Origin of the sequence: Nonomuraea antimicrobica, assembly GCF_039536965.1 — a bacterium.
GTDB lineage: Bacteria > Actinomycetota > Actinomycetes > Streptosporangiales > Streptosporangiaceae > Nonomuraea > Nonomuraea antimicrobica.
The window spans coordinates 110724-167667 of the sequence record NZ_BAAAZP010000067.1; the positions used below are offsets into that span (position 1 = coordinate 110724).

Sequence of the window (56944 nt, forward strand, 5' to 3'; positions counted from 1 at the left end):
GCGGCCCAGAGCTCCGTACGCAGTGGGGAACGCCACCGGAGCAGGTCGCGGGCCTGGGTGATCGCCGTGTCGAACGCAGTGCTGCTCACCCTTAGACCGTATCGCCACACCCGCCCCACTCAGCGAAGGAACCGCTCCACGGGACCGGACGCCCCTCCCCAGAAAGACGGCGGCCGTGGTGGGAGCCCGCGGTCAGCGGTTGTCGCCGCCCAAGCCCGCCTGCGGTCAGCGGTTGTCGCCGCCCAGGCCCGCCTTTCGCAGGGCCTCGGCCATGGCCCCCGTGGGAGCCGGGCGGTCCTGGCGGCGCTGGCCGCCCCGCTGGCCGTCTCCGCGCCCGCGCTGGCCACCGTCACCGTTGCCCCGGCCGCGCCCACCATCGCCGCGCCCATCGCCACGCCCGTCACTGCGCCCGTCACTGCGCCCATCGCCACGGCCACTGCCGCCGCGTCCGCCGTCGCCGCGACCGTCACCCCGTGCGCCGTCGCCGCGGCCGCCCTGGCCGCGGGACTGCTGGCTGTCACGGCGGGCGGTGTCCTGTGGGCGGCCGGGGCCCTTGCGGGAGCCGTCGCCCCGCTGCTGGGCCGCCGTCTCGTCCTCCAGGCGCAGGGTCAGCGAGATGCGCTTGCGCGGGATGTCGACGTCGAGGACCTTCACCCGCACGATGTCACCGGGCTTGACCACGTCGCGCGGATCCTTGACGTAGGTGCGCGACATGGCCGACACGTGCACCAGGCCGTCCTGGTGCACGCCGATGTCGACGAACGCGCCGAACGCCGCCACGTTGGTGACCACGCCCTCCAGGATCATGCCGGACGTGAGGTCGGAGATCTTCTCCACGCCCTCCTTGAAGGTGGCCGTCTTGAAGGCGGGACGCGGGTCGCGCCCAGGCTTCTCCAGCTCGCGCAGGATGTCGGTGACCGTCGGCAGGCCGAACGACTCGTCGGTGAAGTCGTTCGGCTGGAGCGAGCGCAGCGCCGCCGTGTTGCCGATCAGCGTCTTGAGATCGGTCTTGGCGGAGGTCAGGATGCGCCGCACCACCGGATAGGCCTCCGGGTGCACGCTGGACACGTCGAGCGGGTCGTCACCGCCCGGGATGCGCAGGAAGCCCGCACACTGCTCGAACGCCTTGGGCCCGAGCCGGGCCACGCTCTTCAGCGCCGAGCGGGTGCGGAACGGGCCGTTGGCGTCGCGGTGGCGCACGATGCTCTCGGCCAGCGTGGCGCCGATGCCCGACACGCGGGTGAGCAGCGGGGCGGAGGCCGTGTTGACGTCGACGCCCACGGCGTTGACGCAGTCTTCGACGACCGCGTCGAGCGAGCGGGAGAGCTTCGACTCGGCGAGGTCGTGCTGGTATTGGCCGACGCCGATCGACTTCGGGTCGATCTTGACCAGCTCGGCCAGCGGGTCCTGCAACCGGCGGGCGATGGAGACCGCGCCGCGCAGCGACACGTCGAGCTCGGGCAGCTCCTGCGACGCGTAGGGAGAGGCGGAGTAGACCGAGGCGCCCGCCTCCGAGACCACGATCTTGGTGATCGACGGCATGTGCTGGACCAGCTCGGTGGCCAGCTTGTCGGTCTCGCGGGAGGCCGTGCCGTTGCCGATGGCGATCAGCTCGACCCCGTGCCGCTGCGCGAGCGCGCCCAGCGCCGCCAGCGACTGCGCCCACTGCCGCTTGGGCTCGTGGGGGTAGATGGTCGTGGTGTCGACCACCTTGCCGGTGGTGTCGACCACGGCGACCTTCACGCCCGTACGCAGGCCAGGGTCGAGCCCCATCGTCGGCCGCGCCCCGGCCGGAGCGGCGAGCAGCAGGTCGCGCAGGTTGGTCGCGAACACCCGCACCGCCTCGTCCTCGGCCGCCTGCCACAGCCGCATGCGCAGGTCGATGCCCAGGTGCACGAGGATGCGGGTGCGCCAGGCCCAGCGGACGGTCTCGCCCAGCCACTTGTCGGCCGGGCGGCCCTGGTCGGAGACGCCGAACCGGGAGGCGATGCGCAGCTCGTAGTCGGGGCTGTCGTCGGGCTCGAGCGTGACGGAGAGGACCTCTTCCTTCTCGCCCCTGAACATGGCCAGGATCCGGTGGGAGGGCAGCTTCGTGAACGGCTCGCCGAACTCGAAGTAGTCGGAGAACTTGGCCCCCTCCTCCTCCTTGCCCTCGCGCACCTGCGACACCAGACGGCCGTGGCTCCAGAGCTGCTCGCGCAGGCCGCCGATGAGGTCGGCGTCTTCGGCGAAGCGCTCGATGAGGATCGCCCTGGCCCCTTCGAGCGCCGCGCCCGCGTCGGCCACGCCCTCGGTGACGAAGCCCTCGGCGGTGGCGGACGGGTCGAGCGTGGGGTCGGCGAGCAGCCGATCGGCCAGCGGCTCGAGGCCCAGCTCGCGGGCGATCTGCGCCTTGGTGCGCCGCTTGGGCTTGTAGGGCAGGTAGATGTCCTCGAGCCTGGCCTTGGTCTCGGCCGCCATGATCTGCTCGCGCAGCTCGTCGTCGAGCTTGCCCTGGGACTCGATGGACTCCAGGATCGTCGCCCTGCGCTCCTCCAGCTCGCGCAGGTAGCGCAGCCGCTCCTCCAGCGTGCGCAACTGCACGTCGTCGAGGGCGCCGGTGGCCTCTTTGCGGTATCGCGCGATGAACGGCACGGTCGCGCCGCCGTCGAGCAGATCGACGGCCGCCTGCACCTGCCCGTCGCGTACGCCGAGCTCTGCCGCGATCCGCTGGTGAATAGAGAGCACTTGCCTGCCTTTCGATGGTCCCGCCGGTCAATTGTGCAGGACTACGCCGTCTTTCATGACCAGAGTGCGCGCAGGGTGAACGACCACCGCCTCCGCCGGGGCGGTGTGTCGGTCATGCCCAGCACCCTAAACGGCGGCGCCGACGATTTCCGTTGCTCCGCGGCGCCTGTTCCGAACCGAGGCGGGAAGTGAACTCAGACCGTACCCGGAACCCGGCCGGGGAAGAAGCCGGAGCGCGGTCAGATCTCGGCGAGGTGGGAGACGTTGGCCACGTCGGCGGCGTCGGCGCTCGGCCGTCCGGCGAACCAGGCGTCGAGGATCTCGTCGAGCACCACGTCGGAGGTCAGGCGGAGGCTGAGGGCCAGGACGTTGGCGTCGTTCCACTTGCGGGCCCCGTCGGCGGTGTAGGCGTCCAGGCACAGGGCGGCGCGCACGCCGGGCACCTTGTTGGCCGCGATCGACGCGCCCGTGCCGGTCCAGCAGCACACGACCGCCTGGTCGGCGCGGCCCTCGGCGACGTCTTTGGCGGCCAGCTCGGAGGCCCACGCCCAGTCGTCGCGTTCGCCGTCGTTGAGCGCGCCGTGGGTGACGACCTCGTGGCCGCGCCCGCGCAGCTCGGACACGACCCGCTCGGCCACCCCGTCCTTGCTGTCGGCGGCCACCGAAATCCGCATGCGCCCTCCCGGTCTGCTCGGTCCACCCCCACATCTACCACCCGCGTACGCCCGACCGCAGCGGCGTGTGGGGTGGCGTAATGGGCTGGTATGTGCTTGGTTGTGGCGCCATATGAGTCATACGAGTATTGACGAGAACGACATCCCGGCCCTGGCACGGGGATGCGCCGTCCTGGGCACCGGCGGCGGGGGAGACGTGCGTACCGGCTCGCTCGCCGCGATCAGGGCCATCAGGGCGTACGGCCCGGTGCCCCTGGTCGCCCTCGGCGACCTGCCGGAGGACGCCCTGGTCGTGCCGCTGTCCGGCATCGGGGCCCCGACCGTCAGCCACGAGATGATCCACGGCGAGGACGAGCCCAAGCGCATCGTCGAGGAGGTCGAACGGATCTTCGGCCGCCCGCCCACCGCGATCATGTCCTCCGAGATCGGCGGCTCGAACGGGATCGCCCCCGTCGCCTGGGCCGCCCAGCTCGGGGTGCCGCTGCTCGACGCCGACGGCATGGGACGGGCCTTCCCCGAGGTCCAGATGGTCTCCATGTACGTGGCGGGGCTCCCCACCGAACTCGTGATCATGTCCGACGTCGCCGGAAACGTGGTCACCATCCGCCCGGTCGACGGGTTGTGGTCCGAGCGCCTGGCCCGCGCGGTCTGCGTGGCCGCGGGCTCGCACGCGCTCATGGCCGACTACGTCCTCACCGCAGGGCGGGCCAGGGGCGCGGTCATCGAGGGCACGGTCACGCGCGCCCTGGACGTCGGCCGGGCCACGGAGGGCGCCGCCGACCCGCTCCGCGCACTCCAGGACCGCCTCGGGGCCGCCAGGCTGGTCACCGGCAAGCTGACCGACGTGGAACGGCGTACGACGGGCGGGTTCGTCCGCGGCACGGCCACGATCGAGGGCACCGGCGCCGACCGCGGCCGCCGCCTCACGCTGGAGCTGCAGAACGAGAACCTGGTCGCGATCGAGGACGGCCGGGTCCGCGCCATGGTCCCCGACCTCATCACCGTCGTGGACACCGAGACCGCCGCCGCGATCCAGACCGAGGCGCTCAGGTACGGCCAGCGCGTCACGGTGCTCGCCTGGCCCTGCGACCCGCTCTGGCGCACCCCCAAGGGCCTGGAGACGGCCGGTCCGAGGGCGTTCGGATACGACCTGGACTATGTCCGCGTGGAGGACCTGGTGACGCATGCCTGACCTCGGCAAAGGCCCTGACCATCCGATCACCCACGACCTGCGCGTCGGGATCGACGTGGGCGGCACCAACACCGACGCCGTGGTACTCGACGCGGACGGCCGGGTGATCGCCAAGGCCAAGCGCCCGACCACCCCCGAGGTGACCGACGGCCTGCGGGCCGCCCTGGACGCCGTGCTCGCCCAGGTGGAGCGGCGCGGCGACGTCACCCGCGTCATGCTCGGCACCACGCACGCCACGAACGCCATCCTGGAGCGGCGCGGCCTCGGCCGGGTGGCCGTGCTGCGGCTCGGCGCCCCCGCCACCACCGCCGTGCCCCCGCTGTCCGACTGGCCCGATGACCTGCGCAAGGCCGTCTCGGCGGGCGAGGCGATCGTGCCCGGCGGCCACTACGTGGACGGCCGCGAGATCAGCCCGCTCGACCTGGACGCCGTCCGCCGCTTCCTCGACGGCGTAAGAGCCGACGCCGTGGCGGTGACCAGCGTGTTCAGCCCGGCGGACGACGGCCACGAGCGCCGGGTCGCGGAACTGGCCGGCGCCGAGTACGGCCTGCCCGTCTCGCTGAGCCACGAACTGGGCTCGCTCGGCCTGCTCGAACGCGAGAACGCGACGGTGCTGAACGCCGCACTGTACGGCGTCGCCGCCCACGTCACCGACGCCCTCGTCACGGCGCTGGCCGAACGCGGCATGAGCGCCCGCCCCTACCTCGCGCAGAACGACGGCACGCTCATGACCCTGGAGCACGCGGCCCGGCTGCCGGTCTCCACGATCGGGTCGGGCCCGGCCAACTCCCTGCGCGGGGCCGCGTACCTGTCGGGGGTGGCGGACGCGATCGTGGTGGACGTGGGCGGCACCTCCACCGACCTGGGCGTGCTGGCTGGGGGCTTCCCGAGGGAGTCGGCGGCGGCGGTGGAGATCGGCGGCGTCCTGACCAACTTCCGGATGCCCGACATCCTGGCCATCGCGCTGGGCGGCGGCACCGTGGTGCGCGGCGACGGCGTCGGCCCGGACTCGGTCGGCTACCGGATCACCGAGCAGGCCCTGGTCTTCGGCGGGCCGACGGCGACGATGACGGACGCGGCGGTGGCGGCGGGCCGGGTGCCGCGGGAGGCCGAGGGCTGGCGCGAGCGGCTGCGAGCGGCCATCCTGGCGCACGACGGGCCCACTCCGCAGGAAGCGGGTGACATGTCGGAAAGAATCGCAGACATTCTGGAAAGCGCGGTCGCCCGAGCCGACGAGAAGGTCATCGACGCCGTGGACCGCATGGCGCTCGGCCGGACCGATCGGCCCCTGGTGGCGGTGGGGGGCGGGGCGTTCCTGCTGCCCGACGTCCTCCCCGGCGTGAGCCGGGTGATCCGCCCCGAGCACGCCGAGGTGGCCAACGCCGTGGGGGCCGCCATCGCACTCGCGAGCGGCAGAGTCGATACGATCTTGCCAGCGGGAGAAAGCCGGTCACGGGCGATCGAAGGCGCCAAGGAGGAGGCGCGGGCGCGAGCCGTGGCGGCGGGGGCCGACCCCTCCGCGGTCGACATCGTGGACCTCGTCGAGGTGCCGCTGAGCTATCTCTCCGAGCCCGCCGTGCGGGTGCACGTCAAAGCAGCCGGACCCCTCGCCCGGTGAACATCGAAAGGATCCCCCCACCATGCGCTGGCACAAGCGTCTGCTCGTCGCCGGGGTAGCCGGTGTCCTCGTCCTGACCGCCTCCGCGTGCGCGGGCGGCCAGGTGCGCGGCGCCGGCGGCACACCCAGCCCCCAGGCGAGCGGCGGCACTCCGGCCGCGCAGGCCAACGACCGCACGTTCGTCTACGCGCCGAACCAGGACGTGGTCACCGACTGGGACCCGGCGACCTCCTACTCCAACGAGATCATCGCCCTTTCCAACATCTACGAGGGCCTGACCAGGTACGACTCCGGGACCAAGGAGGCCACGCCGCGCCTGGCCACCGAGTGGACGTCGTCCGACGACGGCAAGGAGTGGACGTTCAAGCTGCGGCAGGGCGTGAAGTTCCACTCCGGCGCCACCATGGACGCCGAGGCCGTCAAGAAGGCCGTCGAGCGCACGATCGAGAAGAAGGGCGGCGCGGCCTACATCTGGGACCCGGTCGACGAGATCGAGGCCGTCGACGCGGGCACGGTGAAGTTCACCCTCAAGTACGCCGCCCCGCTCGACCTGGTCGCCTCCTCCGGCTACGCCGCCTGGATCTACGACGTGGACGCCGTCGACACCGACGGGAAGAAGACCGCGGGCACCGGGCCGTACACGGTCGACTCCTGGCAGAAGGGCAAGGAGACCGAGCTGACGCTGAAGGCGTTCGAGGGCTACTGGGGCGGCTGGAAGCCGGAGCAGTACAAGAAGGTCGCCTTCCGCGTCACGCCCGAGATCACCACCGCCTGGCAGCTCCTGCAGAGCGGCGAGGTGAGCTTCGTCGACCGCCTCAACCCGCAGCTCTTCGCCCAGGCCGGCACCACGGAGACCGTGCAGACCGCGCAGTCGCCGTCGTTCCAGAACCTGCTGGTGCTCTTCAACACCGCCGACGGCCCGGCGAAGGACGTCAAGGTGCGGCAGGCGCTGCAGCTCGCGATCGACTACGACGGCCTGGCGGCGTCGCTGGACGGCGCGGGCAGCAAGGCCAGCGGCCTGGTGCCGCAGGGCCTGCTCGGCCACGCCGCGGGCATGGAGCCCAAGCAGGACCTGGCCAGGGCGCAGGCGCTGCTCGCCGAGGCCGGGTACGGCCCCGACAACCCCGAGCTCAAGCTCAGCCTCACCTACGGCATCGGCGACGAGGACCAGAAGCTGCTGGTCACGTTGCTCAGCTCGGCGCTGAAGCAGCTCAACGTGACGCTCGAGGCCAAGCCCATGAACTGGAGCGCCCAGTGGGACCTGGGCAAGAAGGGGGGCCAGGACATCTTCGTCATGTACTGGTACCCGGACTACCCGGACGCCTACTCCTGGTTCCTCAACGTGTTCAAGAGCGCCGACAAGCCGCAGTTCAACCTCTCCTATCTCGACGACGGCGAGATCGACGCGGCCATCGACAAGCTGCCCGAGCTGACGGCCACCGACAAGCTGGCCGCCAGTCAGCAGTACGCGGAGCTGCAGAACAAGATCATCCAGGAGCAGGCGGCGGTGGCGGTGCCGTACGTGCAGACGTACCAGCGCGCGCTGTCCTCCGACGTCCGGGGATACGCGGACAATCCCGCCTATCCCAACGTGGTCTTCTTCTACGACCTCACGCGCGCCGGCTGACCATGCTGCGCCATCTGGCCCGCCGGCTCGGCCAGGCACTCCTGGTCGTGGCCGGCGTGGTCGTGCTCACGTTCGCGGTCATGCGGCTGGTGCCCGGTGACCCGGCGGTGGCCTTCGCCGGGCCGAAGGCCACGCCCGAGCAGCTCGCCGAGGCACGCGCGCGGTTCGGGCTGGACGACCCGCTGCCCGTGCAGCTCCTGACCTACGTGCGCGACCTCGTCACCGGCGACTGGGGCGTCAGCCTGCGGACCAGGCAGCCCGTCCGCGACGACCTCTACCTCGCCTTCCCCGCCTCGCTCGAGCTGGTCGGGGCGGCCCTGCTGCTCGCGGTCGTCGCGGGCGTCCCGCTCGGCGTGCTCGCCGCCCGCCACAAGACCCGGCTCCCCGACTTCGGGGTACGGCTCGGCAGCATGCTGGCCGTTTCCGTTCCGGTCTTCTGGCTGGCCCTGGCCCTGCAGACGGTCTTCGCCGGCAACCTCGGCTGGTTCCCCATCGCCGGCGAGTACGACTCCTCCCTCGACACCACCAGCCCCCTCACCCTCTGGACGAACATCACCGTCGTCGACGCCCTCATCACCGGCAACTGGCCCATCTTCACCAGCACCCTCCATCACCTGGTGCTGCCCGCGCTCGTCGTGGCCGCCTACCCCACGGGCGTCATCGCCCAGATGACCAGGGCCGCGCTCATCGAGGAGTCGGGGCAGGACCACGCCAGGCTGGAGCGCGCGCTGGGCTTCGGCGAGACCTCCATCCTGACCAAGTTCGCGCTCAGACCGGCGCTCAACCCGGTGCTGTCGCTGATCGCCCTGGTCTTCGCGTACGCGATCGTCAACGGCTTCCTCGTCGAGGCCGTCTTCAACTGGCCGGGCCTGGGCCGCTACGCCGCCGAGTCGATCCGCTCGCTGGACACCCCGGCCATCGCGGGCGTCACCCTCCTGGTCGCCCTGGTGTACGTGCTGGCCAACCTGGTCGTGGACGTGCTCCAAGGCTTCGTCGACCCCCGGACGAGGACGCGATGACCGACGTTCAACCGCTGCGCAGGACGCTGCCGCGCGTCCCCGACCGGTTCGCCGCGTTCGGGGCGGTGCTCCTGGCGGCCGTCGTGCTGGCCGCGCTGCTCGCGCCGTGGCTGGCACCGTACCCGATGGACGAGCCCCGGCCGCTGGAACGCCTCCTGCCGCCGAGCGGCGCCCACTGGTTCGGCACCGACCAGGTCGGGCGCGACGTGCTCACCAGGATCCTGTACGGCGGGCGCACCTCGCTGTTCATCGCCGTGGCCGTGCTGGGCGTCTCGGCGGCGGTGGGGGTCGCCCTGGGCGTCGTGGCCGGGTACGTGGGCGGCTGGGTCAGAGACGTGATCATGCGGGTCACGGACGTGTTCCTGGCCTTCCCCGCGCTGCTGCTCTCGCTGGCCCTGGCCGTCGTGCTGCAGCCCAGCGTGAACACCGTGATCCTGGCCATCGCGGTGACCTGGTGGCCGTGGTACACGCGGCTGTCCGCGTCCGTGGCCGCCTCGATCGCCACCCGGAGCTACGTGGACGCCGCCCGGTGCCTGGGCGTGCCCGCCCCGCTGATCATCGTGCGGCACGTGCTGCCGAACTCGCTCACGCCCGTCCTGGTGCAGATCTCGCTGGACGCGGGTGGAGTGATCCTGACCTCGGCGGCGCTGTCGTACCTGGGGCTGGGGGCGCAGGAGCCGACGGCGGAGTGGGGGCTGATGGTGCAGCAGGGGCAGACGCTCTTCACCACGAACTGGTGGGTGGTCACCTTCCCCGGGCTGGCGATCCTGGTGACGGCGTTCGCGTTCAACGTGCTGGGCGAGGGGCTGCGCAACGCGCTCGACCCCCGGAGCGGAGGAGCTCGGCAGGAGAGCGCGAAGCCAACGAGTGCCGAAGCGGCCGCGACCATGAACACGGGGGTGGTCAGGTGATCGAGGTGCGTGAGCTGCGGGTGCGCTACGGCGGACGGCTGGTCGCCGACGTGCCCGAGCTGGACGTGGGACCCGGCGAGTGCGTGGCGATCGTGGGGGAGAGCGGCTCCGGCAAGTCCACGACGCTCCTGTCGCTGCTCGGTCTCACCGAGAACGCGGAGGTCTCGGGCGAGATCAGGGTGTGCGGGGTCGACGTCCGTACGGCCTCCCCGCGCGCGCTCCGTGGGCTGCGGGGTGCGCGGGCGGCGCTGGTGATGCAGTCGCCGCAGGCCGCGCTCAGCCCGGCCACCCGCCTCGGCGTCCTGATGCGCCGCGCGCTCAAACTGCACGGCAGGGACGCCGGCGAGCAGGCCATGGCGCGGGCCGTGGCGGCCGTCATGCTCGACCCGGAGATCCTGCGCCGCTACCCGCACGAGGTCTCCGGCGGCCAGGCCCAGCGCTTCGCCATCGCGCTGGCCCTCGCCCTGGGCGCCGAGGTGATCCTGGCCGACGAGCCCACCAGCGCGCTCGACGTCACCGTGCAGGCCGAGGTGGTCGCCCTGCTGTGCCGGCTGCGCGCGGAACGCGGCCTGGCGCTGCTGCTGGTCTCCCACGATCTGGCCCTGGTCTCGACGATCGCCGATCGGGTGCTGGTCATGAAGGACGGCGCGGTGGTGGAGTCGGGCCCGGCCGCCACCGTGCTGGCCGAACCCGCCCACCCCTACACCCGCGAGCTGCTGGAGGCGCTGCCGTGACCCTGCTCAGAGCCGAAGGGGTGACGCTCGGGTACGGCCGCCGCCCCGTCGTGCACGACGTGAGCCTGGACGTCACCGAGGGCGGCGTGGGCCTGATCGGGGAGAGCGGCTCGGGCAAGACCACGCTGGCCCGCGCGTTCCTGGGCCTCCTCACCCCCATGTCGGGAAACATCTGGTACGGCGACCAGACACTCGAGAAGGCGGACCCGCGGAAGTTCCGCAGGGACGTCCAGCCCGTCTTCCAGGCCGAGGCGCTCGACCCCAGGATGCGCATCGGCCGTTCGGTGGCCGAGGCCCTGCCGCGCGCCGCCCGCTCCCGCGTGCCCGAACTGCTCCGGCAGGTCGGCCTCGACCCCGAGCTGGCCGGCCGCCGCCCGCACGAGCTGTCCGGCGGCCAGCGGCAGCGCGTGGTGATCGCCCGCGCCCTGGCCGTCGGCCCCCGCCTGCTCATCCTGGACGAGCCCACCAGCGCGCTCGACGTCACCGTCCAGGCCAAGATTCTCGGCCTGCTGGAGTCGCTGGACACCGAGCGCCTGCTCATCACCCACAACCTGGCCGTCGTGGAGCGGCTGTGCCGCACCTCGTACGTGCTCTTTGCGGGCCGGGTGGTCGAGTCGGGGCCGACGGCCGACCTGCTGGCCGCCCCCGCCCACCCCTACACCCGGGCCCTGCGCGACGCCGTGCCGAGGCTCGGCGGTCCCCCGCCCGAGGCTGGGTCGGCGAAGGGGGGCGGAACGGAGGCCGCCCCGGCGGCGACCGGGTGCGCGTACCGGCTGCGCTGCCCGCTGGCCGGGCCGGAGTGCGAGCGGGCGCCCGAGCTGAGGGACGTGCGGGGTCGTCGGGTGGCCTGTCACCGGGCGGAGGACGTCCTCCCGGTCACTTGACCACTTTGAGTGTCCTCAGGTGGTCGTGGACGTCGTCGGAGAGCTTGCCCAGCAGCCGGGACAGCTCGGCCCTGTCGGCGTCGGACCAGCCCTCCAGGGCGCCCTCGATCCACGCGCCGGTGACCCGGCGGCACCTGCCCGCCACCTCGGCTCCCTCCTCGGTGAGCGCGATGCGCCAGGCCCGGCCGTCGTCGGGGTCGCGTACGCGCTCGACCAGGCCGCGCTGCTCCAGCGCGGCCACGTGCCGCGTCACGTGAGGGCTCTCCACCTGCAGGGTCTCGGCGATCGAGCCGATCCTGCGGGGCTCGCCCGCGTCGAGCAGGGTGACGAGGACCTCGACGTCGGGCCGGTGCAGCCGGACGCCTGCGGCCTCGGTCAGCCGCTCGTGGGTCTTGCCGCGGTTGAGCGTGGTCACCAGCCGCCGGAAGGCGGCCACCGTCGCCTGAAGGTCGTCGTCCATCCGCTTGCTTACCTAACTTAGGTATGTAATATCTGTACTCGTTACTTACCTAAGTTACCTAAAGGAGCCGACATGGCGACACTCGTCGCGCCCGCGTCGCGGGAGACGTCGATCAGGAATCCCTGGCCGGCGGTGATCTCGCTGGCCTTCGCCGCGTCCATCGCCGCCTTGCAGAACACCGCCGTCGTGCCGTTGCTCCCGGTGCTGCAACGGGAGCTGAACGCCTCGTTGGCCGCCGTGACCTGGACCCTGACGTTGAGCCTCCTGGTGGGCGCGGTGTCCACGCCGTTGTTGTCGCGCTTCGGCGACATGTACGGCAGACGCCGCATGATCCTCGGCGCCCTGGGCCTGCTGGTGATCGGCTCGGTCATGGCCGCGCTGGCGACCTCGCTGACCTGGCTGATCGTGGCACGGGTGCTCCAGGGGTTCGTGACCGCCCTGGTCCCCTTGTCGATCGGGGTCGTCCGTGACCTGCTGCCCAGGAACCAGCTCGCGACCGGCATCGGCGTGCTGAGCGCGACGATGGGCTTCGGCAGCGGCGGCGGCATGATCCTGGCCGGGCTGGCGTCCGGGGACTTCCACCTGGTCTTCTGGATCACCGGCGGTGTCTCGCTGGTGGCCGCGATCGTCGTGGCGTTCCTCGTACGCGACGTGGCCCCGCCGCTCAGAGGGCGTCCCGACCTGCTCGGGGCCGCGCTGCTGGCCGCGTGGCTGGTCGCGCTCCTGCTGGCCGTCAGCGAGGGCGGCTCCTGGGGCTGGACCTCGCCGGGCGTGCTCGGGCTCTTCGGGGCGGCCGTCGTGCTGGCGGGCGTGTGGGTGCTGGTCGAGCGCAGGGTGGCCGAGCCGCTGGTGGACATGGCGATGCTGGTGCACAGGGGCACGGTGGGCGCCACGGTGTCCTCGGCCCTGCTCGGGTTCTCGTTCTTCACGCTGATGACCGGCATGTCCAGCTTCGCCCAGGCGCCCGAACAGGCCGGCGGCTTCGCCGCCACCACCCTGGAGGTCGGGTTCTACCTGCTGCCGAGCACCCTGTTCATGCTCGTGATCTCGCTCTTCGCGGGCCGGATCATGCGCCGCCTGCCGGCGTCGTCCATGGTGGCGGCGGGTGCGGCGGTCACCGCCCTGGCCGCGTTCTGGCTGGTGATCGCGAACGAGACCTCCGCGCACCTGTACGTGGCGTCCTCGCTCATGGGGGTCGGCCTGGGCATCGGCTACGCGGCGCTGGGCACCATGGCCGTCGAGCACGTCGCACCGGAGAGGACCGCCGTGGCGGCGGGGGTGAACGCGCTCGTCCGCATCGTGGGGGGCAGCGTGTCCGGCGCCGCGATCGCAGCGATCCTGGCGGCCCTGCCGGGCGCCGGCGGCTACCAGTGGGTCTTCGGGGCAGCCGCCGGGGCGGGCGTCGTCGCGGCGCTGTTCGCGGCCGGGTACGGATACCTCAACCGCGCGGCGGTCACAGGGCCTTCAGCCCACTGATCACCTCAAGCAGCACCTTGGCGTCCGGGGCGGGCGGCGGCAGCTCGACCTGCACGAGCTGCTGGGCGTGCAGGTCGCCGACCAGCACCCGGACCACGCCGATGGGCAGGTTCAGCTCGGCCGCCACGTCCACCAGGCGGGTGGGCTGGGTGCACTTCTGCAGGATGATCAGGTGCTCGGGGTCGAGGCCGCGCGGCGGCGTCAGGCCACCGGCCGTGATGATCACCGCGATGAGGTCGATGGCCTCGCTCGCGGGCACCGTCCGGCCCCTGGTCAGCAGGTAGGCGGGGACGATCGGACCGGCGTCCTCGTCCAGCCAGCGCTCTTCAGTCACTTCGCACCACCCGCATGGGACGGGCGGGCTCCTTCGCAGGAGCCGTCTGGGGAGCTTCGGGCTCGGGTTCGGCCACGTGCTCTTCCGGGATCAACACGATCGCGGTGGTCCCTCCATATGGTGAACCGCGCAATGTCACGCGGATGTCGTGCCTGGCGGCCAGGCGTGAGACGACGAAGAGGCCGAGCCTGTCACTGTCGGCCAGGTCGAACTCCGGTGGGCTGGCCAGCCGCTCGTTGTACTCGGCCAGCTCCTCTGCGCTCATCCCGAACCCCCGGTCCTCGACCTCGAAGGCGAATCCCCTGGCCGCCGCCTCGCCGCGCACGATGACCGAGGTGTGCGGCGGGGAGTAGACGGTGGAGTTCTCGATCAGTTCGGCGATGAGGTGGATCACGTCGCCGACGACCGGTCCGGCCAGGCGCTGGCCGGACATCGGCTCGATGACCACCCGCTGGTAGTCCTCCACCTCGGCCGCCGCGCCGCGGGCCACGTCGAGCAGCGGCACCGGACGGCTCCAGCCGCGCCCCGGTGTGGCGCCCGACAGGATGATCAGGCCCTCGGCGTGGCGGCGCATGCGGGTGGTGAGGTGGTCGAGCTTGAACAGGTCGTCGAGCTGCTCTGGGTCGGTGGTCCGGTGCTGCATGTCGGCGAGCTGGATGCGCTGGCGGTGCAGCAGTCGCTGACTGCGCCGGGCCAGGTTGCGGAAGACATGGCCGACGCCCTCGCTGAGCTGCGCCTGCCCGACCGCCGCCTCGACCGCGGTCTGCTGGACGGTGGAGAACGCCTGGCCCACGTCGTCGATCTCGACCGTGGTGCCGGCCACCGACAGCTCCGGCATCTCCACCGTCTCGCCCTTGCGCAGCTTGGCCACCACGTGCGGCAGCCGTTCCTGGGCCACCTCCAGCGCGGCCAGGCGCAACGTGCCGAGCTCCTTGGACAGCCGGTTGCCCATCCGCAACGAGAACGCGATCGACACGATCACCAGCGCCAGTGCCGTGCCCGCCAGCAGGAACGCCCTCCACAGGACCTCGTCGGCGATCGGGTCGGCCCGCTCGTTCAACGTGGTGCTGGCCCGCATCAGGGCCGTCTGGAACGACTGGGCCAGCCCCTCGGTGGTGGCGAGCCAGGTCGCCGGGGTGCCGCCGGAGATGATCTGGTCCTCCATCATCCGCATCCGCTGGTAGGCGGCGGAGGTGATGAGGGCGACCTGGGGATCGCGCAGGACCGGGTCGAGCTCGGACAGGGACTGGTCCATCAGGAAGCGCCGGTTGCCGGCGATCTGCGTGAACAGCCTGCGCTCGTCTCGGTTGACCACGCCGAGCCCGATGGCCTGCTCCCTGGTCAGCAACTCCTTGGCGTAGCTCATCTCGATGACCACGCGCGACTGCTCGTAGATCGGGATGTCGTCGATCAGCCCGACCCGGCGGTGCAGGCTGAACAGCGCGTCGATGATCGAGTTGTACGCCTCCACGGTGTGCAGCCGGTCGGACAGGCCCGTGTCGATCTCACCTCGGATCGCATCGAGCCTGTCGGTCGCCTTGTACACCGCGTCCACCTGTGTGCTGATATCTGCGGATCTGTCCTTGGAGTCGCCGGAGAGCTGCCGGAACGTGTCACTGGCGGCGTTGGTGCGGTTCCGCTGCGCGGTCACCGTGGTCTTGGTCGCCGAGTTCCGCAGGAGCTGGGCCGAGACCAGCCGCTCACGCTGGAGCTCGTCGATCAGTTCGTACGCGGGAAGACGGAGGTTCGTCCAGACTGTCTTGTATTGGCGCAGCTCCAAGCTCTCGCTCGCGGTGACGGCGGTGATGACCCCCCACAACACCACCATGGAGGTCAGCGGCACCAGCAGTAGGCCGATGATCTTCATGCGGATCGTTCGGCTACGACCCATGGCACCTCACTCCGGTCGGTCCCCTGCTGGCAACCCCGGACGGGACAAGCCCCGAGAATAGCAATTCGATCACCAGAATGCCCAATTTTTCGGGACTTTTGGACACGATGGACACCCGTATCGTGATCTTGGAGTAGGTTTCCCGAGTACATCGGTCAAAGAGGGAGATGCGTTGCGCCGTCGACTCGCAGCGGCCGCCGCGCTGGTCCTCCTCGCGGCCTGCTCGGCACCTCCGGAGCCACCGCGGGCACCGTCGGGGGAGGCACCGTTCGTCTACGTCAAGAACACCGACGTCATCACCGAGTGGGACCCCAGCCGGTCCTACTCCAACGAGATCATCGCCTTCCAGAACGTCTACGAGACCCTCACCCTCTGGAACCCCGTCACCAAGAAGTCGGCGCCCCGGCTGGCCACGTCGTGGCGGTCGTCGGCCGACGGCCGGACGTGGACGTTCACCCTGCGCTCCGGCGTCACCTTCCACACCGGCAGGACGCTGGACGCCGAGGCGGTCAAGGCGTCGATCGAACGCACCATGAAGGCCAAGACCGGGGCCTCCTACATCTGGGACGCCGTCTCCTCCATCAGGGTCGAGGGGCCGCTCGCGGTGACGTTCGCGCTGAAGTACCCGGTGCCGCTGGACCTGGTGGCCTCCGCCGGGTACGCGGCCTACATCTACGACACCAAGGCCGCGCCCGACCTCGCCAAATGGTTCCAGCAGGGCCGTGACGCGGGCTCGGGGCCGTACACGGTGACGAAGTGGAACAAGGGCAAGGAGGACGAGCTCACCCTGTCGGCGTACGAAGGGTACTGGGACGGGTGGGAACGGCCGCACTACAACACGATCAAGTACCGGGCCGTGCCCGACCCCGAGCGGGCGTACCGGATGTTGCAGCGCGGCGAGGCGACCTTCGTGGACCGGCTCGACCACGAACTGTTCGCGCAGGCCGAGGCCGCGCCGGGGCTGCGCACGTCCGACCGGCCCTCGTTCACCACCGCGATGATGCTGTTCAACACCGCCGAAGGCCCCATGAAGGACATCCGGGTACGCAAGGCGGTGCAGAAGGCCCTCGACTACCAGGGCGTCGTCCAGGCGCTCAAGGGCTCGGTCATGCCGGCCAGCGGCGTCATCCCCGAGGGCCTGCTGGGTCACGTGCCCGCGCGGGCGCCCGAGCAGGACGTGGCCACCGCCACCCGCCTGCTCCAGCAGGCCGGGTACGGCCCCGGCGGCACGCCGCTGCGGCTGCGCCTGACCTATGGCGAGGGCGAGGCCGACGAGCAGGTGCTCGTCAGACGGCTACGCGCCGCGCTGCAGCCGCTCAACATCACCCTCGAAGCCAGGGGCATGAACTGGAACGCGCAGTGGGAGCTGGGCAAACAGCGCGGCCAGGACATCTTCGTCATGTACTGGTGGCCCGACTACGCCGACGGCTACTCCTACTTCGGGCAGGTCTTCCGCAGCGCCGACCCGCCGGTCATGAACCTGTCGTACCTGAACGACCCGCGGCTCGACACCATGCTCGACACCGTGCCCGAACTGACGGTGACCGACAAGCTCGCGGCGCAGCGGGTGTACGAGCAGGCCACGACCTGGGTGCTCGACCAGCGGGCGGCCGCGGCGATGCCGTGGGTGGTCAGGTCGCGGCGGGCGTACCTGGGCGGGGTGCAGGGCTACGACGACAACCCGGCCTACCCCGACGTGGTCTTCGTCTACGACCTGCGCCCCTCGGGCTGAGCTTCACGCGGGAGCCGTCTCAGGCTTGAGGATCCTCCGGCCGAGGCCCGGGGCGGGCCTCCACCCGTTCGCGCAGCCGCGCCCTGATCTCCTCGGGCGTGTAGGCGCGCCGCCGCCGCTCGGCGCGGGCGATCACCACTCCCGTGGCCGCGACACCCATGATTCCGGCCAGACCCAGCATCTTCCACCACCGCATGATGCCTAGGCTAGCCCTGTGCTGACTCTCGACGAGGCCGTCAGGGTGACGCGGACCGGCGACCTGTGGATCTTCCGCGGGCGGTCCGTGCCCGACCGCGCCATCCAGACGATGACCAACAGCCCGGTCAACCACGTCGGCATGGCCGTCGTCATCGAGGACCTGCCACCCATGATGTGGCACGCCGAACTGGGCAAGTCGCTGCTCGACCTGTGGGCGGGCACCCATCACCGCGGCGTGCAACTGCACGACCTGCGCGACGCGGTGACCGTGTGGGCCGACAGGTACGACCAGCGCGCGTGGCTCCGCCAACTCGACCCCGAGGCCACGCCCGAGATGGAGGACGCCGCCCTGCGCACGGTCGCCAGGCTCGACGGCACCCCGTTCCCTTCCACCGCCAGGCTGGCCGCCCGCTGGGCCAAGGGCCGCGTCCCGCGCCGCCGCCCTACGGACCAGACGCTGGAGAGCGCCTACTGCGCCGAGGTCGTGGCCGTCACCTACGAGGCGATGGGGCTCCTGCCCGCCGGACGCCGGCCGAACTGGTACGACCCGGGCAGGTTCTGGAGCGGCGACGACCTCGAACTGCTCTTGGGGCACAGGCTCGGCAACGAGATCACGGTGGGGGTCGAGCGTACCCGGCGGCCCTGACGGGCGTCGGCCCGGCCCCAGGCCCGCGCCGTCGGCGCCACCTGCGGCGGGATCCGGGTGTGGTCCCTCTACAGCGCGACCGCGCCCTTGCCGCCGCACTCATCGATCGGTACGGGACAGATCGCGTCCACGTGTATTGGGACAGGGTGGATGAGGTGTGGTTTTAGGGCGACCCGAGCGGGCACGGCAGGCTGCTGTTCGCGTCCTTCGCCGGGATGCCGAGCTGCAGCGCGAGCTGATCGTGGCCAACACGATGGACGGTCTGGCCTCAGCCCGCGCCCGCGGCCGGGTCGGCGGACGCCGGCCCAAGCTCACCGCCGACCAGGCTGCCCTCGCCCAGTAGCTGTACGACACGCGGGACAAGCCCGTCCAGCAGATCGCGGACTTGTTCGGGGTGCCACGCTCGACAGCGTACGGGCACCTGAAGGGCCACACCGTGCGCCGCCAGCCAAAGAAGGCCCCGGAGAGGGCGTAGGCGGGACGTGGGTCGGTCAGTCCGCCCGCTCGGGGTCGGGTTCTGGTAGGGGCCCGAGGTCGAACTGTTGGGAAGAAGCGGAATCGGGATGTAAGAAAGCCTTCCTTCGGACCACATGCTCTACGAACGCTTGCCCCCGGCCGAAGGAGCCAGTTTGCCAAACCCCCATGAGCGCTTCACCGCGCTCTACAACACCTACCAAGCGCGGGTGTACGGCTATGCGGCAAGTCGCGCGGGACATCAACTCGCGGAGGAAGTAGTCAGCGAGACCTTCCTGGTGGCCTGGCGGCGTCTGAACAGCATCCCCGACCACGCGCAGTTGCCATGGCTTCTCCGCGTCGCTCGCAACATTCTGCGTGACAACTTCCGGCAGGCCACTCGGCGTGAATCTCTAGAAGCCGAACTGAGAACGTGGATGGAAGAAGCCGTCACGGACGTGGGCGAACATGCCATCGAGCGCGTCGCCGTACTCCGAGCCCTGGCCGGCTTGTCCGAAGCCGACAAAGAGATCCTGACCCTGACCACCTGGCATGGCTTATCCACCACGGAAGCGGCCGAGGTACTCGGCTGCACCAAGGCGGCCTTCTTCGTCCGACTGCATCGAGCGCGTCGCCGACTGCAGTCGGCGATCGACGTCACCAGTACCACCACATCCCGAAAGCCCGTGACCGTTCCAGGAAGGAAACTCCGATGAGCCGCAAGCCCGACGCGATGGACCTGCTTGCCATAGCCCGCCCGGCTTCACTGGATCGCGGATCACGCATCTCCGCTGACGACATGCTGTCGATGGCCACCGCCGAGGCACAGGGAGAATCCTCGCGCAGGCCATTGCGCCCGGGACGGACCCACTCGGCTGCCGCTCCAGGCTCGCGGGCCCGACCCCGCCTGTGGGCCTTGTGGGCGCCGCTGGCCACGGCGGCGATCGTGGCCCTGGTCTTCGCGCTGGTGACGAATCTGGCACCAGCCCCTGCCGTGCTCAATCCGCCGAGAACCAACCAGGAACTGTTCGACCTGGCCGACAGGATCGAGAAGCTCCCCGCAGAAAGCGGCGCCTACTGGCGCGATGTGAGGATCGACGGCAACCACCTGTCCAGCGGCGGTTACACGCTCGTGGTGGTCGGCCGCAGTGAGACCTGGGTGCCGCGCGACCCCGCCAACCTGGTGCTCAGGCAGTTGTGGCGGCAGGACGCCGCCCGCCCGGCCACGGCCGAGGACGAGCGCGACTGGCGGGCCGCGGGAGCTCCTGACCAGGTCAAGGGCCACTGCGAGAACAGCGGGCCGTGCGGTTCGATCCCGGTCGCCAATGAGCCAAAGGACTGCAGGTATACCTTGAGGGTGGATCCCACGGGAACCTATCCCGACACAACGGTCAGCGAGTTCACCATGGTGGATCTGGCGGCGATCCCCACCAATCCGGCCGAGCTTGTGAAGCAGCTTCGCGCCTACCACGAGATCTGGAACGGCCGTGGCTTCACGCAGCCTTTCGAGAAGTTCCTGCCTACCACCGCGAACCTCCTGGGCATGCCGCTCACCCCCGCCCAGCGCGCCGCGATCATCCGCGTCCTGGCCGATCTGCCGACCACCAAGGTCGTGGGCACAGTGACGGATCCGCTGGGCAGAAGGGGCATATCCGTGGACTTCGGCGGAGCGGGAGGCTCCCTGGTGTACTCCAACAAGCCGCGCAAAGAGCTGCCGGTCTACTACAGACAGATCCTCGACCCGGGGACGGGGCAGACACTTTCGGGCGTTTCCTACGCGGCCCGCACCGCTCTGGGGGCGACCAAGGGTGAGGTCATGAGCTACCACGCCCGCGGCCCCGAGTCGGGCTGGACCGGGCCGCCGGCTTCTCCACCGAAGGGGTGCAAGAAGGAGGAATGAAGGGGCGCGGACCCCGGCGGCGATGAGCGCGCGGCCGGGGTCCGCGCGGTAGACGACTCAGCTGACAGCGCCTTCATGTCGTTCTGGATCTCTGCAGGGATGACAACGGCGCTCATACGGCCTTGGCCCCCTGCGTGGATCAGTTGGCCTGCTGGACTTCAAGGCCCGAGCCGGGCCCGAGGTCGAGCTGTCTGCTCATGTCGAGCTCCGAAAGTCCTGCGGCAGGGGTGTCGGTTGCCGCACGTCCTGATGCTGGCTTCTGGTGGGACGTCGTCACACTGAGCTCATGAAGAGGGCGGTGCCGAAGTAGTCGATGACGGAGACGTTGGAGGTGTTGGTCTTCGTCATGTTCTGGTCGTTGGTGAGGTAGGGCGGCCGCAGGACTGTCCAGTCGGTGTCGCTGGCCGAGAGGGTTCGCTCCATGGGTTCCAGGTCACGGTAGACGTGGCGGTAGATCGTCCGCAGCAGCGGCCGGGTGGTCAGGCGGTGCCACCATGGCTCTCCCGCCCCGCCGCGCAGCACCGGCTGGGCGCTGATGGCGACGATCCGGCGTACGCCCGCCCCTGCCATCGCATCGATGATCCCCGCTACGGCGGTCGAGCAGACCGAGGTCGCGGTACGCCCTCGCGGCCCCAGCGCCGACAGAACGGCGTCGTGTCCGGCCAGGAGCGGAACCAGCGACGGGGAATCGAAGATGTCGGCCACGATGGCGTCCGCGAGATCCCCCGGCGAGCGCACCACTGCCGTCACGCGATGACCGGCCGCCCGCGCCTGCTCGACCAGTTCCCGCCCTGTGCCGCCGCTGGCGCCGAAGAGCACGATCTTCATCGGGCACCCTCCGCCCGGCGCAGCAGGACGAGCACGAGGACCGCGAACGTGGCCACCCAGGCGGCCCCGGCCAGGATGAAGGCGACGCCCAGCCCAGTGAGCGTCAGGACGCCGCTGACCGTCAGCCCCACCATGGCGATACCGGCGACGGCGTTGACCGCGACCGCGAGAGGGGGCAGGACGGGATGGCCGCTGAAGACGAGCAGAAGGACGGCTCCGCCCAGCATGCCGACGCCGATGGGAACGATCCAGGAGCCGGGCACGCCGATCACATCGGCCAGCCCTTGCCCGCTGACCAGCACGAAGACACCGAAGATCCCCGTCCCGACGCCGTCGACGCGCAGGCTGACCCGGAGCGCACGCTGTTGCGACACGACACCTCCATGGTTCAAATACTTTAACTGTTTGATTTTTTGAACTGTATACTTCGTGTCCATGTCCAGCAACTCCGAGGCGGCCCGGCGCGAGATCCTCGAATTGATCCCCCAGGTGGCCGTCTATTTCCGCCAGCACCCCGCGCCGGGGATGCCCGACGGCCTGCGCACCGTCTTCGAGAGCCACTCCCTTACCCGGCGCCACGGTGCGGTCGTCACGCAGCTCGGCATCGACTCCCCGTTGACCGTCTCCGAACTGGCCGCACGGCTGGACGTCTCCCTGCCCAACGCCAGCGACCTGGTGAGCGACCTGTGCCGGGCCGGCTTGGCCGACCGCGCCCCCGACCCGGCCAACCGGAGGCGCACGCTCGTCCACCTCAGCCCTGAGCACCGCGCCGTCGTGACGGAGTTCCTTCAGATGCGGGCAGGCCCGCTCCTGCGCGCGATGGACGCGCTTACGCCCCAGCAGCGGGAGGGCTTCCTGGCCGGGCTGCGCGCGTGGGCGGCCGAAATCGCCGACCGAGGATGAGCCGCCCCCATCGTGCGGGGCACAGCGTGCAAGCGGTGATCGGCGGGGCCGGGGCGAGCAAACCACACTGCTGGCCGCCGCCCCCTCCCGGTTGGAGAGGTTCAAGGGCTGGCGGTTGCCCACGAGCACGGCCTGGCCCTGCGCTACTCAGACACCTGATTTCAACGGCGCCCGCTTCCGCATGATTACGGCGGAGCGGGCGCTGTCATTTCTCATCAACATTTCGCCCCGTGTTGATCTCCAGTCGCTGTCGAAACTCACCTACAAGCGCTGCCCGTTCAGACCAACAAAACCAGGCATCTTTTGGTGAACCGCGCGCCGTGTGGAGTGGCACGCCCTGGTTGCGGCAGCGCGCCGGGGACCGCCCGTCGAGCGGAAGGGCCCTGTTCCCCCGTACGTCAAGATCGTCGGAAAGTTGAACGACCTCGCTGGCTTACCGGCACATATCGGCGCCAGAGGCGGACAGGTCACGGATCAGCCGCACCCCCGGCAGACGTCTTGTGACCTTATGGGCTCGACATCTTTCGGGAATCATGCGGCTGACTTGTCAGGCATTAACGCTTCTTTAGGAGGAGTCGCCGTGAGCGACCAGAGTCAGGGCCTGTCCTATCTGATGGACCTGATCATCGGTTCATCCGCCGGCGCCGTACTGGCGGCGGCCATCGACCTCAACGTGGTACCGGTGCTGTCCAGCCACCCCGAGAGACTGAGCGCCGCCGAACTCGGCAAGGTCCTCAATCTCGACGAGCGATCCAGCAGCCAGTTCCTGACCGCTATGGCCTGCCTGGGCCTGGTAATGGCCGAAGACGGCCGCTACCGGGTCAGCGAGCTGTCGTCCCGGGCCGCAGCAAGACTTCGATCAGGGCCCGGGTCCCGTCACGGTCGCCATGGGGCTTGCATGCTGCGGCCCACCACTGGTCGTGCACAGGGGTGAACTTGCCTGCCGCACGGGCCTGGTCCAGCGCGGTGGCTCCGGGCAGCGCGCCGGGCTTGCGGAGGAGGACCTCCAGGTAGTGGTCGAGTTCCAGCCGCATGCCGGCCTTGGCCAGGAGGCGCTCGTGCCGGGCGACTTCCTCTCGGCCTCATCCCAGGCATCGATCAGCGTGTTCAGCTCCGCCGGCGTGGCGACCTCGGGAATGGGCACCAGGCGGTTGCGCCGGAACCAGCCGATGTCGCCTTCTACTCCTCCCTTCTCGTGTGCGCCCTGCTTGCCGGGCCGGCAGTAGAACGGCTCGATGCCGTAGTGCTCACGAAAAGCGGTCCAGCACGGGGTTTCGACACGGGCGCGGGAGAAGCCGAGCACCCGGGCCACGGCGGCCTTGAGGTTGTCGTAGCGGATCTTGCCGATCGGCACTCCGCCCAGCACTCTGAACGCGTGGATGTGCCCCTCAAAGAAGGCCTCTTGGCCGCCGGAGGCGAACACGCGGTGCACAGCCTTGCCCGAATACGACAGCCGCAGCGAGAACATCACGCACCTGACCAGTTCGCCGGCCAGACGGATGGTCACGTCGCCGAAGTCGACCTCGGCCTCGGCCTCGACACCAGGGCGATGCGACTGGGTGATGAACGCCTCCACCGGACCGAGGCCCGCCTCGATCCGGATCTCTGGACGGCGCTGTGCGACATAGGCGCGAACCATCTGATACGACACCTCCACCGCGTCGTGCTCGCTCAGCAGGCGGTCGAAGATCCGCTTGGTGGTGTGGCGTTGCTTGCGCGGCGCGTCCAGGTCTGCCCGCAACATCTGGTCGATCAAGCTCTTGTAGCGGTCCAGCCGACTCGGCCGCGACTGTAGCTTCTTCCTCGGAGTCGGCCATGCCGAAGCCAGCGCCTTCTGGACCGTGCGGAAGCCGACGCCGTACTTGTGCTGGAGCGCTCGACTGGCCATGCCGGCGCGAGAATCACGGCGGATGGCCGCGTACAGCTCGATCTTCGACATGCGAGGCACGACGGCTCCCTTGCGGGCTGCAGCACCTCAATACTCTCACCGCAACCAGAAGCGCGCTGTCATTTCTCGGCGACACACTGCAGCGCTCAACGGCCACGCTGTCACGGCTGACCTACAAACGCTGCCGCAACTCGCCTACACAGCCAGCCCTTCCTCCGTCGGTGGGCGGCCTGGTCCTTCTTCTCCGGGACCACTGCCTTGATCGACAGGGGGCCCGTCATTGCGGCGGGAGAGGGTCGCCGCCGGTCTGAGACGAGTTCGTGCGGCCGGGCATGATCCTCATGTCCCATTGGCTGGATCATCTGCCGGCCCGCGAGTTTCACGGCCTGCTCATCGCCTCGTGATCTCAGCGCATGGGAAGCTCATCGCCCATGTGCGGCGCCGCGCCATTGTGCTCAGACGGCGGGGACGTCATCGATTGATCCTGGCTTGATGTGCGTTCGTCGGCGACCGACAATCCGAACGAACCTCCCCGACCTCACCTCCGAGCGTCTCCGGCCAAAGACCGCGGCAGCTCGCGCTGAGGTAGGCGGAGACGGAGCGGCCCCGGCTGTCCGGGAGAGCGGACGACCTGGAGGTTCTGGAAACGTGGGCGTCCACGGAGTTGCGACGCCCGTTGCGCGTGATCCCGATCCTGGCCAGGGCATTGGAGCGTCATGGCCTTTCGGTGATGATGATGCGGATCACCTGTCCGAACGTTTCGCGGTGATCGCGCTGGCGGACGGCGAAGAGGTGAACACACTGGGGGCGGAGACGACCGGCGGGGGCCGACGAAATCTCTCTCAGGTCTATTTCGACGTGAAGGAGCAGCGGATCGGTAGGGGTGCGCGTTCATAGACCATGGACAGCGAAATTTTGCGGCTGGCGGAGCCGGCACCGAAGGTGTCCGCTCCGCCGGTCGCATCCTCTGATGCTGAGCTGGTCGCCTTCTATCGCCGGCATCGGCTCAGTCTTGTGCGGTTCGCGGTGCTGCTCCTCGGCGACCAAGAGACGGCCGAAGACGTGGTGCAGGACGTGTTCACTCGGCTTCATGGCAAGTGGCGGCCGGGAGTCACGACGATCGCTTATGTCAGGACGTGCGTGCTCAATGGTTCCCGGTCGATCCTTCGCCGTCGGGCGGTCGTGCTGCGACGGGTCGAGCCGGTCGCGGGCCTGGCCGACTCGGCGGAGACCGCCGCGCTGATCGGGGAGTCGCGGCGGGAGGTGCTGCTCGCACTGGCTCGCCTGCCGCGCCGCCAGCGGGAGGCCCTGGTGATGCGCTACTACCTCGACCTATCCGACGCCGAGATCGCCGAGGTCATGCGCGTCAGGCAGAGCACCGTTAGGTCCATGACCGCCCGAGCCCTGGCCAGGCTCCTTCGCGAACTGGGAGACAACGCATGAACAGCATTGAAGAGCGGCTCCGCGACGCCATGGCGGCTCGCGCGGAGATCGTCGGGGACGATGATCGTCCGTTGCCTGCCCCGCGGCCGCGCCGCAGCTCCGGAGGGGGCCTGGTCAGGGTCGCCGCCGTCGTCCTGACCGTCTCCGTGACGGCCCTCGGAGTCGTGAGGCTCGCCGCGCCCTCGCCGGAATCGCAGGAGAGCATCGTCGCCATGTCACTGAGTGGCACGGTGCCGTCTGGAGGGCCCGAGGTCTCGGTCTTCCTTTGCAAGGACGGCGACCCCATTCCGAGCTGCGCGGGCGGCGGGATCACCAGGTCAGAGCGGATGAATCTCCAGCGGGAGCTGGAGGCCCGGCCCGAAGTGGAGGGCATCAGGTTTGAGGACCGGCAGCAGGCCTGGGACAACTTCCGCCGCCAGCACGAGGACGACCCTCAACTCCTGAAGGCGATGACCCCCACGGACATGCCCGAGTCTTTCCGCGCCCGGATCAGGGCGGGTGCGGATTCGTCGGCCGTGGCCCAGGCCGCGAGCGAACTGCCCGGCGTGTCCCTCAGCGTCGATCAGGCTTGCATCATCGACAACAGCCCGCCCTGGGGGATCGTCAAGAGGCTCCTGGGATGGAGTGAGCAGTGCTCCTTCACGGGCGAGGGGCGATGACCCGCGTCATCTCAGGCATGCCGCGACTGAACTCTCAGACCAGGAGCCCCAGGGTTTCGGGCGCCTCCCAGGCCGTCAGCCGCCGCTCAGGGCCGGTTTCCTGATGCGCGAACTGGTTGATCAGGTCGGCGAGCGCTTGCCGGTCCTGCTCGGACAGATCCTGCAGGAGGACGGCCACCGGCTCGATCACCTGCATCGTGGCCGCGGGCGTGATGGCAGCGTCGTCGCTGAGGTCCAGCCTGATGACGATCTCGGTGAGGGCTCTGGCAAGGGTGTGTTCGAGCGGGGTCATGACGGGGCTTCTGGGCCGGTCGTGGGTCTGCGGCGAGTCCGGGACGGCTGTCTTGACGCGATGACGGTCCCCGTCAGCCCGCTGCCGGCTCGGTGAGCCGGGCTTCGAGGTAGGTGATCATCTGGGTGAGGAGGCTGGTGTTCTCGGGCCGGACCGTCTGTGGGCCGACCGTGTCGCGGCCGGCGACCTTGGTGATGCATCCGTCGGCGGCTTGGGCCATGGTGGCGAACTCCGTGCGGGCGATGGAGCGGGGTTGGACGGCCTCGAAGGTGGTCATGGCCATGCGGATCTCGGCCATGGCGTTGAAGACGTCCATGGACACCTCGGCCTCGGCGAGGTCAGCCGCGCAGGCGGTGGACGACCTTGTCCGTCGAACGGCCGGGATAGACGACGAGCAGGTGCTCCTCCAGCGGCGCGTCGGGGTCGTTCTCGTCCCATGGCAGCGTGCGGGCATAGATCCGCAGGCGGTAGTGGCCTGGACCGGCGACGGCAAGGTCGGGCAGCGGTCCGGCCGCCCCGCTGCCGCCGCCCTCGGGGTAGGTTGGCACGACCAGGCGGCCGCTGCGGCTGGCGATGCCCACCTCGACTACCTGGTCCCAGCCGGTGAGCCGGAGCGGCGGGGCGCGGTTGAATACCTTGACCGTCAAGCACATCGCCGCGTCCCCGTTGGTCACGATGGCGGCGCTGCTGCCCACGACGTCGATGAAGCCGTCCTCAACGGCGTCGAAGATGTCGGCGGTCTCGTCGCCGCCGCCGTAGATATCCTCAGGAACGCCTGCGCTGTCGTCACGGTCGTCGAAGACGGCATAGCCGCCGCCTTCAGACAGCATGTACGCGGCCGTGCCCTGCCGCCTGGCCCGCGCCCCGGGCCACGGGTCGGCGCACCGGGCGTTCGCCTCGGCCTTCCATGCGGCTTCCTGCCGGTCGCGCTCGGCCTGCCGGCGGTCGGCCTCGGCGTTCTGCCGGGCGACGATGCCGGGGCACAGGTACTCCAGAGCCGCGGCCAGCTCGATGGTGTCCGCCGTGCCGCCCGCCCGCTCGTGCAGCGCGTTCCGTTCCCGGTCGCCGGGCAGCGCGCACAGCTGCGAGCCGTAGGCGAGGACGCGCTGGTCGGCCAGGTCCTCGGGGAACATCGAGTCCGCCGCGAAGGTCTCATCCCTGGCCACGCAGAGGAACGACCTCCGCCGCTCCTCGGGCCCGAGGCCGGCCGCGGGTTGGAGCCGGTCGCGGCAGCCCTCGTCCGCGGACGTGTAGGTGAGCCGGGCGTCCCCCTCGGCGCCGACCACGGCCATCGGCAGCACGAGCACGACGACGGTGGCGAGCAGCCACGGCGTCCGCCCGGTTCCGGGCACCGCGACGCCCGGCCCGGGCGCGGCGAGCTCGTGCGCGGTACGCGCCGCCCACACGACGATCAGCCCGTCGAGCGCGTGCACCGCGAACGACAGGCCGTCGAACGCCACCCGTCCGACCTGGAGCAGCGAGTAGACCTGCGGGACGAGGAGGGCGGTCCAGCCGATGGCGACCGTGACGGCGCTGAACCGCCCGTCGCGTCCCTGCCCGGCCATGATCATCGCCTTGCAGCCGAGGGTCGCCATCGCCACCAAGAGCGACGACGTCAGCAGCGGGACCTCGGCGAACGGCCGCAGCGCCGCGGCCAGAACCCCGGTCAGGCCGAGCCCGAGAGCGATGATCCGGAACCGGGCCGATACCCCGCCGGCCAAGGCCCGCACCAGCAGGACCATGGTGGCGGCCCACACGGCCCAGCTCGCGGCGTACTCCGCGACGTCGGACACGTCGTCGAGGAATTCCCAGAGCAGCAAGTCGCCGGCCACGTCCGCGTAGAGCAGGCGCCGCAGCCACACCACATCACGCGGCAGCGTCCCAGCGCGCGACGCGGCCGGACCGCGCAGGATCTGCCACAGCGCCCACGCGTTGAGCACGCCGATCGCCGCCGGCAGGAGCCCGGCCCCGTCGTCCCACGGCCAGAAACCCGCCGCCGCGACGACGACGAACCACCGCCCGCCGTCGTACCCGGCGGCGACGGCGGCGGCAGTCAGGTAGAGCGCGACGGCGATGGCGGCTGGACGCCCGAAGCGGTAGCGGGCGACGGCGGCCCGGAGTAAGGCTACGATGCGGATGATCTTATTGGGACCGGCCGGGCCGTCCGGTCCGGTCAGCCGGGACCCGGTTAGAACAGGACGGCGGCCACCTGTCGGTGCAACAGACGCATCCGAGTACCGCGACAACACCACCACCCCGACGCCGGGATACGCGACCCGAACGCGGTGCGCGGTCCTATACACGTGACTGAACAGCCCCCTCCCCGCACCCTGTCGCTCGCGCTTCTGCGATCTGGGCATCCACGTCTGGGTCCTGGGGTCCTCGACGCAGCACAAGGTGAAGAGCAGCTGACATGCCTCACGTGACAGAAGGGGCCATCGGGCTCTGACCTGTGGAAAGGCCGTCATCCCAAGGTAGACGTCCATGGACGCATCGGCTTGCGTCCCCTCATGAGCCGTCCCTGCCGGTTCGGCTGGTGAATGCCGCTCCGAGCGCATGGCGTCGCCGGCCTTTCGGTGGCCGACACGACGACGGAGCTCGAGGTTCTCACCGTGGGAGGCTTCCAGCGCTTGCCTCAGGGCGGTGATCTCCTCGCGGTGACGCCGCTTGAGGTCGGTGAGCTGGCTTGCCGGCGTGCGGATGACACTACTGGGCTCGTCGGGATCGATTCGGGCCTGCGCGGACGGTGCGGTGGTCCGCTGCTGGTCGCGGAGCTGCTCGACGCGACGCCGCAAGTCGGGGTGACGGTAGAGAAGGTCGAGGGAGACACCTGCGACTTGAGCGAGTGCCCGGAAAGTGATCCGATCACCTCGGCGGATCACGTCGCGCAGCCCTTGCTCGGCTCGCTGAATGGCGGCGGCCTTCTTGGCCGCGGCGGCTCTGCGTAGGTTGTCGGGGTTACTGCGCTTTGGTGGCTGCTGGCCGGCCAGCTCGATCGGTCGGCGAGCGGCGGCATCTCCGGCAAGGGCGCGATGCTGTCGTGCGAATCGGCATCGGCGGGGGAACCCTCATGGGCGGAAAGCCCTCCGACAGTAATTGTTTGGCCGGGCGAAGGGGGCTGCCAAACAATCCTCGGGCCACTATCTCTGGGAAGAGTCCCACGATATCTCGATGTATCGCCAGAACGACACGTGGCAGGACTTGATCGCATCAATCAGTCTTGCCGTCATCTTCTGGCTGAGGAGAATGATGTCTGTGCGTAAACGCGCCGTCCTCGGTGCCGCCGTCTTGGCCGTCAACGTTTCTCTCCCCCTCGCTCCTGCCGCCGCTGCGGTCGTCACCACCGAGGCGATGACAGCGCCTGCCGCTGTCGCCGGGTCGAGCGTGGGGACCGCACGCGCCGGCGCGGAACAATGGAGCAAGTGGTACACCGTCACGGTCAAGACCAGGCTCAGCACCGTCAAAGCCAGGTGCCGAAGCTATGTGAGCGTCAACACCGGATCCAAGATCAAGCTCCGCGCGTACATCGAATGCAACCGCAGAACCGACCTCAACATCATCGCCACCGGGACCAGAGACGGCAGCCCCATCCGCGGGAGGCAGCGGGCGTGCATCGCGACCTCCTGCGAGGCCGTCTCGTGGGTGAACAACCGCAAGGGCGTGCAGCGCTGGTGCGCCACGACGTGGCCGATCACCAACAGCGACTGGGCGCAGGGCTACCGTAACCGGCCCAAGGCATGCCTCAACTACTGATGACACCAGCGCGGTCCGGCCGGTCCATTGCCTGGCCGCGCTGATGTTCTCGATCATGCGGGCGAGTCTGGCCACCGGCGGAAGTGGGTGTCTCGCTCCGGTGGCCAGAGATCATGGCCCGGCGTGGCCGTCCGGCGGCGGCGCGGGGCGGCCCGCCTCGGCGATCAGCCGGCTTCCTTCCAGACCAGGAAGCCGCCTTGGGTGCCGGCGAATCCGGGATCTTCCCAGCCGGGCGGGTAGACGGCGTCATGCCAGCGGGCGCTGGTGGAGGTGGTGTACTCCCCGTCCCCAGCAGGAGGGGCAAGCGTGAACGGCCCGCACCTCTCGACCTGGTCTCCGTTGTCAAAGCGGACCCGGCAGCGGTGCAGGGTCGACTCGTCCCTGGTCCGATCGAACGCGCGGTCCTCGATCGCCTGCTGGTCCCGGCGCATGAGCCACAGCCAAACGGTCACCTCACCCGGAACGCCGTCCCGCGGGATCGCCTTGACCTCGACGGAGATCGTGATGCCGTCGGCGCTGCGCCCGATGCACGGCATGACGTGGACAGACGCCTGCCGGATCGGCCGCCAGTCGGAGCTGCACGGCTGGGTGAGGGGCGCCGGGGTGACGGGCGCGGAGGGATCTCTGCAGGTGCCACCGAGCCAGACGGTGAGCCCTGCCACCGCCACCGCCACCGCCACCAGGCTCACGACGAGGGCGGCGACAACAGGGCGGCGCCTGGAGGTTGAAGCCCAGCTTGGCCGGGCCCGGCACGGTCTTCAGCTTGCACGTGACCTTGTGGACGGACGCGGCGACGACCTCACCCGTTCCGACCTTGCGCGTCTCGGTGAAACTGAGCGCGTCGGCACCGGCGTACCCCTCCCGCCTCAACCGCGCTTGTAGCGCCTCCAACTCCAGCAGGGTGGTCGCCGCATTCCGGGTGGAGTCCGCCTGCTGACGAAGTTCGTCCCGCTGGCGCCGCTCCAGGTCCGCCCGCTGCCGGTCCCGCTCAACCTTGGCCTGCGCCTCCGCCTTCTGACGTTCGACGTACTGCTCATACCTCGTGTGGATCTCCGTCACTGGCGACTGAAGGTCAGGGGAAGTCTTTCAGCCACGACATGACCTCCTCCAGCGACCACCGGTGCTGCTGGCACATCGCATGGAGCTTGTGCGGGTAGCGGGGTTGACCACATTCCGCAGGACCGCCCCGCGATGCGCCAGGACCTGCTGGTGTACCTCCTGTCGCAGGTCTGGCCGTTCTCGCAGCAACCGCTGCACAGCGGCCCGGGGCAGGACCGGGTCCGTGATCGCCTTCTCCGGGTGTCCGTGCGCCCGGATGCGGGCGGGGAACTTGCTCCAGTAGGCCGGCTGTACCGCCATCGCTCCTCCAGATACGCACCTCAGTGCTTCCCTTCCATGACACGGCCAAGACCTCGGCTCGGGGGAAGCTTTCCCTACGTCGGGTCCACAGAGTGGTGGCTCACCTGGAGCCGGACTCGCCGCCCGTGCCCGAGTTCGGCCCTCACGCGTTCGGCTATGCCGGTGAACAGCCGACATACCTGCTCTTCGTTGATCACACCGTCATCGACCACCGATCCTGGCATCGCCGCGACGGTGGGTGGGCTCGCCGGCGGCTCCTTGCTTGCCTGAGGTCGCCATCCCCTGCTCAGGTGCGTCGCCGGGGTCCGAAGCGGATGTCAGATGCTCGCTGGCCAGCCATTCGTTGAGGTAGTCGAGCACGTCGTCCAACCGGAGGCGAGACGGCCGCCGGTGTCGGGCAGCACACGGATCTCCGCGTCGAGCAACTCGGCTCGGGTGACGACGATGCGTCCGGCCTGTCCATCGAGCACGGCCTGCGGGGTGGCGTAGGTGAGGCGTCCATCGTCGGTGAGCACCAGAACCGTTCGGGAGGGGTGTCCGGCAGGTACGGGCAGGAGCAACGGCGTGGCATGGGCGCGGGTGAGCCGAGGCGGATGCGTGGTCACCGAGTATCTAATAGCGTGGAGGCCCCGTCGTTCAGGGCGGGGAGGAAACGCGGAACCGTCGGACATAGTGGTCTCCCGGTTTTTCAGTGTTGATCAGTAGATTGATCGGCATGTCCCGCTACCGGCTCCAGCCCATGCCCGCCCAAGAGCGGGGGTTGCCGGAGCATTGCGGGCACGCCCGTTTCGTCAGGCTCTAGCAGGCCAGCGCGGCGGACTCGCCGCCATCCGCCGTTCCGACCCCGGACTCCCGTGATCCCCGCGGCCGGGTCGCGGTCATGACGAGGCCGGTGCCGCCGCACCGGCCGCCAGAGCCGCCTGCACGATGCGGAGCGCTTCGGCCGCGTCGAGGCCGACGCTGGAGATCACGGCGGCATAGTCGGCGGCGGCCCGGCGGGCCCGCTCCCGGCCTTCCTCGCCGGCGGCCGACACGAACGAGCCCGCCCGCCCGCGCGTCTCGATCAGCCCCGCCTCCTCCAGCTCCCGATAGGCCCGGCCGACCGTGTTGACGGCCAGGCCGAGGTCGGCCGCCAGGTGGCGGATGGTCGGCAGCCGGGCGCCCACGGCCAGCGTGCGGTCCTGGATCTGCCGGGCGAGCTGGGCCCGCAACTGCTCGAACGGCGGTACCGGCGAGGCCGCATCAATGATGATCATCGGACGCTCATGGCCCGCTGGGCCACCGTCGCGCACGACGGTGTCCTGGCATGGAGCGCGACACACGCGGCCAGGCTCAGGACCAGGTAGGCGACCGCGGCGGCATTCCACCAGCCGGGCGCGGTGCCGAACAGCACCACCGGCAGCGTCCATTGCACGTTCGGCGTGGTGAGCTCGCGGGCGTCTTCGACGCGCATGATGACGTCGGCGGTCAGCGACTCCTCGTCCTCCGCCACGACCGGGAACCTGAGCAGGTGGCGCAGCTGCAGGGCGGTGATGGCCGTCGCGCCGAGCAGGCCGATCAGCACGACGACGGCCATCTGCCGCACGGTGGGGTCGGGAACGGCCAGGGCGCTTGCGGCCAGTGCCATCGCGCTGGCGAACGTGGCGACGGCGAAAATGGCGTACGGCCGGCCGAGCACGGTCCGCCAGCCGGGGTGGATCGGATGGGTGGCCCGGCGCGACAGCGTCGCGCCCGCCCGCTGGTCGACGCGTCGCACCCACCGGTCGAGCAGGGACTGTGCCAGCAGTAGCCCGGCCACCGACGCGGCCAGGGCCAGCAGCGGCAGCGGGCGATGCGGCTGGAGGCCGCCGAAAGCGGAAACGGCGGTGAGGGCGCTCACGACGATCAGCGCGGCCAGGATGACGTAAGTGGCCAGGCGGGCGCGTCTGCGGACCGCCAGCCGGCTGGCGAGCAGCGGGGTCGGGTGGGTGTCGGCCAGGTCGTGGCGGGCCAGCCACTCGCCCGCCATGCGCAGATCGGTCGTGCGCGTCGGCGGGCCGGTGTCCGGTAGCGGTTCGCGGGTCATAGCGTCTCCTTTGTCGCAAGCTTTGTAGCAATAGGATGCGTCATAGGTTGCGACAAAGTCAACGTCCGGGGCTCTCGCCGTCCCGATGATGCAAGCCCCGGCTCAGCGGTGGCCGTCGCCCAGGTGTGCGCGAACGCTCGCAGAGCGTGAAGGCGATTACTCTCAGATGCTTTGCGGCTCGCCGTAGCTTTGGGAGTACTGGGCCACGAAAGCCCAGAGTTCACGCGAACTGAACTTCTTCAGCGGGAACTCACGTGGGTTCGGCATCTGAGGGCCTGTTCGCTTCGTGGGTTCAGCGCATGGATGTCGCGAGGGAGTGTCAGCGGAGGGCGGCTTCGAGCGCGTCCGGCAGGGCAGTGTCGGTGATGACCAGTTCGTCGCCCAGGTTGAGGATGCGCGCCTCTCCGTGATCGAGTTTTAGTCGGAGGCCGATCTCCGTCTCGATCCGGTGGTCGATGATGCTGTGAACGGCTCGGATCGACTGGCCGATGAATCGGCTCATCAGGAGATCAACTGGGGCGGGACCGACGATGACCTGGCCGTACTCGTCCATGTCGTAGGAGTCGTGTGGTTGATCGAGCGTCAGCTCGAGCGAGGCGTCGGGGGCGGTGTGGACGCGGACCGGGCCGAGATCACTCATGTGCAACCACATGTGCACCAGTGAGGCCTGGTCGTCGCTGGGGTGGGTGTGCCAGGACACCGTCACCTGGAGCAGGCTTCGGCTGACAAACTCATCCGCGGAGATCACGACGCCTATGGTGTCAGGCTGGTTCGGGCGTTTCCGCAGCGGTCTGCAGGAGGTGACGGGCGGCGTTGGCATGGCGGATGGGTGTCTTGTCGTCGATGCCGAACACGCCGGCCAGATGCAGGGGATCAGGGCTGCGGGTCAGAGCCTCTTCGAGTTGGCGGTCGATGCGAAGGCGCTCCAGAGTGGCGGTCAGGCCCCGGACGGCGTTGGTGCCCCAGAGCTTGCCGACCGGGGAGGTCTCCATCGCGGTGTGCTGGGTGAGCAGCGGGTGTGGGTTGGCGGTGTTCGGCCAGTGGCTGCGCCGGTAGTTCAGCCAAGCGAGGAGCGCTTGACGGGCGGCAGAAGCGCATGAGCGAGCGCAGTGCCACGATGGTGTTCTCCCGTTTGGCGCCCTGCAGGGTGTCCGTGATGGTCACGATGTCGTCGTGGGTGACCTCGCGAAGGTGATCGTAGATGCCTGGCCAGTCGAGCAGGACGGGCTGGAGTTCGGTGAGGTAGCTCCAGACGGTCTGAATGCTGCGCGCTCGCTGGCGAGGCCCACCGTGCAGCAGGTGGGCCCATGCCTCAACGTCGGCGGCGATGCCGGAAGCGATGCCGCTCAGCTTGCCGCCAGCGGTCGAAGGCGGGGATGCGGTCATCATCGAGCAGGCCGATTCGCCGACTGGCTCATGTTTGGTGGCAAGCTCATCGGTCACAACGACCCCGACTATCACGAGAAGATCATCAAGTTCGACGAGTTGCCGGCCAACTGTGTCATCTATTCGACCTCCCGCCCCGTGCTCCTGGAACACGGCCCTGACGCCCTCGCCCGCACGGCAAGGGGCCGTCAGTCCGCGATTCTGCCGAACAGGTGGTTGGCGGGGGCGTCCGGGTCGTTGCCGTAGAAAAACTCCGCGAGCCCCTGGTGGAACTCGGCGCGATCCAGCGTGCCTGAGCCGTCCAGGTCCAGGGCTGTGAAAACCTCGGCGCAGTGCCCGAAGGAGATGTTGCCGGCCAGGCCGAAGATCTGCTGGAACTCCTCCTGGTCGATCTTGTCGTTGCCATCGAGATCGATGAGGTCGAAATAGCAGTCGGCCACCAGTTGGATCTGCTGCGGGTACAGGCCGGGGTCAGTCAGGGCCCGCCGGAACCCTTCGGTCATCTGTCGCAGGTCGATCTTCCCGTCGCCGTCCTGATCCATCGGGGCGATCACGTGAGTCCAGAACGCGTCCAGCTCCTGGGTGAGGCGATGGGCGGTCGGGGACTGTGACGCGGCACGAGCGGCGATGTAGCGCTCGGCCATCAGCAGGACGTCCTGCCGGGTGATGACCCCGTCGCCGTCGACGTCGGCGCCCCTGAACCACTGGCGGTACTTGCGATCTTGAAGAGTGGTCATGTCTGCGTGAGCTGCGAACGAGTCCGACATGGTGTGGTTCCTTCCTGTTTGAGGCCCATCACTGAGCCGCATCCGAAAGAAATGCAGTTACGTTCCGCGAGACGTCGTATGGGTGAGGGCGCGGTGACCGGCGACACGGATTCACGGCATGATGTACGCCTCCTCCAGGAGACGGTCCCGTTGCAGGGCGTCCGGGGCCAGAGCTGTGACCAGGACGGCGGACCGGCCAGGGCGTCAGTACGGCCCGGCCGGTCATCAGACGTCCCTGTTCATGCGGAGTCGGATGCAACCTTTGCCACCTCGCCTTCGCCGTTTCGCGGGGATCGAATGATCACCGCCAGGCGGCTAGCCGACAGTAAGGGTAGAGATACTCGGTGTGATATAGCGTGGTGGTGAGGCATGAGTAACCTGCGACACAGAATCTCGATTACCTGTCACACGCGCATCGTGCGAGGCGCGCCCGCCCAGCTCCACGGCCGCCGACGGAAGGACGACTCGCTAACGTCATATGTCACAGTGCCCGCGGCGAAGCAGAGGAGGAGCCCGGTGCCCGTCGTGACCTTCCCTGGCCGGCCCGCCGACCCCGCGCACCCGACAACCGGCGTGACGACGGAGGAGGCGGTCGAGCGCTTCCTGGCCTCCCTGACCACCGCCACCACCCGCTCCGGCTACGCCGACACCCTCACTCGCCTGACCACCGTCACCGGCCCGGGCCACCCCGTCGTGGAGTTGACTCCCGAGCAGTACGCGACGGTGATGGAGCGCTGGCATCTCGCCGCGGCCGCCACCTGGAACCGGCACCTGTCCGCCCTGGTCTCCTTCACCACCTGGGCCCAGCGCCAGGACCTCCTGGCCACCAACCCGGCCCGCCGCCTGAGCCGGCGCAAGACCGCCCACCGCGGCGACCGAGCCATCCCCCTCGTCCGGCTGGAGAAACTGTTCATCGACGGCCGCCACCCGGTGCGGGAACGACTCCTGTGGCGTCTCCTGTACGAAACGGCCGCCCGAGCCGAAGAGATCTTGTCCCTCGACGTCGATGACCTCGACACCGAGTCCCGCCGCGCCCGCGTCCGCTCCAAGGGCGGCGCCATCGAATACGTGCACTGGGCCACCGCCACCGCCCGGCTGCTGCCGCGCCTGCTGAACGGCCGCACCACTGGGCCGGTCTTCCTCGCCGACCGGCGCGCTCCCGTCTCCGGGCCACGCGCGCCTGCGGCCGCCGACATCTGCCCGGTCACCGGCCGCGGCCGGCTGTCCTATCCGCGCGCCGAGTACCTCTTCAAGACCGCTTCCGCCGAGCTCGACCCGCACGGCCAGGGCTGGACGCTGCACCAACTGCGCCACAGCGCGCTCCAACATCTGGCCCAGGCCGGGCGCACCGCGCCGGAGTTGCAGGCCAAGAGCCGCCACCAGCACCTGGCCAGTCTCGGCCGCTACGTTCGCCTGGGCGAGGAGACCTCCGCCCGTATCACCGCCGAACACGATCCGGCAGCGCGCCGACGCTCCCGCTGACGGCCTCCTCCAGTCTCAATGCTCGAGGCTTGGGGGTGAAAAGGCGAGCACCTCGGGAAGAGGGCTGTCGTAGCGCTCAACGTCGACCAGCGCACTGAGAGCACTCGGTCCTTGGGACAGACGCGAGCACGGCCGATCTGCGGTGAGAACGTTCGGATTGCCGTGGCGGTCCAACGTTCCGGTCAGGCCTGGCTGGACCGGATCCCACCACGCCCCCGTGGACAGTTGCACGATGCCCGGCATGACGTCGTCCGACAGGACCGCGCCCGCGAGACAGCTACCTCGATCGTTGTAGACGCGCACGATCATGCCGCTCTCGATGCCGCGCGACGCAGCGTCCAACGGATTCATCGTCACGGGCTCACGACCACCGATCTTCGAACTGAGACTGCGGCCACCGTTGTCGTACTGACTGTGCAAGCGTGAGGCCGGCTGATTCGAGATCAGATGCAGCGGGAATCGGTCCGACAGATCGGCACGAAGCCACTCCACTGGTTCGAACCACTTCGGATGCCCGGCGCAGTCGTCGTAGCCGAACGAGTCGATCTCCTCGGAGAAGATCTCGATCCGGCCCGACGGCGTCAGCAGGGGGAAACGCTGCGGATCTGAGCGGAGGTCCTCGAAACTGCCGGGGAACGGTCCGGTCGCCGCCGGCAGCTCAGCGGTGGAGCTGCGCCAGAAGTCGTCGAAGCTCGGCAACGCGGCATCGCCGCCGAGCTTGGCCCTCGTCTGCTCGTAAAGGTGTCGGACCCACTCGATCTCGGAGCGCGACTCCGTGAACTCCCGCTCGTACCCGAGCCGGGAGGCCAAGGCGGCGAAGATGTGGTGATCGGTGCGCGACTCGCCCGCCGGCTCGCGGACCTTCGGCATCGCGACGATGTGGGGGTCCGAAAATCCGGCGGCGAAGTCGTCGCGCTCCAGGCTGGTGGCGACGGGCAGCACGATGTCCGCGAACTTGGCCGTGGTGTTCCACCAGGCTTCGTGAACCACCACCGTGTCAGGGGTCTGCCAGGCGCGCGCCAACCGGTGGAGATCTTGGTGGTGGTGGAACGGGTTCCCTCCACACCAGTAGATCAGGCGAAGCTCGGGCAACGTGAGGCGCCGGCCGTCGTAGTCGATGGTCTTGCCCGGGTGCAGCAGGGCATCGGCGATCCTTGCCACTGGGATGAAATCCGGAACAGGGTTGGAAACCTCGGGTATCGTCCCCACGAAGGGGCGATCTGGGGCAACGCCTGTCGCGTCCATCGTCGCGTACCCTGCGCCCCAGCCGCAGCCGGGCCGACCCATCGAGCCCGCCATGGCGGCCAGTACGACAGACATCCAGATCGGTTGTTCACCATGGTCTGCCCGTTGCACCGCGTAGTTGACCATGATGAGAGAACGCTGGGTGGTGAGGCGGCCGGCGAGGTCGGTGATCGCGTCGCGGCTGATTCCCGTGATCTTCGCTGCCCAGGCAGCATCCTTCGGGATGCCATCGAGCTCGCCGACCAGGTAGGAGGTGAAGCGATCGAACCCGACGCAGCACCGGCGAAGGAAGTCCTCATCGTGCCACCCGTTGACCAGCATCGTGTGTGCGATGCCGAGCATCGCGGCGGTGTCGGTGTTGGGGATGACGGGCAACCATTCGGCGTCGAGGAAGCCGGCGGTATCGCTGCGGATGGGGCTGATGTTCACGAACCGCACCCCAGCCTCACGGCACTGGCGTTGCAGGTTCTGCGTCTGGTGCCTGGCCAGCCCACCAGGGTTGATCTGGCTGTTCTTGAGGGCAAGCCCTCCAAACGCCACCACAAGCTCACAGTTCTCGGCTATCTCACCCCACATCGGCATCCGGGACTGGTAGCTCCACGGATGGCCGCCGATCACATGAGGGAGGATGACCTCCAACGCCGCGGTGCTGTAGGTGTTGCGAGAGTCGGTGTATCCCCCTCCCAGCGCCAGGAACCGGTGGAGCTGACCCTGCGCGTGGTGGAACCTGCCCGCACTCGCCCAGCCGTAGGACCCGCCGAACACCGCGCTGTCTCCGTGCTGTGAACGAACTCGACGGAGTTCATCGCTCACCAGCGCGATCGCATCGTCCCAGCTCACCTCCACGAAGGCGTCCGTACCTCTGGCCGTGTCGTGGGCGCGCGGCTCGCCGTTCAGCCAGCCCTTGCGCACCGCGGGGCGCAAGACGCGAGCGCTGTCGTCGGCGGCTGTCACCATTCCGGGGCCGATCGGCGATGGCACGGGGTCATCGTGCCTCGGCTCGATTCGCACCAGGTGGCCGGAATCGACTACGGCGATATAACTACCCCAGTGCGTCGCAACCGACATGCGTCGTTCCGCCATGCATCAACTCCGACTCTGAAGTTTCCGCCTGATATTGGACAGCGGTTGCTAACGTCATACCCCGGGCACTACAAAGTGACCGTTGCCGTAGAGAAGCGGATGGGCTACGGGACCCCAGAGCGGAAAACGCCAACGTCCCGGCGAACACCCTCGCAATCAGAGGCGACATCCCCTGAAGAGGCCGCGAGCGACCAGGTCAAGAGCAGCAGCTCCTCGCGGGTGGTCAATTCGGCGACGGGGCGGCCGTGGGCGAGCAGGGAGCGTCGACGCGATTGTGATCGCCCACCGCTCCGGGCAGGAACGGTGTCCCCCCAGTCGTCCAGGCACCCGGCCGCCCGCCATACCTTCATCACATCGAGACCCAGGCGGCCCTCCGCGCGAACTGGCTCAGCGCTGAGCAGTCACTCTGTCGTCCCACGGCCCGTTTCTGCCATATTCCGGTGCCACCCCTGATGGACACGCCCGTGCTGCCGGGCGGCCGGGGACCATGCGATCGCTCCAGACGTTGCCGGTCACACGCTCTTCCACTTTTGCGACGGCATGTCCTATAGTTTGGGACGTGACGTCGCAAAAACGCGATCAGGAAGGACCCGACGCCGTCGGGCAGCCCTGGGAGTCGGGCGAGCACACCTGGACTGCGTCCGCACCGCTTCGAGTTCTGCGGCGATTTCCCGCGCTCGGCGGTCGGCAAGCTGTCGCGCCGTCAGTTGCGCGAGGAGTACGGAAGGTATTCGTCCATGAGAATTCAGGCAGCGGTCCTGCGTGATCCCGCCAAGCCCTTCGCCGTCGAGGACGTCGACCTGCACGACCCCGGGCCCGGCGAGGCCCTGGTCCGGGTGGTCGCGGCGGGCATGTGCCACACCGACGTCGTCCTGCGCGTGCTCCCGCGGCTCGCGATGCCGATGATCTTCGGGCATGAGGGCTCGGGCGTGGTCGAGGCGGTCGGTCCCGGGGTGAGCCGGGTCAGGCCGGGCGATCACGTGGTGATGAGTTTCGACTCGTGTGGCTGGTGCGCCCAGTGCCAGACGGGCGCGCCGGCGTACTGCGCGGAGTTCATGGCCCGCAACCTGTCCGGTTCACGCGTGGACGGCACCAGCGGAGCCACCGATCTGACCGGAGCCCCGGTCGCCGCCCGCTGGTTCGCGCAGTCGTCCTTCGCCACGCACGCCGTGGCCACCGAACGCAACCTGGTTGTGGTGGACCCGTCGCTCCCACTCGACCTGCTCGGCCCGCTGGGGTGCGGCTTCCAGACAGGCGCGGGCGCCATGCTCAACTCCCTGTCCGTACGGCCGGGCGACGGCGTCGCCGTGTTCGGCGCGGGAGCCGTGGGCCTCGCGGCGGTGATGGCCGCCAAGGTCGCGGGGGCCGCCGACATCGTCGCGATGGACCTGCACCCCGCCCGCCGCGACCTGGCCGCGGAACTCGGCGCCACCCGCGTGCTGGACGGCGCCGATCCTGAGCTGGCCGCCGCGATCGGGCAGGTCGACCACTCCTTCGACACCACGGGGGTGACCTCGGTGATGACGACGGCCGTACGCGTCCTGCGGACGGGAGGGACCTGCGGCCTGGTCGGCGCGGGCGGCGGCGAGCTGACGTTACGGCCGGACATCCTGGCCGGCCGCAACGTGCGCTACATCCTCGAAGGCGACGCCGTGCCCCAGCAGTTCATCCCCCGGCTGATCGAGCTGTGGCGGCAGGGCCGCTTCCCGTTCGAGCGGCTGATCCGCACCTACCCGCTCGACGACGTCAACGCGGCCGAACGCGACTCCGCCGAAGGCGTCACCGTCAAACCCGTCCTCCTTCCGTAAAAGGGGAGCCATGTACCAGATGACCATCGGCGGCTCGCCGGTCCCGGGCGCGGGCACGTTCGAGGTGATCGACCCCGCGACGGGCGAACCCTTCGCCCAAGCCCCCGACTGCACGCCCGACCAGCTCGACCAGGCCATGAACGCCGCGGCGGCGGCCTGGCGGACCTGGCGGCGCGACGATGACGCCCGCCGCGAGGCCCTGCGCAGGGCCGCGGACGCGATCGAGGCGGCCGCCGACCGGCTGGCCCCGATCCTCACCGCCGAGCAGGGCAAACCCCTCAAGGACGCCCGCAACGAACTCGCCGGCGCGGTCGTCTGGCTGCGCTACTACGCCGATCTGGAGCTGCCGCGCGAGATCGTCCAGGACGACGCCCGGGGCTACGCCGAGATCGTCCGGCGCCCGCTCGGCGTCGTGGCCGCCATCACGCCGTGGAACTTCCCGATCACGCTGGCCATGTGGAAGATCGCGCCCGCGCTGCGGGCGGGCAACACGGTCGTGGTCAAGCCGTCGCCGTACACGCCGCTCACCACGCTCGCCGTGGGGGAGCTGCTCCAGCAGGCGCTGCCGCCCGGCGTGCTGAACGTGGTCAGCGGGCGCGACCCGCTCGGCGCCCGCATGACCGCCCACCCCGTGCCCAGGAAGATCAGCTTCACCGGCTCGACGGCCACCGGCAGACGCGTCGCCGCCGCCGCGGCGGACGACCTCAAGCGCCTCACCCTGGAGCTGGGCGGCAACGACCCGGCCGTCATCCTCGACGACGCCGATCCCGAGCAGATCGCCGACCGGCTGTTCTGGGGCGCGTTCGGCAACAACGGCCAGATCTGCCTGGCCGTCAAACGGGTCTACGCGCCCGAACGCCTCCACGACGACCTCGTCGAGGCGCTGGCCGTACGGGCCAGGTCGGTCAGGGTGGACGCGGGAACCGCCGAGGGCGCGCAACTCGGCCCGCTCAACAACCGGCCCCAGTTCGATCGGGTGGCCGGCCTGGTGGCCGACGCCCTGCGCGACGGCGCGGTCGCCGCCGCCGGCGGCGCGCCCATCGACCGGCCCGGCTACTTCTACCAGCCCACCATCCTCGCCGGCCTCGGCGACGGCACCCGGATCGTGGACGAGGAGCAGTTCGGCCCCGCCCTGCCCGTCATCGCCTACCGGGACCTGGACGACGCCGTCGAGCGGGCCAACGCCGGCGACTACGGGCTGACCGCGTCGGTGTGGTCGCCTGACCTGGACCGGGCCGCGCAGGTCGCGGCCGAACTGGAGGCGGGCCAGGTCTCGGTCAACGTCCACGGCCTCGGCGTACGACCCGACCTGCCGTTCGGCGGCCACAAGCAGAGCGGCCTCGGCGTCGAGAACGGCCCCTGGGGCCTGTACGGCTTCACCGACCTCCAGGTCCTCACCCGACCCGCCAAACCCTGAGGAGCACACATGAGTCTGCCGATCCATACCAACGACCATCCCTTCACCACGGACCAGGACATCTCCAGCACCGCGTTCTGGCGGCAGACCTTCCGCGAACGGGACGAGACCTTCGCCTGGCTACGCGCCAACGCGCCCGTGAGCTGGCACCCGCCGCTACGCGACGAGCGCACTCCCGACGCGTTCGGCCAGCGCGGCTTCTGGGCCGTCACCCGCTCGGCCGACATCCGCGACGTGAGCCTGGACAACACCACCTACAGCTCCGCGCTCGGCGGCACCACCTTCCGCCCTTCGGCGCGCGGCAGCGGCCTCAACGGCAGCTTCCTCGAGATGGACCCACCCGACCACACCCGCTACCGCAAGATCTTCAGCGCGGCCTTCACCCCCAAGGCGGTCTCACGGCTGCAGCAGCAGATCCGCGACCGGGCCCAGCGGATCGTCGAGCGCGTCATCGGCGCCGGGGACATCGACTTCGTCACCGAAGTGGCGGCCAAACTGCCCATGATGACCGTGGCCGACCTGATCGGCATCCCGGAGAGCCAGGTGGAGGCGTTCACGCGCGCCGGAGACAACCTCGTCAGCATGGGCCACACCGACGTCATGCCGGACGGGACGACACTGGAGGAGTTCGCCATAGAGCAGGTCACCGTGCTCGCCGGCCTGGGACTCGAACTCATCGAGCACCGCCGCGCCCACCCGGCCGACGACCTGGCCACCGCGATCGCCGAAACCAGATTCGACGGGCGTCCCCTGACCGTCGAGGAGATCGCCTCGATCATGGCGCTGCTGAGCGTGGCCGGCAACGACACCACCAAGCAGACCACCTCCTGGACCGCCCTCGCGCTGGCCCAGCACCCGGACCAGAAGGCATGGCTCACCGAGGACCTGGACGGCAGGATCGGCCCGGCCATCGAGGAGTTCGTCCGCTACGCCTCGCCGGTCATCGAGTTCGCCCGCACCGCCACGACCGACACCGAACTCGCAGGACAGCAGATCACCGCAGGCGACAAGGTCGTCCTGTTCTACTGCTCCGGCAACAGGGACGAGTCGGTGTTCGACGACCCGTACGCCTTCGACGTGCGCAGGCCGTCCATGCGGCACGTCGGGTTCGGCGGCGGAGGCGTGCACTTCTGCCTCGGCAACCACATCGCCAAGGCCCAGCTCCGCGCCCTGTACACCGAGATCCTCACCAAACTGCCCGGACTGGAGGTCACCGGCGAGCCGGAGTACCTGACCAGCGAATTCATCAACGGCATCCGACACCTGCCCGTGCGAGTGTGAACGTGAAACGCATCCAAGTGGACCGGACCCGCTGCACCGGAATCGGCGTCTGCGAGTCGGTCGCCCCCGACGTGTTCGAGGTCGACGACGACGGCACGCTCGTGCTCAGCTCCGAGCTGGTCGAGCACGACCTCGACACCGTCGCCGAGGCCGTACGGTCGTGCCCCGCCTTGGCCCTGACCCTGGTGGACGCGGACGGGAACCTGGCGGAAGACGCGGCGGGGCGATGACCGGGCCATCCCGGGGCACGACGGGCTTCGTGGTGGTCGGCGCGGCCCTCGCGGGCCTGCGCGCCGTCGAGGCCGCGCGAGCGGCCGGCTACGCGGGGCCGATCACCCTGATCGGCGCGGAGACCCACCTGCCGTACGACCGGCCGCCACTGTCCAAGGCGTTCCTGACCACGCCGGACGCGGACCCGGTCCACTACCGGGACGCGGACGCGCTCCGCGCGTTGGAGGTGGACCTGCGCCTGGGCAGCCCGGCGGTCCGGCTCGACCCGGTACGCCGGACCGTGCTGGCCGGCGGCCGGGAGACACCGTATGACCGGCTGCTGATCGCCACCGGCGCCGAGCCCCGCCGCCTCGCCCACCTGCCGCGGACGGCCGGGGTCCTGACCCTGCGCACCGTGGACGACGCCCGCGCGCTGCGCACGGCCATCCGGCCGGGACTGCGGCTCGTGATCGTCGGCGCGGGGTTCATCGGCTCGGAGATCGCCTCGTCGGCCCGTGCGCTCGGCGCCGAGGCGGTGATCGTGGATGCGGCGGAGATCCCGCTCGTCAGAGCGGTGGGGGAGGTGGTGGGCCAGGCCCTGGCCGGCCTGCACGGCAGGCACGGGACCCGGCTCGTCCGCGGCACCGGCGTGGCGGCCCTGCTCGGCGGCGACCGCGTGACGGGCGTGCGGCTCGGCACCGGCGAAACGCTCGCGGCCGACCTGGTGCTCGTCGGGGTGGGCGCCGCACCGGCCACCGGCTGGCTGGCGGGCTCGGGCATCGCCCTGCACCCGTCCGACGGGGGAGTGCTCTGCGACGAGCACCTGGCGACCTCCCTGCCCGGCGTCTATGCCGCGGGCGACGTCGCGCGCTGGCCGAACCGGCTGCTCGGCGAGACCATGCGCCTGGAGAACTGGACCAATGCCGCGGATCAGGCCGCCGTCGCGGCGGTCAACGCGTTGTTCCCCGAGCGGGCCCGTCCCTACGAGACGGTGCCGTACTTCTGGAGCGACTGGTACGGCCGACGCATCCAGTTCGTCGGCTCGCCCGCGGCCGACGACGTCGCGTTCGTGTCAGGAGGCCCGGACGAGGACCGGTTCGTCGCGCTCTACCGCCGGGGTGACCGCCTGATCGGCGCCGCGACCCTCGACGAGCCACGCAAGATCATGAAGTACCGGCGGTTCATCGCGGGCCGGGGCGCCTGGGACCGCGCGGCGGACGCCTTGGCCGGCCGCCTGCCCAGATAGCGCCGCACCGCTCGGGCCGCACCACGCGGATCAAGACGCCCTGCGAGTGCCCCGCGGTCGCCTCCGCCGTCCTAACGGCCGCTTCCCGTGTCCTCGTGGTCGTTTCCATCACGCTCTGACCGGAGCGCGTTGAGCAGGAAGTGTGTGACGACCCCGGCCGTGGCGCCCGCCGACTCGGGGTCGCTCACCACGCGATGCAGCGCCGGCTGCATGACGCCCACCATCAGCTCGAAGGTCAGCTCCACATCGTCCACCGGCCCGAACTCTCCCGCGTCGATGCCTTCCACGATGATCCGCATCACGTGCGTCTGCACGGCCTCGAACGGCGCGGCGAGTTTGGCCCGTTCATCGGCCGGCATCGCCGTGGACACGTCGTGCAGCAGCAGCAGACGCCGCGTTCCGCCGGCGAAGGAGACCAGCAGCAGCCTGACGACCTCGCCCAGGCGCGTCGCGGCGAACAGCGTGCGGTCGTCGGCGATGCGCCCGATCTCCTCGCTCAGCGAGCGGCCCGACCGTTCGAACGTCGCGACAAGCAGCCCCGCCTTGTCATCGACGTAGTTGTAGATGGTGTTCCTCGCCATGCCGGCGCGGGCGGCCACGTCCGACAGTGAGATCGCCTCGTAGTCGCGCTCGTCCAGCAGCGAGTCGAAGGAGTCGAGCAGCGCGTTCCAGGTCAGGGCGCGGTGTGCGGCCAGATTGCCAGCGCGGATCTTCGGCATGTCTCACGTTCTCGCTGCAGGGAAGGACGATCCGGGTTTCGCGACACTGTATCGCAAAGCTTTACGACGTAGCGTCGCAACAATGATCGAGGTGATCGAGATGAATGGCGGGAAACGAGTACCCATGGTGGCTCGTGTTTCGCAGGCATGGGTGATCATGTGTCGGCTGCGGCACAGGCTGCGTGGACGGCGTGGGCTTCTTTGGGTGTGGCTTGGTCGGGAGCTTGGGGTCGAAAACGTTCGGCGATGATGACGCAGCGGAGCTTGATCAGTATGTCGTCGACGGCTCTACTCCGCGCCCTTCCAGGTCCGATCATCGATCCAGACACAATCGACGACCTGAAAGGTGCGCCGCCGAGACCCGCTCGGCGGCGTACTCCACGAATACTCACATGTCGCTTGAACTGCGCGGATGGGGTTTTCGGCAGGCACAGCGCCGGTCGGCGCGCGGCAAGCGGCTGACAGGACCGGCGACCAAGCAGCGCATAAAGGCTACGATCCGCACAGTCCTGGCCGCCGCCCAGCGCGAACACCTGGTCACGTTCAACGCGGCTGCACTGGTGGCGCTGAAACCGGCGCCCCGGCCGAAGGGCGTCCGTCTGGACGAAGGCACGCGTCGCAGCCTTCAACGAGGCGTGTTGACCGCCCCTAATGGCACGCTAATGGCACGACGATCAGCCCGTCACCTGGTGTTTCCCACGCGACGCGCGCATCCCGCCCGCCTGATCATCCCGTCTGCCGTCGACCCGCCCGAAGGGGAAGCGGGCCAGGGCCACGGGGACAAGGCGGAGCGCCCCGCCGGACGAACGACCTGGGCGCCGTGGCCCTGGCCCGCTCGGCTTGTCCCAGGTCGATGGCGGGCGGGATGATCAGGCTTCCACCTCAGCCACCAAATGCCTCCAGCGGCGGGACGGCGATCATCCCGGAGCCGGAGCGCCCCCGCCGGAGGCTGGGTCTAGCCATGGATGGAGCGTTCTGCGTATGGATGATCTGGCTTGGGCTGATTGGCTCGCCGCGCTCGCTCCGGGCGTGCGAGCTGAGGCCACGGCGCTTCGCGATAGATTCGCAGCTCTGGGTGCGGAAGATCCTGAAGGGCTCACTCGGGTAGAGATGGATGAGGGGATACCTCACCTCGCGAGGTTCCGGCTCCTGCGCGGCTTGTGGTCAGAGCACATCGATGCCCACCGAGACAGCGCCGCCACCTGGATAGCCAACACACGACGAGAGCTTCAGGGCAACCCAGGCAGGCCCTTCTCCGATGCGGGGAAGGTGTTGCTTCGCCTGGTGGACGAGTTGGGTGTTAGCCCGGAGGAGATCGGCACCTTGGCTCGATGGGTCGCCTTTGAGACCATCTTCGGGGTGCTGTATCGCCTTGATGAGCCGGATCTCGCCGAGGACAATGTGCCGGAGATGCTCCAGGAGCAGCTTCCAAGCTGGCTCCTGGTCGAGGTCACCGGACGTGATCTGGTACCGACCGGCCGAACCCTTGTAGGGCTGCATGAGGATCTACTTGGAGTGGATCCAAGCGGACGGGACGGACGTCCGGAGCTGCCGGTCGAATGACAGCGGCGCGTCGCTGTCGTCGGCGAGCTTCTTCGGTACGGCGGGTGTGTTGGTCGGCGGTGCGGCCCGCGCTGCCGCCGTCCGGGACTGATCGGGGCGGTTGCCAGGATGTCACGTACCAGCCGGAGGGCTGCGGTGCGGCCGGTGACTTCCTCGGGGGCGAGTTCGCCTGCGGCGCGCAGGATGTGAAGTGCCTTGTCGTGCTGGTTCCACATCAAGAATGCGCGGGAGGTGTCCAGCAGCAGTGTGGCCTTGCGTTCGTTGATCGGTAGTTTGTCCAGCTCGACCTGGCGTGCGTAGTCGATGGCCTACGCCAAGGTCTGGCAGGAAGCTCGGACGTACGCCTTCACGCCCGACCAGGCTGCCTCTCCTCCGGCGGGCAGGGCGTACGATCTTCGGCACGCGGCCGTCTCGCTCTGGCTCAACGCAGGCGTGCACGCCCCGGAGGCGGCCGAACGAGCGGGTCACGGCGTGGACGTGATGCTCCGCGTCTACGCCAAGTGCATCGACGGCCAACGAGAAGTCGCCAACCGGCGCATCTTGGGCGTGCTAGCTGCATGATCCACAACCACCGGCAGGACCCCGGGACATCTCGGGGTCCTTTCGCCGTTCCTGGCCTCGAAACCGCCGCGCCCACCTGGGAAAACGGGGCCTCGAGCGTTCCACGTATGTTCCGCGACCAGTGGCACAGGGCTGCTTTCGGCCGCCTCACCCTGCCTACGCGACAAGACCACCGATCATGCAAAAGACCAGGTCAACCCGCAGATTGCCTGGTCTCGGTTGCGCGCCCTGCAGGATTCGAACCTGCGACCGTCGGATTAGAAGCAAGATCCTTTAGTGCCGCGACGTGCCGTTGGGTGACGGTTCGTGCCACCTAAGCGCGTTTTGTGTGTCAGGCGGCGCCGGATCCTGCCGGCGTGTGACGGGGCGTACGAGCACGCACCGAGCACGACCGCCGCCCTATTCGGCCGTTGCATCATAGCTCGCGGAAGTGAAGCCCACGTTCCAGTCATGCAGGCACTGTCCGTGGAGGTCGCTCGCAGTGCTCGACACGTGCTCCGCACACGCCGCCTACTACAGCGTAGACCCCTGCCGGAGTCGCCCCTGGCTCGCGCGACCTGTCCGACGAGAACAAGGGCCAAGGGGAGCAGCATTGTCGGAGCCACCTCGTATGCTGGCGATCACCCAGCCCCTCGTTCGTGAGGTGTCGTGATGGCCAAGAAAGAACGCATACCCACTGGAGTCCAGAGTGCGTTGTTCAACCTATCTCGATGCTGCTATGCCCCTGGCTGCTCCCGACCAGTAGTGCAGATAATTGACGGACATCCTGTAGTCACAGCAGAAATGGCACATATTTGCGGCGAAAATCCCGGTAGCGCCAGATATGACGCATCGATGTCCCCAGCAGAGCGGTCTAGCATCCAGAATATAATTCTGCTATGCGTAGGTCACCATAAACTCATCGATAGAGAGCCGACCGCAAAGCAATATACAGTCGAAATACTGCAATCTTGGAAGGTGGAACGCGAAGGAGACTATGCAGCCACACTAAACGGAATCGGCGTAGTGACGGAATCAAAACTGCAAGAGCTCATCGTAGACGCTGTCGCCAGAACAAAGGATGACCTACTTTCCGCGATTAATTCCCTTAAATCATCTAATGGCGAGATGGTCGAAACTCTGCGCTCCCTGATTACGGAATCATTCGATCGTTTGTATGCCGTCGAAGATATCGAACTACTCCACGAGGCAGCGCTCCGCCTGACTCACCTCCATGACCACGCGCCCATGATCCACGAAGCAGCGCGAAATCTCATCCATCTACACGACCACGCGTGGCCTCTGCATGAGGCGGCCATCAAGCTTGGGAACCTCGAGCACATGTCATGGACCCTCCGGAATGCCGTAGACCAGATCCAGTGGCATACGCTCAGGGATTTCTCCGACAAGGTCGGCGACTTGAGCAGTGGATCGCCCCGTTTGACAGATCATGATTTCTCTTCATCCGAGCTAGCGGCAACTGTTAACCGGTTAGAAGCAGCGATAAAGAATCTCGACATCGTTAGATCTCAGCCCACGATGGAGCCTAGACAGGGTTCTACCACACCATGGAGGTTCACAGCTATCTCCGAGAGGGTCTGGCTAACGCGGGGGTTTATTATTGGCATTAGTTTTGCTGTCACAATTGCCATATGTGCAGCAATTGTCGCTATCAATGCCAGCGGTCCATGACCTCTGCGCCTGCCGAAAATTACGTCCGCCCAGGTCGTGCGCCTGCTTGGGCTACGTGCGGCATGCACGAGTTCCGGCGAGCAGGAGAGGGAGGCGGGTGCGGCATGATGATCAGCCGTGCTCCTTCGCCTGGCCTACCTCACCGTCACCAACGCTTTCGCCGCACTGCGTTTGCTACCCGTGAGCGATCGGGACAAGAACGTGGAGATTCTTGCCCTGCGCCACCAGATCACCGTCCTTGAACGCCAACTCGGCGCTGACACCAGAGTGCGATTCGCGCCTGAGGACCGAGCCTTTCCCGTCGCGCTCCTGATCTCGCTGCCCCGCGAGGCCCTGCGCCAACTGAGACTCATCGTCCGGCCGGACATCGTCCTACGGTGGCATCGGGATCTGATGAGACGGCGTCATGCCCGTAGGTGCCGGCCGAAGCGGGCTGGCCGCCCGCCCACCGTCCGCTCCATCCGCACCCTCATCCTGCGCTTGGTTAGGGAGAATCCCAGCTGGGGCTACCGGCGGATCCACGGGGAGCTCACCACCCTCGGCGTCAAGGTCGCGCCGTCCACGGTGTGGGAGATCCTCAAGCAGGCAGGTCTTGATCCGGCGCCCGAGCGGGCGTCCACCACGTGGGCCGACTCCTGCGCTCCCAAGCCGATGCCATAATGGCCGCCGGCTTCTTCGAGACTGTCCCCCTGAACGGGCAGCGCCAGTACATTCTTGGCCGTCATCGAGCACGCCACCCAGGCGCATCCGCGTGCTCGGCACCACCGCGCACCCGAGCGCCGACTGGGTCACTCAGGCGATCAAGAACCTGGTGATGGATCTGGACGATGCGGGCTGCCGGGCGCGCTATCTGATCCGAGATCGGGATGGGAAGTTCCCCACCCAAAAAGGATCTTTACATAAGATCACAATACATGTGATGATCACTCCGTTTTGCCACATCTGTTCGGAAGGCTCGAGTGAAACCATCACGAACAGTGTCCGGCTTATCCAGCCGGACGCGACGCCGCGCTGCCCTGATCGCAGCCCTCGCCATGCCGCTCTCGCTCATCAGCGCACCCGCGCTCGCCCAGGACCCCACGCCACCCCCCACAACCCCGCCGAACGCTCCCGCCACCCCCACCGGTAAGGCGCTGGCGCAGGCCAAGAAGGACAACCGGCGCATCGAGATCGAGTCGCTGCGCTCGGAGAACACCACCTACTACGCCAACCCCGACGGCAAGACCCTGCGGATGGAGCAGTACCTGGAGCCCATCCGGGTCAAGAACGCCGATGGCAAAGGCTTTACACCGATCGACACCACGCTCATCGAGGCGAACGGAGTCATCAAGCCCAAGGCGGCCAAGGGCGGCCTGACACTGTCCGCGGGCGGCGACACCGAAGCGATCAGGAGCAAGAGCGGCGACCTCGCCGCCAGGATCGACGCTCCGAGCACGTTGCCCGAGCCCACGCTCAACGGCAGCACCGCCACCTACGCCTCGACGTACGGTAAGGGCATCGACCTGGTCGTCACCGCCACCCCGACCGGGTTCCGCCAGCAGATCGTCATCCGGCAACGCCCTGCCGGGCCGGTGACGTTCCGCGTCCCCGTGGATCTGCCCAAGGGCATCTCCTTCGGTAAGAACGCCAAGGGGCAGCCGACGCTGAAGAACCAGGACGGCAAGCACAGCCTCGACATCCGCCCTGCGGCACTGCTGGACGCGAAGGCCGCCGACGCGAACGCCGACCTCGGCACCGTCAGGGTCGGCAGGGCCCAGGTGAGCCTGGACGACTCGGCGCTGGTGTACAGCCCCGACGCGGCCTTCCTCACCGACCCGGAGACCACGTTCCCGGTGACCATGGCCGCCGTCGACGACGACTGGTACGAGTGCACGCTCGGTGGCGATCCCTGCCCTCCCGGCGATCCGATGGACACGTACATCAATGACGTGGACCTCACCGACAGCTGGGACATGCACTACCGCGACCAGATGTGGGTCGGCAAGTCCTACGCCAGCGACATCGCCAAGCGCTGGCGCGCCTACATTCAGTTCCCGCTGCCGAACGCGACCGACCCGTTCTGGGGCTCGAACATCCAGAACGCCGACCTGGAGTTGTGGAACTACCTGTCCAACGACTGCGGCGAGTTCGTCGGCTCCGGAATCACCGCCCGGCGGGTCACGTCCGACTGGGACCATCTGACCCTGCAGTGGGGCAACCAGCCGTCGGTCACCAACGTGGGCGCGGACACCGAGTACGGGGCGTACAGCCCCGACTGCGCCGGCTCGATGAACTACGAGCACGATCTCATCCACTCGGTCGACACCATCGTCCAGGACTGGGCGGACGGGGAAACGAACTACGGGTTCCAGCTCCGCGCCGGTGACGAATCGGAGTTGCGGAACTGGCGCCGCTACCGCAGCCGCGAGCAGACCAGCGGCTATCCTGCCCACGGCCCCAGGCTCAAGGTCGACTTCGAGCCGCCAGTGCCGCCTCGCCAGGAAACTGTCGTGATCTCCAGTCCGACCCTCATGGAGACCTTTCCCGAATATGAGGAAGCGATCCAGAAGTCGGTCTTCGTACCCGAGTCAGAAGCGGATCGGGAGGAGCTCGGTCTCAGCCCTGAAGTCGCCAGGATGGCGGCAGCAAAACGTGATGGTCAACCGTATTTCGTCGGTTCCGACATGCTCAACCTCGGCGGCCCTGAACCAGAGGGTGACGACGCCACGGATCCCGATGAGGAAGAGGTCTTCCCTCCTCGTGTGCTGACGCACGAACCTGCGGGCAACGCCACCGGGGTGCCACTCGACGCTCAGATACGCATGACGTTTACTGAGCCGGTCGGAGAGACCGCCGTCTCGGTGAAGCCCTCGTCAGGTGCCGAGGTGGAGGGCTCCCTGTCGGAGGACACCACAAAAAAGACCGTGACGTTCACTCCACGACAGCCGCTGAGCCCAGGCACCACGTACACGGTGACCGTCTCGGGAGCCATCGACGAGTGGGACAACCAGATGTCTCCCTACACATGGTCCTTCCGCACCACCGACCAGGCGGCCGCCCACTGGACGTTCGACGAGGGTACCGGGAAGATCGTCGCCGATTCGTCCGGCAACGGTCACAGCGCATCGCTCAACGACACGGCGGCGTGGATTGCGGGCAAGAGCGGTAACGCGATCTCCAACGTGCCGTCGCAGGCGCGGATAGCCGCCTCCAGCTCTGCGGCCAAGCAGGGAAAGGCCGTCGAGGTCACCGATGAAACGACCGCGACCAGCATCACGTACGCGTTGCCGGATGGGAAGGCGTTCCGGACGGAGGTCGCTGCGGGTCCCATACGGACCAAGCAGAACGGCGTGTGGGTGCCGATCGACACCACGCTGTTCGAGCATGGAGGTGTTCTGCGTCCGAAGGCGATCGCTTCGAATGCGTCGGTGGAAATCTCGACGGGCGGCGCCGGGACATTCGTGCGAATGACCGCGCATGGGCAGTCGTACGCGCTGCGCTGGCCGACACCGCTACCCAAGCCGATGGTCAAGGGTGGCGTCGTCACCTATACCGACGCCGCCGGTGCCGGGGCTGACCTGGTGGTGACGGTGCTACCGACCGGGTTCCGGCACGACGTGGTGCTGCGCCAGCGACCGTCGAAGCCGCTGGAGCTGCGCATCGGCGTGGAGAGCGATGGCCTGACCCTGTCCGAAGGCAAGGGCGGACGTCTGCTGCTGAAGGGCAAGGACAAGAAGCTCGTGGCCTCAGCGCCGCAGCCGATCATGTGGGACGGTAGCGCCAAGGGCCGCCTCCCACTGGCCAGGCACGCGGTCATCGACACCGAAGTCGTATCCAACACCGGGCGCACAGAGCTGGTGCTCAAGCCCGACCACGCGTTCCTGTCGGACTCGAAGACCGTGTACCCGGTCCGGGTGGACCCGACTACGACGCTGCCAAGCAATAACGACCTCAGTGTCCTCAGCACCGATACAGCTGACTCGCCGGCCTACCCGACCAGCAACGCCCTTCCAGTAGGTGTGCAAACAGGCCAGAAGATGCGCGCCCTTCTGCGCTTCGACACCACCTCGCTCGTGGGCAAAACCGTTACCGATGCCAGGCTGTCGATGTCGATCATCAGTGCCCAGACCTGCGGAGCATCAGTCGGGCAGGGTGTACAGGCGGCCCGGGTGACCGGCGCCTGGGATGAGAACAACCTCTATTGGGCGAACAAGCCCGCCTTCACCACCGAAGACGCCCAAATCAACAAAACATCCATCGACTGCGCGAGCACCCAGACTCCGACGGAATGGAACATCACCGGCATCAGCCAAGACTGGGCGGCCGGCGCGGCCAACCACGGCCTGGTACTGAAGGCTCCGACCGAAAACACCACCATCGAATGGCGGATGTACGCCTCCTCCGACGACACCGAATGGAACGCCCCGCCCAAGCTGGTCGTCACGACCAGCGCGCCCGCGTCCTCCCCCACGATCGCTAATTTCACGATCACCCCGGCGCAGGATGTTGCCGGCACGACCGTGACCAGCTCGCTCACCCCGCAACTGGCCGCCACCGTCGCCGACACCGCTGGCGGCAATCTGACCAGCGAGTTCGAGGTCGACCATGACCCGGCCGCAACCGGGCAGGGCACCGGCCAGATCTGGGCCGGTGCCTCATCTGCGGTCGCCTCCGGAAGCCAGGCCGCTGTCGGTGTCCCCGCAGGGAAGCTGGCAGATGGCTGGAAGGTCCGCTGGCGAGCTCGTGCAGTCAATGCCGCGGCCGCCACCGCCTCGGCGTGGTCGTCTTGGCAGACAGCCACGGTCGATGTACCCAATCCTACGGTCGGCGCCTTCCAGGTCACCCCCTCACAGGTGGTGAACGGCGTCACCGTGTCCACGAGCGTGACCCCGACACTCCGCACCACGGTCACCGACCCGGCCGCCCAGCCAGTGCGGGCGGAGTTCGAGGTCGAGCACGACCCGGCCGCGACCACGCAGGGCACCGGCCAGATCTGGACCGGCGCCGTGGACAACGTCGCATCCGGCACCCAGGCCAGCATCGCCGTCCCCAACGCGAAACTCACGGACGGGTGGAAGGTGCGCTGGCGGGTCCGAGCGATCAACACCGCCACCACGGTCGGCTCACTCTGGTCGGACTGGCAACTCCTAACCGTGGACGTGCCGGACCCGGCCTCCGAACCGTCCGTCGGCGCCTTGCAGGTCACCCCGTCCGAGCAGGTGGACGGAACCACTGTCACCCCCACCCTCACCCCAGCTCTGCTGACCCAGGTGAGTGACCCCGCAGGGAAGCCGCTGCGCGTCGAGGCCGAGATCGACCATGACCCGGCCGCGACCGGTCAGGGCAATGGCCAGATCTGGGTCGGCAGCGCCGACAACGTCCCGGCCGGTACCCAGGCGGCCATCACGGTCCCGGCGGACAAGCTGGCCGATGGGTGGAAGGTGCGCTGGCGAGCCCGCGCGGTCTCGGCCACCGCCGCCTCCGCTTGGTCAGGCTGGCAGTCCCTCGCCATCAGCCTGCCCAAGCCCACCGCCACCGGCCTGACCATCACTCCGTCGAAGGTGGTAGACGGTGTGATGGTGACCACCGCACTCACCCCCACGCTGCAGGCCACCCTCACCCACCCGACCGGCCAGGCGCTGCGCGCTGAAGCCGAGATCGAGCACGACCCGGCCGCGACCGGTCAGGGCACCGGCCAGATCTGGGCTGGCGCCGTGGACAACGTGGCCTCCGGCACCCAGGCGAGCATTGCCGTCCCAGCGGGCAAGCTGACCGACGGGTGGAAGGTGCGCTGGCGGGCCCGCGCGGTCGGCGACCAGGCATCCTCGGCCTGGTCTGACTGGCAGCAGGTCACCGTGGACGTCATCCAGCCCGGCGAGGAGCCTTTGGCGCAGGCTGCCGGACCCGTAATCCGCACCGACCAGAGCTTCACCGCCGCCGCCTGGCTGCGTTGGAGCGACAAGGACGGCGACTACACCGTCCTCGAGCAGAAGGGAACCCACCAGGCGCCCTTCCGCCTCGGCAACACCGCCGACCATGGACTGGCGTTCACCTTCACCAGTGCCGACACCGCCGATGCGACGGTCGAGGGTGTACTGTCCGGCGTCGAACCACCGGTCGACGAGTGGTTCCACCTGGCTGGTGTGTACGACGTCGCGGCCAAGTCCGCCTCGCTGTACCTCAACGGCACCCAGGTCGGCAGCGCTCAGCTGATCTCTGCCGGCTGGAGGGCCGACGCGCCGATGCGGCTTGGCGCCAATATGCTCGGCGCGATCGACGAGCTTGAGCTCTATCAGCGACCGCTGAGCGGCACCGAGGTCGGCGCCTTGCTTGCCCGAAGTGCCAGCGTGGCGGCTCCGCAGAATCCTGCGCCGGTGGAGAGCGGTGCGACCAAAGCCACAACAACCGCGGGCATTCCCGTCTACAACTTCAAGTACGACCACATCAACCAGCAGAACTGCAAGGACACGACCTGGTTCGAGAAAAACAATCTGGCCCGCATTCAGGAGAAGCCTTATCTTTCCTGTTGGTCGGCCTACCTGTACATCCAGGACTTCAGCGAGGATTCCGATACCCGTAGATTGAAGAAGGCGGCGAAGTCCGGCAGCCTCTTCAAGAGGCTGGTCAGTACGTTCGGCAGCGCGTTCTTCGACGACAGCGACCGGTTCCGGTTCCGCGCCACCTGGGTCGTCCACAGCTACCTTGGCGACGACACTGGCAACAACATCGTTAATCCGGCGCCAAACGAGGAGCTGAAGCCGCAGGACATGAAGGTCTTCATCCGTGTCGACGAAATGGCGGTTGAGGACGCAAACGGCAGGGTTAAATTGTCGTCCGCGCAGCTGCGAGGCCTGCCTATG

The 56944-nt window shown here is 68.8% G+C and carries 53 protein-coding genes and 2 pseudogenes (2 of these 55 only partly in view); 32 read left to right on the forward strand and 23 right to left on the reverse strand.

What is annotated here, in order from left to right; genetic code table 11:
• The 3 genes from ABD844_RS17230 to ABD844_RS17240 form a co-directional block, all read right to left on the reverse strand.
• On the reverse strand, positions 1-89 hold the start of the coding sequence (locus ABD844_RS17230) for a hypothetical protein (RefSeq protein ID WP_344878063.1). The gene continues 892 nt to the left of window position 1, outside the view; 89 of the gene's 981 nt are visible here — the first part of the coding sequence; its start codon is at positions 87-89; the stop codon falls past the left edge of the window.
• A gap of 136 nt (positions 90-225) precedes the next feature.
• Positions 226-2727: a Tex family protein gene (locus ABD844_RS17235; protein WP_344878064.1), complete on the reverse strand. Its 2502-nt coding sequence runs from the start codon at positions 2725-2727 to the stop codon at positions 226-228.
• A 239-nt stretch (positions 2728-2966) separates the two neighbouring features.
• Positions 2967-3401: an RpiB/LacA/LacB family sugar-phosphate isomerase gene (locus ABD844_RS17240; protein ID WP_344878066.1), complete on the reverse strand. Its 435-nt coding sequence runs from the start codon at positions 3399-3401 to the stop codon at positions 2967-2969.
• 112 nt (positions 3402-3513) lie between these two features.
• Between ABD844_RS17240 and ABD844_RS17245 the strand changes: the two genes are divergently transcribed.
• The 7 genes from ABD844_RS17245 to ABD844_RS17275 are packed head-to-tail and all read left to right on the forward strand — an operon-like array spanning position 3514 to position 11386.
• On the forward strand, positions 3514-4593 hold the full coding sequence (locus tag ABD844_RS17245; RefSeq protein ID WP_344878068.1) for an S-methyl thiohydantoin desulfurase family protein: 1080 nt from the start codon (positions 3514-3516) through the stop codon (positions 4591-4593).
• A complete protein-coding gene (locus ABD844_RS17250) occupies positions 4586-6211 on the forward strand; it encodes a hydantoinase/oxoprolinase N-terminal domain-containing protein (protein WP_344878070.1) in 1626 nt (541 codons plus the stop codon). The genes ABD844_RS17245 and ABD844_RS17250 overlap by 8 nt, the downstream gene beginning before the upstream one ends.
• A gap of 22 nt (positions 6212-6233) precedes the next feature.
• A complete protein-coding gene (locus ABD844_RS17255; RefSeq protein WP_344878072.1) occupies positions 6234-7838 on the forward strand; it encodes an ABC transporter substrate-binding protein in 1605 nt (534 codons plus the stop codon).
• Positions 7839-7840: 2 nt separating this feature from the next.
• Entirely contained in the window at positions 7841-8857 is a 1017-nt protein-coding gene (locus tag ABD844_RS17260; protein ID WP_344878074.1) for an ABC transporter permease, read from the forward strand.
• Entirely contained in the window at positions 8854-9768 is a 915-nt protein-coding gene (locus tag ABD844_RS17265) for an ABC transporter permease (RefSeq protein ID WP_344878076.1), read from the forward strand. Before ABD844_RS17260 ends, ABD844_RS17265 begins: the two co-directional genes overlap by 4 nt.
• Positions 9765-10502 (forward strand): ATP-binding cassette domain-containing protein, encoded by a 738-nt coding sequence (locus ABD844_RS17270; protein ID WP_344878078.1) that lies wholly within the window; start codon positions 9765-9767, stop codon positions 10500-10502. Before ABD844_RS17265 ends, ABD844_RS17270 begins: the two co-directional genes overlap by 4 nt.
• Positions 10499-11386, forward strand: coding sequence for an ABC transporter ATP-binding protein (locus ABD844_RS17275; protein WP_344878080.1), 888 nt, complete (start codon positions 10499-10501; stop codon positions 11384-11386). Before ABD844_RS17270 ends, ABD844_RS17275 begins: the two co-directional genes overlap by 4 nt.
• On the opposite strand, the gene ABD844_RS17280 is transcribed toward ABD844_RS17275, so the two are convergent.
• Entirely contained in the window at positions 11379-11846 is a 468-nt protein-coding gene (locus ABD844_RS17280; protein ID WP_344878082.1) for a MarR family winged helix-turn-helix transcriptional regulator, read from the reverse strand. The genes ABD844_RS17275 and ABD844_RS17280 overlap by 8 nt on opposite strands.
• Positions 11847-11918: 72 nt before the next feature.
• On the opposite strand from ABD844_RS17280, the gene ABD844_RS17285 reads away from it, so the two are divergent.
• Positions 11919-13322 (forward strand): MFS transporter, encoded by a 1404-nt coding sequence (locus ABD844_RS17285; protein WP_344878084.1) that lies wholly within the window; start codon positions 11919-11921, stop codon positions 13320-13322.
• Here the strand turns inward: ABD844_RS17285 and ABD844_RS17290 are convergent.
• A complete protein-coding gene (locus ABD844_RS17290) occupies positions 13300-13656 on the reverse strand; it encodes a DUF742 domain-containing protein (RefSeq protein WP_043630385.1) in 357 nt (118 codons plus the stop codon). The two genes, ABD844_RS17285 and ABD844_RS17290, sit on opposite strands and share 23 nt — an antisense overlap.
• Entirely contained in the window at positions 13649-15547 is a 1899-nt protein-coding gene (locus ABD844_RS17295) for a sensor histidine kinase (RefSeq protein ID WP_344878087.1), read from the reverse strand. Before ABD844_RS17295 ends, ABD844_RS17290 begins: the two co-directional genes overlap by 8 nt.
• Before the next feature lie 172 nt (positions 15548-15719).
• On the opposite strand from ABD844_RS17295, the gene ABD844_RS17300 reads away from it, so the two are divergent.
• Positions 15720-17279 (forward strand): ABC transporter substrate-binding protein, encoded by a 1560-nt coding sequence (locus tag ABD844_RS17300; RefSeq protein WP_344878089.1) that lies wholly within the window; start codon positions 15720-15722, stop codon positions 17277-17279.
• 19 nt (positions 17280-17298) lie between these two features.
• On the opposite strand, the gene ABD844_RS17305 is transcribed toward ABD844_RS17300, so the two are convergent.
• Positions 17299-17475 (reverse strand): hypothetical protein, encoded by a 177-nt coding sequence (locus tag ABD844_RS17305; RefSeq protein ID WP_344878211.1) that lies wholly within the window; start codon positions 17473-17475, stop codon positions 17299-17301.
• 21 nt (positions 17476-17496) lie between these two features.
• Here ABD844_RS17305 and ABD844_RS17310 point away from each other — a divergent pair, with 21 nt between their 5' ends.
• The 4 genes from ABD844_RS17310 (at position 17497) to ABD844_RS17325 (ending at position 20476) form a co-directional block, all read left to right on the forward strand.
• A complete protein-coding gene (locus tag ABD844_RS17310) occupies positions 17497-18123 on the forward strand; it encodes a hypothetical protein (protein WP_344878205.1) in 627 nt (208 codons plus the stop codon).
• Between the two features lie 157 nt (positions 18124-18280).
• Entirely contained in the window at positions 18281-18466 is a 186-nt protein-coding gene (locus tag ABD844_RS17315) for a hypothetical protein (protein ID WP_344878091.1), read from the forward strand.
• Positions 18467-18713: 247 nt separating this feature from the next.
• Positions 18714-19292, forward strand: a complete 579-nt coding sequence (locus ABD844_RS17320) for an RNA polymerase sigma factor (RefSeq protein WP_344878093.1) — start codon at positions 18714-18716, stop codon at positions 19290-19292.
• A complete protein-coding gene (locus ABD844_RS17325; protein WP_344878095.1) occupies positions 19289-20476 on the forward strand; it encodes a hypothetical protein in 1188 nt (395 codons plus the stop codon). Before ABD844_RS17320 ends, ABD844_RS17325 begins: the two co-directional genes overlap by 4 nt.
• 273 nt (positions 20477-20749) lie before the next feature.
• Here ABD844_RS17325 and ABD844_RS17330 read toward each other — a convergent pair whose 3' ends face one another.
• Together ABD844_RS17330 and ABD844_RS17335 are read right to left on the reverse strand one after the other, a co-directional pair.
• Positions 20750-21304 carry an NAD(P)-dependent oxidoreductase gene (locus ABD844_RS17330; protein WP_344878097.1) on the reverse strand — a complete coding sequence of 185 codons (555 nt, stop codon included), beginning with the start codon at positions 21302-21304 and terminating at the stop codon, positions 20750-20752.
• The gene (locus ABD844_RS17335; RefSeq protein ID WP_344878098.1) at positions 21301-21678 is read right to left on the reverse strand and encodes a hypothetical protein; all 378 of its coding nucleotides are present in this window, start codon (positions 21676-21678) and stop codon (positions 21301-21303) included. Before ABD844_RS17335 ends, ABD844_RS17330 begins: the two co-directional genes overlap by 4 nt.
• 61 nt (positions 21679-21739) lie before the next feature.
• On the opposite strand from ABD844_RS17335, the gene ABD844_RS17340 reads away from it, so the two are divergent.
• Positions 21740-22207, forward strand: coding sequence for a MarR family winged helix-turn-helix transcriptional regulator (locus ABD844_RS17340; protein WP_344878100.1), 468 nt, complete (start codon positions 21740-21742; stop codon positions 22205-22207).
• 580 nt (positions 22208-22787) lie between these two features.
• Positions 22788-23141, forward strand: coding sequence for a methyltransferase family protein (locus ABD844_RS17345; protein ID WP_344878102.1), 354 nt, complete (start codon positions 22788-22790; stop codon positions 23139-23141).
• On the opposite strand, the gene istA is transcribed toward ABD844_RS17345, so the two are convergent.
• On the reverse strand, positions 23067-24146 hold the full coding sequence (gene istA, locus ABD844_RS17350; protein ID WP_344878104.1) for an IS21 family transposase: 1080 nt from the start codon (positions 24144-24146) through the stop codon (positions 23067-23069). The genes ABD844_RS17345 and istA overlap by 75 nt on opposite strands.
• A 597-nt stretch (positions 24147-24743) precedes the next feature.
• Here istA and ABD844_RS17355 point away from each other — a divergent pair.
• Genes ABD844_RS17355 through ABD844_RS17365 form a run of 3 tightly spaced genes read left to right on the forward strand, consistent with a single transcriptional unit; the run spans position 24744 to position 26197 of the window.
• Positions 24744-24992, forward strand: coding sequence for a hypothetical protein (locus tag ABD844_RS17355; RefSeq protein ID WP_344878106.1), 249 nt, complete (start codon positions 24744-24746; stop codon positions 24990-24992).
• A 3-nt stretch (positions 24993-24995) separates the two neighbouring features.
• Positions 24996-25538 (forward strand): RNA polymerase sigma factor, encoded by a 543-nt coding sequence (locus tag ABD844_RS17360; protein ID WP_425568591.1) that lies wholly within the window; start codon positions 24996-24998, stop codon positions 25536-25538.
• The gene (locus ABD844_RS17365) at positions 25535-26197 is read left to right on the forward strand and encodes a permease-like cell division protein FtsX (RefSeq protein WP_344878108.1); all 663 of its coding nucleotides are present in this window, start codon (positions 25535-25537) and stop codon (positions 26195-26197) included. The genes ABD844_RS17360 and ABD844_RS17365 overlap by 4 nt, the downstream gene beginning before the upstream one ends.
• Before the next feature lie 34 nt (positions 26198-26231).
• Here ABD844_RS17365 and ABD844_RS17370 read toward each other — a convergent pair whose 3' ends face one another.
• From ABD844_RS17370 to ABD844_RS53155, 4 genes and pseudogenes are all read right to left on the reverse strand, one after another.
• Complete coding sequence (locus tag ABD844_RS17370) at positions 26232-26489, reverse strand: hypothetical protein (RefSeq protein WP_344878110.1); 258 nt, start codon at positions 26487-26489, stop codon at positions 26232-26234.
• A 73-nt stretch (positions 26490-26562) separates the two neighbouring features.
• On the reverse strand, positions 26563-26805 hold the full coding sequence (locus ABD844_RS17375; protein WP_344878112.1) for a hypothetical protein: 243 nt from the start codon (positions 26803-26805) through the stop codon (positions 26563-26565).
• Between the two features lie 22 nt (positions 26806-26827).
• Entirely contained in the window at positions 26828-28792 is a 1965-nt protein-coding gene (locus ABD844_RS17380) for a hypothetical protein (protein ID WP_344878114.1), read from the reverse strand.
• Between the two features lie 423 nt (positions 28793-29215).
• Positions 29216-29485 (reverse strand): annotated as a pseudogene (locus tag ABD844_RS53155) (DUF6262 family protein); the annotation flags it as partial.
• 175 nt (positions 29486-29660) lie between these two features.
• Here ABD844_RS53155 and ABD844_RS17390 point away from each other — a divergent pair.
• A complete protein-coding gene (locus ABD844_RS17390) occupies positions 29661-30242 on the forward strand; it encodes a hypothetical protein (protein ID WP_344878118.1) in 582 nt (193 codons plus the stop codon).
• Between the two features lie 164 nt (positions 30243-30406).
• Here the strand turns inward: ABD844_RS17390 and ABD844_RS17395 are convergent, their stop codons facing one another.
• The 6 genes from ABD844_RS17395 to ABD844_RS17420 all read right to left on the reverse strand — a co-directional run bounded on the left by ABD844_RS17395 (position 30407) and on the right by ABD844_RS17420 (position 34658).
• A complete protein-coding gene (locus tag ABD844_RS17395; protein WP_344878120.1) occupies positions 30407-30931 on the reverse strand; it encodes a hypothetical protein in 525 nt (174 codons plus the stop codon).
• A 987-nt stretch (positions 30932-31918) separates the two neighbouring features.
• Positions 31919-32206 carry a hypothetical protein gene (locus tag ABD844_RS17400; RefSeq protein ID WP_344878122.1) on the reverse strand — a complete coding sequence of 96 codons (288 nt, stop codon included), beginning with the start codon at positions 32204-32206 and terminating at the stop codon, positions 31919-31921.
• A 273-nt stretch (positions 32207-32479) separates the two neighbouring features.
• Positions 32480-32857, reverse strand: a complete 378-nt coding sequence (locus ABD844_RS17405; protein WP_344878124.1) for a GntR family transcriptional regulator — start codon at positions 32855-32857, stop codon at positions 32480-32482.
• Complete coding sequence (locus tag ABD844_RS17410; protein WP_344878126.1) at positions 32854-33666, reverse strand: hypothetical protein; 813 nt, start codon at positions 33664-33666, stop codon at positions 32854-32856. Before ABD844_RS17410 ends, ABD844_RS17405 begins: the two co-directional genes overlap by 4 nt.
• A gap of 319 nt (positions 33667-33985) precedes the next feature.
• Positions 33986-34414: a hypothetical protein gene (locus ABD844_RS17415; RefSeq protein WP_344878128.1), complete on the reverse strand. Its 429-nt coding sequence runs from the start codon at positions 34412-34414 to the stop codon at positions 33986-33988.
• 13 nt (positions 34415-34427) lie between these two features.
• Entirely contained in the window at positions 34428-34658 is a 231-nt protein-coding gene (locus ABD844_RS17420) for a hypothetical protein (protein WP_344878130.1), read from the reverse strand.
• A 181-nt stretch (positions 34659-34839) separates the two neighbouring features.
• On the opposite strand from ABD844_RS17420, the gene ABD844_RS17425 reads away from it, so the two are divergent.
• A complete protein-coding gene (locus ABD844_RS17425) occupies positions 34840-35298 on the forward strand; it encodes a hypothetical protein (RefSeq protein WP_344878132.1) in 459 nt (152 codons plus the stop codon).
• Here the strand turns inward: ABD844_RS17425 and ABD844_RS17430 are convergent.
• Positions 35241-35819, reverse strand: a complete 579-nt coding sequence (locus ABD844_RS17430) for an EF-hand domain-containing protein (RefSeq protein WP_344878134.1) — start codon at positions 35817-35819, stop codon at positions 35241-35243. The genes ABD844_RS17425 and ABD844_RS17430 overlap by 58 nt on opposite strands.
• Positions 35820-36335: 516 nt before the next feature.
• Between ABD844_RS17430 and ABD844_RS17435 the strand changes: the two genes are divergently transcribed.
• On the forward strand, positions 36336-37301 hold the full coding sequence (locus ABD844_RS17435) for a tyrosine-type recombinase/integrase (RefSeq protein ID WP_344878136.1): 966 nt from the start codon (positions 36336-36338) through the stop codon (positions 37299-37301).
• A 15-nt stretch (positions 37302-37316) separates the two neighbouring features.
• Here the strand turns inward: ABD844_RS17435 and ABD844_RS17440 are convergent, their stop codons facing one another.
• Positions 37317-39629, reverse strand: a complete 2313-nt coding sequence (locus tag ABD844_RS17440) for a molybdopterin-dependent oxidoreductase (RefSeq protein WP_344878138.1) — start codon at positions 39627-39629, stop codon at positions 37317-37319.
• A 737-nt stretch (positions 39630-40366) separates the two neighbouring features.
• On the opposite strand from ABD844_RS17440, the gene ABD844_RS17445 reads away from it, so the two are divergent.
• The 5 genes from ABD844_RS17445 to ABD844_RS17465 are packed head-to-tail and all read left to right on the forward strand — an operon-like array spanning position 40367 to position 45591.
• Positions 40367-41437 carry an NAD(P)-dependent alcohol dehydrogenase gene (locus tag ABD844_RS17445; RefSeq protein WP_344878140.1) on the forward strand — a complete coding sequence of 357 codons (1071 nt, stop codon included), beginning with the start codon at positions 40367-40369 and terminating at the stop codon, positions 41435-41437.
• Between the two features lie 10 nt (positions 41438-41447).
• A complete protein-coding gene (locus ABD844_RS17450; RefSeq protein WP_344878142.1) occupies positions 41448-42854 on the forward strand; it encodes an aldehyde dehydrogenase family protein in 1407 nt (468 codons plus the stop codon).
• A gap of 9 nt (positions 42855-42863) precedes the next feature.
• Entirely contained in the window at positions 42864-44135 is a 1272-nt protein-coding gene (locus ABD844_RS17455) for a cytochrome P450 (RefSeq protein WP_344878144.1), read from the forward strand.
• A 2-nt stretch (positions 44136-44137) separates the two neighbouring features.
• A complete protein-coding gene (locus ABD844_RS17460; protein WP_344878146.1) occupies positions 44138-44365 on the forward strand; it encodes a ferredoxin in 228 nt (75 codons plus the stop codon).
• On the forward strand, positions 44362-45591 hold the full coding sequence (locus ABD844_RS17465) for an NAD(P)/FAD-dependent oxidoreductase (protein ID WP_344878148.1): 1230 nt from the start codon (positions 44362-44364) through the stop codon (positions 45589-45591). The genes ABD844_RS17460 and ABD844_RS17465 overlap by 4 nt, the downstream gene beginning before the upstream one ends.
• Positions 45592-45662: 71 nt before the next feature.
• Here ABD844_RS17465 and ABD844_RS17470 read toward each other — a convergent pair whose 3' ends face one another.
• Positions 45663-46310 carry a TetR/AcrR family transcriptional regulator gene (locus tag ABD844_RS17470; RefSeq protein WP_344878150.1) on the reverse strand — a complete coding sequence of 216 codons (648 nt, stop codon included), beginning with the start codon at positions 46308-46310 and terminating at the stop codon, positions 45663-45665.
• 981 nt (positions 46311-47291) lie between these two features.
• On the opposite strand from ABD844_RS17470, the gene ABD844_RS17475 reads away from it, so the two are divergent.
• The 6 genes and pseudogenes from ABD844_RS17475 to ABD844_RS17495 form a co-directional block, all read left to right on the forward strand.
• A complete protein-coding gene (locus ABD844_RS17475) occupies positions 47292-47873 on the forward strand; it encodes a hypothetical protein (RefSeq protein WP_344878152.1) in 582 nt (193 codons plus the stop codon).
• Between the two features lie 303 nt (positions 47874-48176).
• Complete coding sequence (locus ABD844_RS17480; protein ID WP_425568592.1) at positions 48177-48434, forward strand: site-specific integrase; 258 nt, start codon at positions 48177-48179, stop codon at positions 48432-48434.
• A 783-nt stretch (positions 48435-49217) separates the two neighbouring features.
• A pseudogene (locus ABD844_RS53160) lies at positions 49218-49334 on the forward strand (hypothetical protein); the annotation flags it as partial.
• Between the two features lie 57 nt (positions 49335-49391).
• On the forward strand, positions 49392-50105 hold the full coding sequence (locus tag ABD844_RS17485) for a hypothetical protein (protein WP_344878154.1): 714 nt from the start codon (positions 49392-49394) through the stop codon (positions 50103-50105).
• A gap of 117 nt (positions 50106-50222) precedes the next feature.
• Positions 50223-50765 (forward strand): hypothetical protein, encoded by a 543-nt coding sequence (locus ABD844_RS17490; RefSeq protein ID WP_344878157.1) that lies wholly within the window; start codon positions 50223-50225, stop codon positions 50763-50765.
• A gap of 317 nt (positions 50766-51082) precedes the next feature.
• Positions 51083-56944, forward strand: partial view of a DNRLRE domain-containing protein gene (locus ABD844_RS17495; protein ID WP_344878160.1) — the 5' portion only. It continues 1011 nt past the right edge of the window; 5862 of the gene's 6873 nt are visible here — the first part of the coding sequence; the start codon lies at positions 51083-51085; its stop codon lies beyond the right edge, outside the window.

What these genes read in the sequence shown, in the direction of transcription:
- ABD844_RS17375 (WP_344878112.1), bottom strand. Translation starts at nt 26,805, where the DNA reads ATGGACGTCTTCAACGCCATGGCCGAGATCCGCATGGCCATGACCACC.
- ABD844_RS17330 (WP_344878097.1), bottom strand. Translation starts at nt 21,304, where the DNA reads ATGAAGATCGTGCTCTTCGGCGCCAGCGGCGGCACAGGGCGGGAACTG.
- ABD844_RS17430 (WP_344878134.1), bottom strand. Translation starts at nt 35,819, where the DNA reads ATGTCGGACTCGTTCGCAGCTCACGCAGACATGACCACTCTTCAAGAT.
- ABD844_RS17320 (WP_344878093.1), top strand. Translation starts at nt 18,714, where the DNA reads ATGCTCTACGAACGCTTGCCCCCGGCCGAAGGAGCCAGTTTGCCAAAC.
- ABD844_RS17465 (WP_344878148.1), top strand. Translation starts at nt 44,362, where the DNA reads ATGACCGGGCCATCCCGGGGCACGACGGGCTTCGTGGTGGTCGGCGCG.
- ABD844_RS17470 (WP_344878150.1), bottom strand. Translation starts at nt 46,310, where the DNA reads ATGCCGAAGATCCGCGCTGGCAATCTGGCCGCACACCGCGCCCTGACC.
- ABD844_RS17340 (WP_344878100.1), top strand. Translation starts at nt 21,740, where the DNA reads ATGTCCAGCAACTCCGAGGCGGCCCGGCGCGAGATCCTCGAATTGATC.
- ABD844_RS17255 (WP_344878072.1), top strand. Translation starts at nt 6,234, where the DNA reads ATGCGCTGGCACAAGCGTCTGCTCGTCGCCGGGGTAGCCGGTGTCCTC.
- ABD844_RS17420 (WP_344878130.1), bottom strand. Translation starts at nt 34,658, where the DNA reads ATGGAGACCTCCCCGGTCGGCAAGCTCTGGGGCACCAACGCCGTCCGG.
- ABD844_RS17440 (WP_344878138.1), bottom strand. Translation starts at nt 39,629, where the DNA reads ATGGCGGAACGACGCATGTCGGTTGCGACGCACTGGGGTAGTTATATC.
- ABD844_RS17250 (WP_344878070.1), top strand. Translation starts at nt 4,586, where the DNA reads ATGCCTGACCTCGGCAAAGGCCCTGACCATCCGATCACCCACGACCTG.
- ABD844_RS17450 (WP_344878142.1), top strand. Translation starts at nt 41,448, where the DNA reads ATGTACCAGATGACCATCGGCGGCTCGCCGGTCCCGGGCGCGGGCACG.
- istA (WP_344878104.1), bottom strand. Translation starts at nt 24,146, where the DNA reads ATGTCGAAGATCGAGCTGTACGCGGCCATCCGCCGTGATTCTCGCGCC.
- ABD844_RS17475 (WP_344878152.1), top strand. Translation starts at nt 47,292, where the DNA reads ATGGATGATCTGGCTTGGGCTGATTGGCTCGCCGCGCTCGCTCCGGGC.
- ABD844_RS17295 (WP_344878087.1), bottom strand. Translation starts at nt 15,547, where the DNA reads ATGGGTCGTAGCCGAACGATCCGCATGAAGATCATCGGCCTACTGCTG.
- ABD844_RS17245 (WP_344878068.1), top strand. Translation starts at nt 3,514, where the DNA reads ATGAGTCATACGAGTATTGACGAGAACGACATCCCGGCCCTGGCACGG.
- ABD844_RS17405 (WP_344878124.1), bottom strand. Translation starts at nt 32,857, where the DNA reads ATGATCATCATTGATGCGGCCTCGCCGGTACCGCCGTTCGAGCAGTTG.
- ABD844_RS17280 (WP_344878082.1), bottom strand. Translation starts at nt 11,846, where the DNA reads ATGGACGACGACCTTCAGGCGACGGTGGCCGCCTTCCGGCGGCTGGTG.
- ABD844_RS17390 (WP_344878118.1), top strand. Translation starts at nt 29,661, where the DNA reads ATGTATCGCCAGAACGACACGTGGCAGGACTTGATCGCATCAATCAGT.
- ABD844_RS17325 (WP_344878095.1), top strand. Translation starts at nt 19,289, where the DNA reads ATGAGCCGCAAGCCCGACGCGATGGACCTGCTTGCCATAGCCCGCCCG.
- ABD844_RS17285 (WP_344878084.1), top strand. Translation starts at nt 11,919, where the DNA reads ATGGCGACACTCGTCGCGCCCGCGTCGCGGGAGACGTCGATCAGGAAT.
- ABD844_RS17410 (WP_344878126.1), bottom strand. Translation starts at nt 33,666, where the DNA reads ATGACCCGCGAACCGCTACCGGACACCGGCCCGCCGACGCGCACGACC.
- ABD844_RS17445 (WP_344878140.1), top strand. Translation starts at nt 40,367, where the DNA reads ATGAGAATTCAGGCAGCGGTCCTGCGTGATCCCGCCAAGCCCTTCGCC.
- ABD844_RS17360 (WP_425568591.1), top strand. Translation starts at nt 24,996, where the DNA reads ATGGACAGCGAAATTTTGCGGCTGGCGGAGCCGGCACCGAAGGTGTCC.
- ABD844_RS17370 (WP_344878110.1), bottom strand. Translation starts at nt 26,489, where the DNA reads ATGACCCCGCTCGAACACACCCTTGCCAGAGCCCTCACCGAGATCGTC.
- ABD844_RS17240 (WP_344878066.1), bottom strand. Translation starts at nt 3,401, where the DNA reads ATGCGGATTTCGGTGGCCGCCGACAGCAAGGACGGGGTGGCCGAGCGG.
- ABD844_RS17265 (WP_344878076.1), top strand. Translation starts at nt 8,854, where the DNA reads ATGACCGACGTTCAACCGCTGCGCAGGACGCTGCCGCGCGTCCCCGAC.
- ABD844_RS17260 (WP_344878074.1), top strand. Translation starts at nt 7,841, where the DNA reads ATGCTGCGCCATCTGGCCCGCCGGCTCGGCCAGGCACTCCTGGTCGTG.
- ABD844_RS17305 (WP_344878211.1), bottom strand. Translation starts at nt 17,475, where the DNA reads ATGCGGTGGTGGAAGATGCTGGGTCTGGCCGGAATCATGGGTGTCGCG.
- ABD844_RS17455 (WP_344878144.1), top strand. Translation starts at nt 42,864, where the DNA reads ATGAGTCTGCCGATCCATACCAACGACCATCCCTTCACCACGGACCAG.
- ABD844_RS17480 (WP_425568592.1), top strand. Translation starts at nt 48,177, where the DNA reads ATGGCCTACGCCAAGGTCTGGCAGGAAGCTCGGACGTACGCCTTCACG.
- ABD844_RS17365 (WP_344878108.1), top strand. Translation starts at nt 25,535, where the DNA reads ATGAACAGCATTGAAGAGCGGCTCCGCGACGCCATGGCGGCTCGCGCG.